General features: G+C 35.6%; 55 protein-coding genes and 1 tRNA gene (1 of these 56 only partly in view). 20 read left to right on the forward strand and 36 right to left on the reverse strand.

Annotation, left to right across the window (positions count from 1 at the left end; genetic code table 11):
* The 4 genes from EPA86_RS15270 to EPA86_RS15285 all read left to right on the forward strand — a co-directional run bounded on the left by EPA86_RS15270 (position 1) and on the right by EPA86_RS15285 (position 4,893).
* Positions 1–1,404: a DUF3943 domain-containing protein gene (locus tag EPA86_RS15270; RefSeq protein WP_140605147.1), complete on the forward strand. Its 1,404-nt coding sequence runs from the start codon at positions 1–3 to the stop codon at positions 1,402–1,404.
* 119 nt (positions 1,405–1,523) lie between these two features.
* A complete protein-coding gene (locus EPA86_RS15275; RefSeq protein ID WP_140605149.1) occupies positions 1,524–2,708 on the forward strand; it encodes a tetratricopeptide repeat protein in 1,185 nt (394 codons plus the stop codon).
* A 46-nt stretch (positions 2,709–2,754) separates the two neighbouring features.
* Positions 2,755–3,708 (forward strand): M28 family peptidase, encoded by a 954-nt coding sequence (locus EPA86_RS15280; protein ID WP_140605151.1) that lies wholly within the window; start codon positions 2,755–2,757, stop codon positions 3,706–3,708.
* A gap of 276 nt (positions 3,709–3,984) precedes the next feature.
* Positions 3,985–4,893: a tyrosine-type recombinase/integrase gene (locus EPA86_RS15285; protein WP_140605153.1), complete on the forward strand. Its 909-nt coding sequence runs from the start codon at positions 3,985–3,987 to the stop codon at positions 4,891–4,893.
* Between the two features lie 52 nt (positions 4,894–4,945).
* Here EPA86_RS15285 and EPA86_RS15290 read toward each other — a convergent pair whose 3' ends face one another.
* From EPA86_RS15290 to yejK, 4 genes are all read right to left on the reverse strand, one after another.
* Positions 4,946–5,794 carry a M23 family metallopeptidase gene (locus EPA86_RS15290; protein ID WP_246058423.1) on the reverse strand — a complete coding sequence of 283 codons (849 nt, stop codon included), beginning with the start codon at positions 5,792–5,794 and terminating at the stop codon, positions 4,946–4,948.
* Positions 5,787–6,674 carry a 6-carboxytetrahydropterin synthase gene (locus tag EPA86_RS15295; protein WP_140605155.1) on the reverse strand — a complete coding sequence of 296 codons (888 nt, stop codon included), beginning with the start codon at positions 6,672–6,674 and terminating at the stop codon, positions 5,787–5,789. The genes EPA86_RS15290 and EPA86_RS15295 overlap by 8 nt, the downstream gene beginning before the upstream one ends.
* Positions 6,675–6,695: 21 nt before the next feature.
* Entirely contained in the window at positions 6,696–7,733 is a 1,038-nt protein-coding gene (pyrC, locus tag EPA86_RS15300) for a dihydroorotase (protein WP_211664949.1), read from the reverse strand.
* Positions 7,734–7,840: 107 nt separating this feature from the next.
* Positions 7,841–8,890 carry a nucleoid-associated protein YejK gene (yejK, locus tag EPA86_RS15305; RefSeq protein ID WP_140605157.1) on the reverse strand — a complete coding sequence of 350 codons (1,050 nt, stop codon included), beginning with the start codon at positions 8,888–8,890 and terminating at the stop codon, positions 7,841–7,843.
* Between the two features lie 88 nt (positions 8,891–8,978).
* Here yejK and EPA86_RS15310 point away from each other — a divergent pair, with 88 nt between their 5' ends.
* From EPA86_RS15310 to EPA86_RS15320, 3 genes are all read left to right on the forward strand, one after another.
* Entirely contained in the window at positions 8,979–9,185 is a 207-nt protein-coding gene (locus tag EPA86_RS15310; protein ID WP_140605159.1) for a YejL family protein, read from the forward strand.
* 45 nt (positions 9,186–9,230) lie between these two features.
* On the forward strand, positions 9,231–10,964 hold the full coding sequence (locus EPA86_RS15315; protein ID WP_140605161.1) for a DUF3413 domain-containing protein: 1,734 nt from the start codon (positions 9,231–9,233) through the stop codon (positions 10,962–10,964).
* A gap of 155 nt (positions 10,965–11,119) precedes the next feature.
* A tRNA-Pro gene (locus EPA86_RS15320) sits at positions 11,120–11,196 on the forward strand.
* Between the two features lie 73 nt (positions 11,197–11,269).
* Here the strand turns inward: EPA86_RS15320 and EPA86_RS15325 are convergent.
* From EPA86_RS15325 to EPA86_RS15360, 8 genes are all read right to left on the reverse strand, one after another.
* Positions 11,270–11,521, reverse strand: coding sequence for a hypothetical protein (locus EPA86_RS15325; RefSeq protein WP_140605163.1), 252 nt, complete (start codon positions 11,519–11,521; stop codon positions 11,270–11,272).
* Positions 11,522–11,551: 30 nt separating this feature from the next.
* Positions 11,552–11,920, reverse strand: a complete 369-nt coding sequence (locus tag EPA86_RS15330) for a hypothetical protein (protein ID WP_140605165.1) — start codon at positions 11,918–11,920, stop codon at positions 11,552–11,554.
* A 30-nt stretch (positions 11,921–11,950) separates the two neighbouring features.
* The gene (locus EPA86_RS15335; RefSeq protein WP_140605167.1) at positions 11,951–12,553 is read right to left on the reverse strand and encodes a CAP domain-containing protein; all 603 of its coding nucleotides are present in this window, start codon (positions 12,551–12,553) and stop codon (positions 11,951–11,953) included.
* A gap of 26 nt (positions 12,554–12,579) precedes the next feature.
* Positions 12,580–13,395 carry a hypothetical protein gene (locus EPA86_RS15340; protein WP_211664950.1) on the reverse strand — a complete coding sequence of 272 codons (816 nt, stop codon included), beginning with the start codon at positions 13,393–13,395 and terminating at the stop codon, positions 12,580–12,582.
* 2 nt (positions 13,396–13,397) lie between these two features.
* On the reverse strand, positions 13,398–13,871 hold the full coding sequence (locus EPA86_RS15345; RefSeq protein WP_140605169.1) for a CreA family protein: 474 nt from the start codon (positions 13,869–13,871) through the stop codon (positions 13,398–13,400).
* 14 nt (positions 13,872–13,885) lie between these two features.
* Entirely contained in the window at positions 13,886–14,770 is an 885-nt protein-coding gene (locus EPA86_RS15350) for an alpha/beta fold hydrolase (RefSeq protein WP_140605171.1), read from the reverse strand.
* 78 nt (positions 14,771–14,848) lie between these two features.
* Positions 14,849–15,607 carry a phytanoyl-CoA dioxygenase family protein gene (locus EPA86_RS15355; protein ID WP_140605173.1) on the reverse strand — a complete coding sequence of 253 codons (759 nt, stop codon included), beginning with the start codon at positions 15,605–15,607 and terminating at the stop codon, positions 14,849–14,851.
* Positions 15,608–15,612: 5 nt separating this feature from the next.
* Complete coding sequence (locus EPA86_RS15360; RefSeq protein ID WP_246058425.1) at positions 15,613–16,377, reverse strand: sporulation protein; 765 nt, start codon at positions 16,375–16,377, stop codon at positions 15,613–15,615.
* A gap of 361 nt (positions 16,378–16,738) precedes the next feature.
* Between EPA86_RS15360 and EPA86_RS15365 the strand changes: the two genes are divergently transcribed.
* Positions 16,739–17,182, forward strand: coding sequence for a type II toxin-antitoxin system HicB family antitoxin (locus tag EPA86_RS15365; RefSeq protein ID WP_140605175.1), 444 nt, complete (start codon positions 16,739–16,741; stop codon positions 17,180–17,182).
* A gap of 60 nt (positions 17,183–17,242) precedes the next feature.
* On the opposite strand, the gene bioD is transcribed toward EPA86_RS15365, so the two are convergent.
* From bioD to bioB, 4 genes are read right to left on the reverse strand one after another with little or no spacing between them, the layout of a single operon-like run.
* Positions 17,243–17,956: a dethiobiotin synthase gene (bioD, locus tag EPA86_RS15370; RefSeq protein WP_140605177.1), complete on the reverse strand. Its 714-nt coding sequence runs from the start codon at positions 17,954–17,956 to the stop codon at positions 17,243–17,245.
* A gap of 1 nt (position 17,957) precedes the next feature.
* Positions 17,958–18,752 (reverse strand): malonyl-ACP O-methyltransferase BioC, encoded by a 795-nt coding sequence (gene bioC, locus EPA86_RS15375; protein WP_140605179.1) that lies wholly within the window; start codon positions 18,750–18,752, stop codon positions 17,958–17,960.
* Positions 18,752–19,921 carry an aminotransferase class I/II-fold pyridoxal phosphate-dependent enzyme gene (locus tag EPA86_RS15380; RefSeq protein ID WP_140605181.1) on the reverse strand — a complete coding sequence of 390 codons (1,170 nt, stop codon included), beginning with the start codon at positions 19,919–19,921 and terminating at the stop codon, positions 18,752–18,754. Before EPA86_RS15380 ends, bioC begins: the two co-directional genes overlap by 1 nt.
* Before the next feature lie 8 nt (positions 19,922–19,929).
* A complete protein-coding gene (gene bioB / locus EPA86_RS15385; RefSeq protein ID WP_140605183.1) occupies positions 19,930–20,997 on the reverse strand; it encodes a biotin synthase BioB in 1,068 nt (355 codons plus the stop codon).
* An 88-nt stretch (positions 20,998–21,085) separates the two neighbouring features.
* Here bioB and bioA point away from each other — a divergent pair, with 88 nt between their 5' ends.
* Complete coding sequence (gene bioA / locus EPA86_RS15390; protein WP_140605185.1) at positions 21,086–22,417, forward strand: adenosylmethionine--8-amino-7-oxononanoate transaminase; 1,332 nt, start codon at positions 21,086–21,088, stop codon at positions 22,415–22,417.
* A 71-nt stretch (positions 22,418–22,488) separates the two neighbouring features.
* Here bioA and EPA86_RS15395 read toward each other — a convergent pair whose 3' ends face one another.
* Positions 22,489–22,872: a hypothetical protein gene (locus EPA86_RS15395; RefSeq protein ID WP_140605187.1), complete on the reverse strand. Its 384-nt coding sequence runs from the start codon at positions 22,870–22,872 to the stop codon at positions 22,489–22,491.
* Between the two features lie 172 nt (positions 22,873–23,044).
* Between EPA86_RS15395 and asnS the strand changes: the two genes are divergently transcribed.
* Complete coding sequence (gene asnS, locus EPA86_RS15400) at positions 23,045–24,445, forward strand: asparagine--tRNA ligase (RefSeq protein WP_140605189.1); 1,401 nt, start codon at positions 23,045–23,047, stop codon at positions 24,443–24,445.
* A gap of 91 nt (positions 24,446–24,536) precedes the next feature.
* On the opposite strand, the gene EPA86_RS15405 is transcribed toward asnS, so the two are convergent.
* Positions 24,537–25,136, reverse strand: coding sequence for a nitroreductase family protein (locus tag EPA86_RS15405; protein WP_246058426.1), 600 nt, complete (start codon positions 25,134–25,136; stop codon positions 24,537–24,539).
* A 427-nt stretch (positions 25,137–25,563) separates the two neighbouring features.
* On the opposite strand from EPA86_RS15405, the gene EPA86_RS15410 reads away from it, so the two are divergent.
* A complete protein-coding gene (locus EPA86_RS15410; protein ID WP_140605191.1) occupies positions 25,564–26,463 on the forward strand; it encodes a DMT family transporter in 900 nt (299 codons plus the stop codon).
* A gap of 93 nt (positions 26,464–26,556) precedes the next feature.
* Here EPA86_RS15410 and EPA86_RS15415 read toward each other — a convergent pair whose 3' ends face one another.
* Positions 26,557–27,261 (reverse strand): HvfX family Cu-binding RiPP maturation protein, encoded by a 705-nt coding sequence (locus tag EPA86_RS15415; RefSeq protein ID WP_140605193.1) that lies wholly within the window; start codon positions 27,259–27,261, stop codon positions 26,557–26,559.
* A gap of 202 nt (positions 27,262–27,463) precedes the next feature.
* Between EPA86_RS15415 and sppA the strand changes: the two genes are divergently transcribed.
* Together sppA and ansA are read left to right on the forward strand one after the other, a co-directional pair.
* A complete protein-coding gene (gene sppA / locus EPA86_RS15420; protein WP_140605195.1) occupies positions 27,464–29,362 on the forward strand; it encodes a signal peptide peptidase SppA in 1,899 nt (632 codons plus the stop codon).
* A 124-nt stretch (positions 29,363–29,486) separates the two neighbouring features.
* Positions 29,487–30,500: an asparaginase gene (gene ansA / locus EPA86_RS15425; protein WP_140605418.1), complete on the forward strand. Its 1,014-nt coding sequence runs from the start codon at positions 29,487–29,489 to the stop codon at positions 30,498–30,500.
* A 70-nt stretch (positions 30,501–30,570) separates the two neighbouring features.
* Here ansA and EPA86_RS15430 read toward each other — a convergent pair whose 3' ends face one another.
* From EPA86_RS15430 to EPA86_RS15480, 11 genes are all read right to left on the reverse strand, one after another.
* Entirely contained in the window at positions 30,571–33,441 is a 2,871-nt protein-coding gene (locus EPA86_RS15430) for a DUF349 domain-containing protein (protein ID WP_140605197.1), read from the reverse strand.
* A 40-nt stretch (positions 33,442–33,481) separates the two neighbouring features.
* Entirely contained in the window at positions 33,482–33,829 is a 348-nt protein-coding gene (locus EPA86_RS15435; protein ID WP_140605199.1) for a YeaC family protein, read from the reverse strand.
* Between the two features lie 2 nt (positions 33,830–33,831).
* On the reverse strand, positions 33,832–34,161 hold the full coding sequence (locus EPA86_RS15440) for a hypothetical protein (RefSeq protein WP_140605201.1): 330 nt from the start codon (positions 34,159–34,161) through the stop codon (positions 33,832–33,834).
* 176 nt (positions 34,162–34,337) lie between these two features.
* A complete protein-coding gene (locus tag EPA86_RS15445) occupies positions 34,338–35,843 on the reverse strand; it encodes an alanine/glycine:cation symporter family protein (RefSeq protein WP_140605203.1) in 1,506 nt (501 codons plus the stop codon).
* A gap of 155 nt (positions 35,844–35,998) precedes the next feature.
* Positions 35,999–37,141, reverse strand: a complete 1,143-nt coding sequence (locus EPA86_RS15450) for a M14 family metallopeptidase (RefSeq protein ID WP_140605205.1) — start codon at positions 37,139–37,141, stop codon at positions 35,999–36,001.
* 137 nt (positions 37,142–37,278) lie between these two features.
* Positions 37,279–37,782: a TlpA family protein disulfide reductase gene (locus tag EPA86_RS15455; RefSeq protein WP_140605207.1), complete on the reverse strand. Its 504-nt coding sequence runs from the start codon at positions 37,780–37,782 to the stop codon at positions 37,279–37,281.
* 137 nt (positions 37,783–37,919) lie between these two features.
* Positions 37,920–39,200 carry a serine--tRNA ligase gene (serS, locus tag EPA86_RS15460; RefSeq protein WP_140605209.1) on the reverse strand — a complete coding sequence of 427 codons (1,281 nt, stop codon included), beginning with the start codon at positions 39,198–39,200 and terminating at the stop codon, positions 37,920–37,922.
* A 31-nt stretch (positions 39,201–39,231) separates the two neighbouring features.
* Entirely contained in the window at positions 39,232–39,633 is a 402-nt protein-coding gene (gene crcB, locus EPA86_RS15465; RefSeq protein WP_140605211.1) for a fluoride efflux transporter CrcB, read from the reverse strand.
* On the reverse strand, positions 39,614–41,056 hold the full coding sequence (locus EPA86_RS15470) for a replication-associated recombination protein A (protein ID WP_140605419.1): 1,443 nt from the start codon (positions 41,054–41,056) through the stop codon (positions 39,614–39,616). Before EPA86_RS15470 ends, crcB begins: the two co-directional genes overlap by 20 nt.
* A 25-nt stretch (positions 41,057–41,081) precedes the next feature.
* Positions 41,082–41,774, reverse strand: a complete 693-nt coding sequence (gene lolA / locus EPA86_RS15475) for an outer membrane lipoprotein periplasmic chaperone LolA (RefSeq protein WP_140605213.1) — start codon at positions 41,772–41,774, stop codon at positions 41,082–41,084.
* Between the two features lie 108 nt (positions 41,775–41,882).
* Entirely contained in the window at positions 41,883–44,411 is a 2,529-nt protein-coding gene (locus tag EPA86_RS15480; protein ID WP_140605420.1) for a DNA translocase FtsK, read from the reverse strand.
* Positions 44,412–44,651: 240 nt separating this feature from the next.
* On the opposite strand from EPA86_RS15480, the gene EPA86_RS15485 reads away from it, so the two are divergent.
* Positions 44,652–45,197, forward strand: a complete 546-nt coding sequence (locus tag EPA86_RS15485) for a YkvA family protein (RefSeq protein WP_140605215.1) — start codon at positions 44,652–44,654, stop codon at positions 45,195–45,197.
* A gap of 60 nt (positions 45,198–45,257) precedes the next feature.
* Here the strand turns inward: EPA86_RS15485 and lrp are convergent, their stop codons facing one another.
* Positions 45,258–45,740 carry a leucine-responsive transcriptional regulator Lrp gene (lrp, locus tag EPA86_RS15490; RefSeq protein ID WP_140605217.1) on the reverse strand — a complete coding sequence of 161 codons (483 nt, stop codon included), beginning with the start codon at positions 45,738–45,740 and terminating at the stop codon, positions 45,258–45,260.
* Positions 45,741–45,895: 155 nt separating this feature from the next.
* Here lrp and ald point away from each other — a divergent pair, with 155 nt between their 5' ends.
* The 5 genes from ald (at position 45,896) to infA (ending at position 50,227) form a co-directional block, all read left to right on the forward strand.
* Positions 45,896–47,014 carry an alanine dehydrogenase gene (gene ald, locus EPA86_RS15495; RefSeq protein ID WP_140605219.1) on the forward strand — a complete coding sequence of 373 codons (1,119 nt, stop codon included), beginning with the start codon at positions 45,896–45,898 and terminating at the stop codon, positions 47,012–47,014.
* 432 nt (positions 47,015–47,446) lie between these two features.
* Positions 47,447–48,394 carry a thioredoxin-disulfide reductase gene (gene trxB / locus EPA86_RS15500; protein ID WP_140605221.1) on the forward strand — a complete coding sequence of 316 codons (948 nt, stop codon included), beginning with the start codon at positions 47,447–47,449 and terminating at the stop codon, positions 48,392–48,394.
* A 19-nt stretch (positions 48,395–48,413) separates the two neighbouring features.
* Entirely contained in the window at positions 48,414–49,127 is a 714-nt protein-coding gene (gene aat / locus EPA86_RS15505) for a leucyl/phenylalanyl-tRNA--protein transferase (RefSeq protein WP_140605223.1), read from the forward strand.
* Positions 49,127–49,876, forward strand: coding sequence for an arginyltransferase (locus tag EPA86_RS15510; RefSeq protein WP_140605225.1), 750 nt, complete (start codon positions 49,127–49,129; stop codon positions 49,874–49,876). The genes aat and EPA86_RS15510 overlap by 1 nt, the downstream gene beginning before the upstream one ends.
* A 132-nt stretch (positions 49,877–50,008) precedes the next feature.
* Positions 50,009–50,227 carry a translation initiation factor IF-1 gene (gene infA / locus EPA86_RS15515; protein ID WP_011043571.1) on the forward strand — a complete coding sequence of 73 codons (219 nt, stop codon included), beginning with the start codon at positions 50,009–50,011 and terminating at the stop codon, positions 50,225–50,227.
* A 92-nt stretch (positions 50,228–50,319) separates the two neighbouring features.
* Here infA and EPA86_RS15520 read toward each other — a convergent pair whose 3' ends face one another.
* From EPA86_RS15520 to EPA86_RS15530, 3 genes are all read right to left on the reverse strand, one after another.
* On the reverse strand, positions 50,320–50,703 hold the full coding sequence (locus EPA86_RS15520; RefSeq protein WP_140605227.1) for a VOC family protein: 384 nt from the start codon (positions 50,701–50,703) through the stop codon (positions 50,320–50,322).
* A gap of 42 nt (positions 50,704–50,745) precedes the next feature.
* The gene (locus EPA86_RS15525; protein ID WP_140605229.1) at positions 50,746–51,318 is read right to left on the reverse strand and encodes a DUF3087 family protein; all 573 of its coding nucleotides are present in this window, start codon (positions 51,316–51,318) and stop codon (positions 50,746–50,748) included.
* Positions 51,319–51,404: 86 nt separating this feature from the next.
* On the reverse strand, positions 51,405–51,668 hold the full coding sequence (locus EPA86_RS15530) for a hypothetical protein (RefSeq protein ID WP_140605231.1): 264 nt from the start codon (positions 51,666–51,668) through the stop codon (positions 51,405–51,407).
* 388 nt (positions 51,669–52,056) lie between these two features.
* Here EPA86_RS15530 and EPA86_RS15535 point away from each other — a divergent pair, with 388 nt between their 5' ends.
* The gene (locus tag EPA86_RS15535; protein ID WP_140605233.1) at positions 52,057–52,797 is read left to right on the forward strand and encodes a substrate-binding periplasmic protein; all 741 of its coding nucleotides are present in this window, start codon (positions 52,057–52,059) and stop codon (positions 52,795–52,797) included.
* A gap of 21 nt (positions 52,798–52,818) precedes the next feature.
* On the opposite strand, the gene recD is transcribed toward EPA86_RS15535, so the two are convergent.
* The gene (recD, locus tag EPA86_RS15540) at positions 52,819–54,771 is read right to left on the reverse strand and encodes an exodeoxyribonuclease V subunit alpha (RefSeq protein ID WP_140605235.1); all 1,953 of its coding nucleotides are present in this window, start codon (positions 54,769–54,771) and stop codon (positions 52,819–52,821) included.
* Positions 54,771–57,671: the 3' portion of an exodeoxyribonuclease V subunit beta gene (gene recB / locus EPA86_RS15545; RefSeq protein WP_140605237.1), read on the reverse strand. Its footprint extends 744 nt past the window's final position; only the last 2,901 of its 3,645 coding nucleotides appear in the window; its start codon lies off the right edge, out of view — the gene reads right to left on this strand; its stop codon occupies positions 54,771–54,773. Before recB ends, recD begins: the two co-directional genes overlap by 1 nt.

A 57,671-nucleotide genomic window follows, 5' to 3' on the forward strand; every position in this document is an offset into this window, starting at 1 on the left:
ATGAATGTGTTAAAACTGAACAAGATTAAAGATAGCTTTCTTAAAAAACATGCTAAATCATGTTTATGTCTTGTGACGCTTTCATCTTCTCTTTTTGCTCAGGCCAATACGACAGACGTTGAACTAAAGCCTGCTATTAGCGTTGAAAATATAGAGGAAATCTATAAAGAATCCGCGACAAACTCTACCTGGGAAAACTTAACGCCAGCAGAAGATTTTTATAACTCCCCATTTCAAATGTCATTATTTAATCCTAGAAATGGTGAAGATGGTGCCAGACTTTGGTCTCAAACCAGCTCAATCTTTGCCTATGGATTTGGTGTCATTGGATTGATCGCTTTATTACCTGAGGACATATCCAATTGGGATAAAGAACAAGGAATTTTTAATAAATGGTCTGATAATGTTAAGGAAGGTCCTGTATGGGATCGCGATACGGGTATGCTTAACTTTGTTGGTCACCCTTATTTTGGTGGCGTTTATTACCAAGTAGCGCGTAAGTCAGGCTATAGACAATGGGATGCATTTTTATACTCAGCATTAATGTCTACTTTTTATTGGGAGTATGGTATTGAGGCCTTTGCGGAAGTACCATCTATTCAAGATTTAGTGATTACTCCTGTGCTTGGTTGGGCATATGGTGAATGGGCTTATAATACTGAGATGGATATCCGAGAAGGTGGTGGTACAGTTTGGGGGTCTAGTGCACTAGGGAGTACAGCGCTTGCTTTGTTAGACCCCGTAGATAGCTTAAGTGTAGGCGTTAATAACTTATTTGGTCGTGAAATTATTCGTGCTGGAACTGGCTTTGTAAGCTTCAATGAAGTCCCAGTAGATAATATTGGTAATACTGAAAACCAAATTAAGTTAAATATATCATTACAATTAGGTGAGGGTGGTAATTACTCTGGAAATCGTAAGAATTATAAGCGAGTAAACGACCCAATAGACACTGGCATTATAGGTATGTCAATTGGTACTGGCCACATTGAATTAGATGACTCATGGAAAATTGAGGGCGGTACTACAACGGAATACACTTTAGGTTTGTATTTTACTAAGCAGTTCTCTAGTAGAGTAAGCTATTCAAAAGCACAGTTAACAGAAATAGAAACGAACAAACCAATTGCGTATGAAAGCTATCGATTAAATGGACAATACTATTTCAACGCGAACAATGATTTTAGACCTTATATAACCGCAGGTTTTGGTGAAATAATGTGGAAAAAAGATAACGACCACAAAAAATTTCAGTTAAATGGCGGTGTCGGCTTACATTATAAAATCAATAGCAATTTTGCTTTACAAGCAGATTGGCGCCATCATTACAGCCCTAATGCTAAAACCTCTGAAAACGCATTTGCGACAAACCTTGTTTATTTATTTGGTAAAGGTGAGCGTTAATACTGACATTTTAACTGTAACCAATTTGTAAGAAAGTATTAATATCTTCGTAGTTTACTTTTCTTAATTTTTTTATGATCTACACTTTAATTATGTTTAGCCATAATTAAGTGAAAAATATGAAAAAATTAGATGTATTCGCATTAATCCTTTTATCTAGCTATACATTCTCTTGCTCTACCATCAATGCTCCTTTACCTACGCACGTTAAACAAAGTAATAATCTCTATTTAGATAATTCATTCACCAGTAAAGAAGTAATTCAGGTAGAAACTGAAGAAGAGATATTCAAACTTGATCAATCCATGATTGATCTTGTCGAGAAGAAATTAAAAAAACACCCAAGAACTCGTGATAGAGCAGATGCTTTGCTTGATCATATATTCAATCATGAGGATATCTCATTAAAATATGATGGCAATGCCAATGTAACTGCAAGGCAGGCTTATCATAGTCAAACAGCGAATTGTATGTCATTAACTGTGATGGCTTATGCACTCGCTACAGCAGCTGATCTCAATGTAAATTTTCAACAAATTGACGTACCTGAGTACTGGGTTAGAAACGGTCAATATAATCAATTAACAGGGCATATAAATTTAATCGTTAGAGAAGAAGATGCACCTGGTTTGCGTGTAGTCTGGGGTGAAGATGTTTTTCAAATAGACTTTGATCCTGATGCTGCTAAAAAGTCATTTAGAAAACGTATTATCGATAAACAAACTGTTTTAGCGATGTTTTATAATAATAAAGGAGCAAACGCGTTAGTTAGTCAACATTACCAAGTAGCTTATCAGTACTTCAAAGCGGCAACAAAATCTGATAGTAACTTTAGTCCGGCTTGGGGAAATTTAGGGATTCTTTATAAATTAAATGGTTTTGAGGAACAGGCTGAGAAAGTATATAGACACGCTATTAGTTTAAAAAATGATAACCTAACATCTTTATCTAATTTAGCTTTATTACTAAAAAAACAGGATCGAGTAGATGAAGCTAATAGAATAGAAGATTACATTGTTAAGATTAGAAATAAAAACCCGTATTATCATGCGGTTTTAGCTGATGAAGCTTTATATAAAGGTAATTATGAACAAGCACTTATGCATTATAACGATGCAATTAAGCTAGATGAAAATGAACATGAATTTTATTTTGGTTTGGCCAAAGTGTACTATAAACTAGATCGTCTAAAAGCCGCTAAGCGCTCAATGAAAATGGCACTAACACTTAATCGAGCAAAAGATATTGATCGCTTATATCTGGCTAAATTAAATTTATTAAGAGAAACTAAAGTAAAACTATAGTCGATTCATAACATGCTAAATCAGCGATATTCTCTATAGGCAGCAAGTGAAAAAGTATTTTTCCATCATATTATTTCTTTCAATTCATCATTCGTTATCTCTAGCGAATGATGAAGTTAATTCCCGTATTCAACTCCAACAAGAAGTACTTTTACAGTACATAGAAGCGTTGTCTAGTGATGATATGCAAGGGAGAAAATTTGCGACTAATAGTAGTTCAAAAACTCAAGACTATTTAATTAACGCGTTAAAATCCTATAATATTCAACCGTTTAAGAATAAGTATTTACACCGTTTTAACCATGACAATTTTTTTAATAACAAGCAGGGCGCTAATGTCATTGGATTTGTTCCTGGCAATCAATATTCAGATAAATATATCGTATTAACAGCTCATTATGATCACTTAGGCGTTAAAGGAAAGCATGTTTATAATGGCGCAGATGACAATGCATCAGGTGTAGCTGCGTTATTAACATTTGGTAAGCTTATTAAAGAAACGCCGTTAAAACATAACATTATTCTATTATTTACCGATGGTGAAGAAATAAACTTGTTAGGAGCAAGAAGTTTCATTAGACAGAATGATGCAATAAAAGAAAGTATTATGCTCAACATCAATGTGGATATGATTGCTGGCGATAATAAAACAAAAAGATTACATTATATTTACGGTAACTTTGATAAGTTTACTAAGACAGACTTAGTACAACAGCTATTTAAAGAAATAAAAACTGACGACATTAAAGTTAAAAAAGGCTTCAAGCACTTTGGCCGTAATAGTATTCAAGATAGAAGAACTAATTGGAAAATGGCAAGTGATCATGGGGTGTTTGCCAATCATGATATTCCATACTTATATTATGGCGTAGGTACGCATAAAAATTATCATTCAGTTTCTGATACTTACGCCAATGTAAATAAAGCATTTGCTGTAGCTTCCTCAACACTTATTTTTAAGCATTTACTATATTTAGATAACAGCATTTCCTTAAATTAAGTCAGTCATTAGTAAACAGGCTATGTTCAATAGTTCAAAACAGTTATACAGATAACAAGTCAATATTAACTAAATGATAAAGTAAAACATATAACCTTTTAAAATATGTATTTTAATAAGTAATAAATATGGTTATAATTGGTTAATATTCAGTTGTTTACATATTTTTACCGTGACGCTACGTAAAATCTGCGAGTAAAGTTAGCCAAACCAACTTTATTTTTCACGTAGCGTTACGCCTAAAAAGTAAATTAAACCAAAATTAGGTATGAATAAATGTCCTATTCTATGTTCGAAGGTAAAACGGCTTCTGATATTTACTTGTTATCATTACAATCAAAACAAAGTCGTATAACCATGGCTTCATTATTAAATGTTGTGGCTGCACATTTTGCTAAAAAGAAAAACCATCAAGATGTTGATTGGTCTATTTTGCATTATGAAAAAATTTTAATGTTTCTCTCATATCTATCTGAACAAGGTAAATCTCCAGCTACTATCAATGTTTATCTATCAGCGCTTAAAGGCGTAGCTAAAGAAGCGTGGCGAAAAAAATTAATTGATGTAGAAACCTATCAGCACATTAAAGAAATAAAACGCATTAAAGGTACTCGAAGTATTAAGGGTCGAGCTTTAGAACTTGAAGAATTAAACATTCTCATTGATTACTGTATGGCACAAGAAGGAGTTATTGCAATGCGTGATGCTGCGGTAATTGCTTTGGTATATGGTGCAGGTTTAAGAAGACATGAAGCAGCTGGCTTATTATTATCTGATTTAAATATCAGTGAAGGCACTATTAAGGTACTGGGTAAAGGTAATAAAGAACGTATCAACGCCCTGCACGATCGAAATTTAGACATTATTCAAACTTGGTTAGATGAACGAGGTTTAGCTCCCGGCCCTTTATTTTTGCGTGCAAGAAAAGGCAATCGTCTGGTTAATGAACCTATTTCAGGCCAAACAATATATGACATTATTATTCGTAGGTATAAAGAAGCAGGCTTGAAACGGTTAACGCCACATGACTTACGAAGAACTTTTGCCACCAAACTACTTGAAAACGGCGAAGATGTTTTTCTCGTGCAAGATCTTATGGGGCACTCATCAGTAGAAACTACAAAGAATTATGATAGGCGTGCCGACAAAGCAAAAACAAAAGCGGCAAAAGCTTTACCATTCTAAGTAAAACTAGCCGCTTGAAACACTTAAACTTAAGAACATTTATTATACGAATTTAGTTGATAGGTTCTATTTTTAAAACAAGAGCGGGATCAATTTTTACATCAAACCAATTAATTCGCCAATCTAAATGAGGTCCAGTTGCCCTGCCACTTTTTCCAACTGAAGCAACTACTTGTCCTTTTTTAACATAATCTCCTGTTTTAACTGATGACGCACTTAAGTGTAAAAAGGTTGAACTGACACCTTGGCCATGATCAATAATCATAGTACCGCCAGAATAAAACATATCAGGTACCCAAAGTAACACCTTTCCAGAAGCGGGAGCCTTTACAGGATCACCAATTTTTCCGGCGTAATCTAAACCATAATGAGGCCTTTTAGGCACACCATTATAAACTCTTCTACTGCCATAAACTCCCGTAATAGTCCCGTCAATAGGTGGAATAAAACCTTCGGCGAAGTGAGTTAATTCACTGGAAATTTTTCTAGCCGCTTTAATCTGTTTGCTATCTTTTGCGGAGCGCTCAATAGCTTTTGGATTAGGCTGCATGATGCTCTTCTTTATACCTTCAATGCGCTGTTCTTTGTAAGTACGTGCCTGTGGTGTAAAAGTTTTGCTTTTTGTTTCCCCATCAGGTGTAGATACAATTAAGGTATATTCAGATATATCGTCACGTGAGAAACCAAAGGCGTATTCACCTTGAGCCGATACTATTAATGGCCTTCCATTTAACGATACAGTGCTATTTTTAGTTGCTTTTCCAACAACTAAACCACCCTGCTTTATTTCTCCTGAAAGTTTGATTTCATCAATTGCTTCAACGCTAACACTCGTTAATAAAACAGAAGTAAAAAAAGCTGTTTGGACAATAGTTTTATAATTCATAAAGATGTTATCCATTAACGATTGCTCCTTTTGCAACACCTTCATATGCAATGACTTTTAATCTAGTTGAAAGCTCAGGTTGAGCTTTGACGATTTGTCTAGCAATGAAGTCTGCTAATAATTCTACGGTTGAATCACAATCGACAACATCAAGTATGTTGGTAGGAACGGCAATATCAAACCTTCCTTGTGGTGCTCTGTAAGCAAAAAATTGATGATCGGGTTTCAAATGTTCATCAATTTCATTTGATAACTGAATATCTTTTCGTGATATTCTATCTGCTTCACTGGCTATATAAATGTCTTTCCAACGCTGACACCATTGATGCTCGAGAGAAATATCTTTTTCACCATCTACAAATATTTGAATTTTTGAACGGTGGCCATGAGCAATTCGCTGACAGTTACCATCATGTAATTTCAAACCGTGAGTATAGTGATAATAATCACCTGGTATATACTCTGGTCTTAATGTCAGAATTAAACCCTCTACGTTTTCAGGTAATTGTTCTAAGATAACTTTTGTTAAATGCTGAGTAACAGCGTCAATCGTTATGCTCTTAGATTCTATACTGGCAAAAGCGCAAGCTGGTGATTGCAAATGATAACTGCCCACACCACTAAAGAAGTCAATTGTTTGATGATTTACTTGATGTGAAGACTCTTTCAAGATGACAGACTTAGACAGTATAGGTAAAAGCAATTTATGATCTACCGCCTCATCTATGATGGCTTTTATTTGCTTCTTAACTACAGCAAAATCTAGCACCATACTCATTTCATTCAATGAGCCATCAAGCAATACATCAACAATCCAACTTTCACCGACAATGCCACGTTTAGGGCAAAGATATGAAAAATCTATTACTGTTAAGTCGTCTACAAATAATTGCATTATTAATAAGTTACCTTGATATTAATCTTGTACTTGCCATTGAATAGTTTCGTTGGCGCGAATCGGCACTACTACATCATCTCCAAAAGATAATGTTTCTGGTACTGTCCAATCAGTTTTAATTAATGTGATTTTGTCAGAGTTAACCGGTAATTGATAAAAAGCAGGTCCATTTAAACTGGCAAATGCTTCTAATTTATCAAGAGCATTTTCTTTCTCAAATACTTCAGCATATAACTCAATTGCGGCATGTGCAGTATATGAACCAGCACAACCACAGGCCGACTCTTTTGCATGCTTGGCATGGGGAGCTGAATCTGTACCTAAGAAGAATTTAGCACTGCCACTTGTTGCAGCTTCAATTAAGGCTTGTTGATGTACATTACGTTTTAAAATAGGTAAACAAAAGAAGTGAGGTCTAATGCCACCAACTAACATGTGATTTCTATTGAATAATAAATGATGAACCGTAATCGTAGCGGCAACATTATCACTAGCTCCCTTGACAAAATCTACCGCATTTTTAGTAGTAATGTGTTCAAGTACGACTTTCAGAGTAGGATAATTTTCAACGAGAGGTTTAAGGATATTATCAATAAACACCTGTTCTCTATCAAAGATATCAATATCGTCTGTTGTTACTTCACCATGAATAAGTAGAGGCATGCCAACTGATTCCATAGCGGCAAATACATCAGATAAGTTATTAACATCTGTAACGCCTGAAGATGAGTTTGTTGTAGCTCCAGCAGGATAAAGCTTAGCTGCAAAGACTAGACCTGAATTCTTTGCGTCAATAATATCCTGTGCTGTGGTGTTATCTGTTAAATATAAAACCATTAATGGTTGAAAATGTGCAGCGGGTTTAGCTGCCATAATTCGTTGATGATACTCAGTTGCTTGCTCAGCATTTGTTACTGGCGGTACAAGATTAGGCATAACAATCGCGCGCCCAAAATACCTACTTATATCGGCAACCGTATTGGTTAAAACATCGCCATCTCTTAAATGTACGTGCCAATCATCAGGTCTTGTGATGGTAATTTCATTTATAGACATTATTTCTATTCCTATTTTTCATTAATTTATCAACCCATTGTTTTTGATGGGGATATACTGGTTACGCGTTACTGATTATCTGTTCTGTAAGCGCATAACGATGTTATTTATTCGTTACTTTCACTATCTTGATTAGCTAAAAGTGACAATAACTGCTCTTTTAAATTTGGTGGTACTTTGAATATAGTTATTGAGTCATTATGCGGATTATAAACAACATCTTCACCAAAATGACTACGTTCAAAACTTAGACTAATACCGTTACCATACCCGGAGTATTTAGTAATTTTATTAACAACAGCTTGCTCATGGGGAAAAGATTCTTCAATGGGATAAGATTGCTCTTGGCAGAATTGATAAAAGTCAGTTTCCGCTCCTGCAGGTTCAATCACTTTACCTAACTCTTGAATAGATACATCTTGTGAGCTTGCTTTTTGATCTTTACAGTAATTTAGCAAGTCTTTACGTGTTTTTTGTTTTTCTGTGGCATCAAGTTGATTTACGGCAACATAATCTTCTACAGCTTGAACAAGGGTTTGAGTTTGCTCTTTTGCGTTTAACCCTTCTTCACAGCCTAAAAAGTCAAGGAAGAAGTCTGAGACTTTACGACCTGCTCGTCCCTTGATAAAAGAGATATAGCGATTACCCTGTGCATTTTGTTGATAATCAAATAAATCAATTCTCGCAGCGAGTTGAAGTTTACTGGTATCAAGGTGTTGATCAGCAGAAATATTTAATTCACCATCAACACTATAATGTTCAGTGATAGGAATAATAGCAGCCAATAGGTACCTGCCACCCATAAATTCATAATGGCAAATAATTAAATAACCAGTTTCAGCTAAATCATATTTTTCAATTTCGTTCTTTAAGACATTACCTGCCTGACAACTAAATTGATAAAAGCTTTGTTGCTCATTTAAATAACTTTCCATTAAATCAACAAATCGAGCTGAATCACCTTCAGCAGTCGTTGAGTTAAAACTACCATAGGCTTTGCTGCCTTTAGCATTGTATATACCATGCAAGCCATCAACGAAATTAGTAATTTTCTGGCTTTGTTCAATTTCTTCAGGCCCTAACCTTAATTGAACTTCTCCTGTTTCTTCTATTTTTGATAGAAAATGTAGCGCGATATTTGAAATTATTAAACTCATAGATAAAAGTCAGTCTTTGTCTTATATAGTATATTGTGCAGGCATTTGATAAACTACGAAAATTATTAATTTACGCGTAAATCAACTCATGCCAATTGTATCGAAATATTCCAATGAACGTATAGAAAAAATCATCCAAGAATTAATGGACGTGCTTGTCAATGAATCAGCAACGCCTGATTTAGCATTAATGTGTTTAGGTAATGCGGTAACAAACGTAGTTTCTCAGGTTCCAGAAGATCAACGTTCTGCTATTGTAGACAATTTTACCCGAGCATTGAAACAATCAATCTAAAAATCACGTAATTAATTCACATTAATCATAGAAGAAAAAATATCAATGGTTTCGTTTGATAATAAAAGTTACAGCAAAAAGTTATTACACCTTATAAGTTGGGGCCATTGGTTCACTTTTTTCAATATTCTTGCCGCAATAGGTTTTTCATCTTTTTACTTATTTAATGAGTCAATGCCTGAGACACTCTTTGGTCAAGCTTATTTGTTTACTACATGGATAAGTCATATTGCGTTTCTAACTTTTATCAGCTTTGTATTATTACTATTTCCACTTACGTTAGTATTTCCCCACACAAAATTTATTAGAACCTCAGGCTCAATTATATTTACTGTGGGTCTATTGCTCTTAGTGTTGGATGCTTTCATTTATAATAGATTAGGCTATCACCTTAACGCTTCATCAAGTAGTCAGATTATTGATTTAATTACAGAGCAAATTAATGAAAACGCGACGACCTTTTATTTGGTTAGTGCGATTTTAGCTGTGGTAATACTGGCTTTTCAGTTAGTTATCAGTAATTTTGCATGGAAGCATTTAATGCAATTACAAAAAACTGTGTTTGCAAGAGTTGTTGTATTATTTCTAGTGGTTTCATTTTTCTTTAGTCATCTAAGCCATATCTGGGCTGATGCTAATTTAGATTATGATATTTTACAGCAAGATACCATGCTGCCATTATCTTACCCTGCAACAGCTAAAACATTACTGACAAAATACGGTTTATTCAATTTAACAGATTACTTAGAAAGAAAAACCAGTCCTTTAGCTTTTACTTCGACAATTCCTGACTACCCTGTGATTGCACCTAAAGAATGTAAAGGTATGATTTCTACAAATGATGTTGAGCAAGTTTCAACATTTTTAGTATTAACAGACAAACAATTAGGTGTTGAGCAGCTAAAGCAATTTCAGCAACGTTCAAGTACTGCTAGCATGCTATTAGAGCAACATATTGATACAGGTTTAAATTCTGACTCTTGGTTTAATTTTTTCTACTCACTTCCAAGTATTTATCAAGAGGAGATCTTGTCACAAAAGCCCTCTCCTGTTTTGTTTCAAGCAGTAAAGCAACTAAATTTAGCGACATCTTTCACCACGGTATCTTCATCAACCAAACTAAATTCTGAAATGGTTGACCAAGAACAACCTTGGTATCATGCTCTTTTTGAGCAACATAATGACTTAGAAAACATCTCAACTATATTATTTGCTAATAATTTAAATGCGATGTCGCCAGGATTGCATGTATTTTATTTTTCTAGCAACGATGCACAATCAGAAGAAAGCCAATATCACTTTGAGCTATTTGTTGACGCATTACTGCTTGCACAAAAGCAGAAAAAACAGAAAGATTATATTTGGGTTAGCTCAATGAGTAACCTTAATGAAGATACACGCTTATCAACCAAACCAGCTTTATTTGCTTACCCAACAAGTCAGCCTACTAAAGCTGATGAGATCACATATTTAACCAGTCATATGGATCTACAGCCAACATTAATGAAAAATTGGCTAAATTGTTTTACACCCGTTCAAGACTATGCTGCTGGCGATGATCTACTGACATTGACAAAAGATAGAGTTATTGCCAATACCACGGCAAAAGGTATGATGGTTTTTAATAAAGATAAGTCGGTTTTTATTGACCAAAACGGTAACTTCCAAAGCTATTCAAGACAACTAGAAGCCCCTATTACTGTAAATGCAGATTTTCCACTTATGATTGATGGTGTTCATTACATTAAACAATTTAGTGATACATCGGGTAAACAGTAAATTAATACTGAACAATGATTAATTTATCAGCAATTGCATGCTATTTTTCTTAACAATTGATAAATAGCATTGCATTCGAATATTTTTCGATTATTATACTGGCACTTAGCAAATCCCTCCCTTTTGTTTGCTAGTTCGTCATAAAGAAAATGTTTCGGGGTATAGCGCAGCTTGGTAGCGCGTGCGTCTGGGGGACGTGAGGTCGCAAGTTCGAATCTTGCTACTCCGACCATATTTAGTAAAAAAGCGCCTCTATGGCGCTTTTTTCGTTAGAATAATTCAGTTTATAATTTCTATCGGTAAAATTATTTAAACCACACTTTACCACCAATAAATTTATAAGCCGCAGTACCTCGTATCAAGGTTTTGCGGGCAAATTGAATTTCGCAACTAGGACAGATACATGGCGTTTTTGTATAGTCTTTTGATATTCGCTCGATAAAGCATTTTACTAAAGTCCCCTTGCCACCTTTTCTATATTTATAAAGCACTTGATTACATTGCTTACAAAAGATATCAACGGTTTTTGTAGGGCCTTTCTTATTGGGTTTTGCCATAATAGTAAAGGTACTATCCCGTTCTATTTATTAAGGATATGAAACCAAGTATGCTATAGCACGACACCGAACATATTTTTTACAATCAAAGTAGCCCGTACTGGTTTTGCATTCATCATATACGATGGCATTACCACCTAAAAATTGTGTTTCTGCTTTAAGTGTTTTATGTAACGATTTTTTTGAAGGCATTGGTTCACTAATGTTTAGCTGACAATAGTCTGTTTCAACAGGCCCTAGTGCTCTTGCATTCATGCTAAATATTTCACTATGGCTGAATTCTTCTACAACACTAGCTCTAATAGCACGATCAACATGCCTTCCTAAATTAGTATCGACAGATAACGTAGAGCATCCGTAAAGTGATAATATGCTCAATGTCACTAATATTTTTTTCATAAGCTTTCCTTTCTATTTTTAGACATCCGTTTATTGTTCAACTGAATTTATCGAATTGTTTTTTTGTAAGATAAAATTTGCTTTATTGGGGATTTCACTTTGATCATTGCGATATACTTGGTTTTTTGCGTAGCCCTTGGTTAGATATACAACCCAATATTCAACATGAGGTGAACTCCACTCTTCAATTAATGCTACACCTAGCTCATCTTGTTCAGCATAAAATTTGTGTTCACCGAGTAAATGAACTCTATGAGCCTCTGAATCTTTGAATGAGCTCCAAACTTCTTCTGCTGAAGAATAACCTCCCGCAACGGCCTCTACCTGATTGCTGTTAAAATCTGTCCCATAATAATCTGGTAATTTATAGTTATGTTCTCTTAATAAAGCATTTGGACTTCCATCTAAGTTATGAGTGACTAAACCAAATTCAAGCATCTTTTTTGCTTTAACTAAGGCTATTTCAGACAATAATTTATTACAACGAATACTAGGCCTAAGTTGCTCATCATCATTAATGATCAACTTTGCTAGTTGCTGTGCTTTTTTTGAAATGCCGCAATCTTGATAGTTGTTGGCTTCAACTTTTATTGATAATGCTAAAGTAAAAAATAAAAGTAGACTTTTGTACATCGTGACTTCCTTTTCAGTGCTGCTAATTAAACTGTTATTGCTGATTTAGTTGTTTCATTGATTATTTGTAGAGATTTATATTCGTTTTTATTTGAATCCTTCAAATGTTGATTTATTTCTTTGTACGCTCTGATCAGCGTTTTAAATAAATGGGATTTCATATGAGGTTTAATACTTGTTGGATTAATACCTTTACTGACACAAAATAATGCTAATGCATAAACGGTTTCGACTTCCGGTAAAGCACTTTGCCTATTCAATGCCCTAATATTACATGAACCACAACCGCCTTTAAATTGGTAAGCAGTATTAGCAAATATTACACCGAAGCCCATAAAGCAAGCGATCAGATCGACTGCTTGTGGTTGTAACTCTTTACCACCAGGTACAGTGATATTAAGTTGGGCAAGCATTATACCTGCGAGGTGCTGAACAATATATGCAATAAAATCTTGAGGTTGACGTATTTGATCTACTTGGTATGGAATTTTTATAGAATAAATGGGTGCTAAATAATGAACTTGACTCTTCTTACCTCTTAACGGGTACGATAAAGATAATTGAGGCATAGGTTCTACATGATGATTACTGATATCAACGAGCTCTATAGGCCAGTTAGACATACCCGCATAATTTAAGGTATTGGTAAAAATAGTATGGGCCATTTCTTGGCCACTTGAACATTTACCGGGGTAATACTCATTACTGGGTAAAATTGCTTTACTCTCTTTGATTAAGTAATCAGCATCAAAATTTTCTAAACACCATAAGAAACTATCGTAAATCCAAGTTCGAGTGCCTTCATCAACAACAGGAGTTTTTTTAAATAATTGACCAAGCATGGTTACTCTCCTGTATTTTGCGCTAAAGCCCATTGCCACGCTTGGGTATCAAACAAGGGAACAGTTGAAAGAGAATGATGATGACTACCTGAGGTTTCTTTAGTTGAATACGATAGATACATTATGGTTTTCTGCTTAGCATCGTAAATTCGACGTACCTTTAAACTTTTGAACAATATACTTAAAGACTCTTTAAAGACAACTTCTCCATTTTTAGATAAATTAATATCCTTCACTTGTTGCTCAGTTATAGGTCCTGTTTGTCGACAAGCAATACTCATATCTGATGGATCTGATAAATCTAGATTAGCTTCGACATAACTAACATGACAAGTTACCCCAGAAATTTTCGGATCGAGCATAGCCTTAATAACGACATCTTTAGTGGTAAATAAACCTAAACTGACTTTCCCTGCATTATCGGAACAACCAAATAAAAATGCAGAGGCAAATAACACTGTTGATAGTTTTTTCATAACAATAAATCTTTTTAAGTGTGTTGATTAAGCCAGTTTACTATATCAGGAAAGTGATCATTAATCGCTTCTGGGTGAGTTAAAATATTAATGTGATCATAATCTAACTTGTTACCATTTTTCTTTGCTAACAAATTAAATTTTGAGTCTTTATTATATTCATCAATAAAACCACGAACATCTCGTGCATTTCCTAACAAACTATCTTTAATGCCGGTAATATGCCATGTTGCAGGCCAATTCACTTGGCTAACTTGACCGCTGTAATCATATTTATCAATAGGATCATGCCATTCACCTTTATTTATCCATTGAGAAGACTGTTGTAAAAAAGATAGTGTTTCACTGTCGGCTCCAAACTTAAGTTTTTCCGCATCAATAAACCCTGTTTTTCGAGCCAAATGAGGTAGGAACTTATTCCATAATAAATCCAATTTTATTAATTTTTCAAATGATCGTATACGTATACTTCGCTTAGTACCAAAACACAGCTTACTGGCAACTAAATCAACGAGATTAGGGTATCGAATAAGTGAACTAGTTAATACCACACCACCCCAAGAGTGGCAGATAATATGTACTTTTTGTTGGGTTATATTGTTTACATAATTAAGTAACTCAGGGACATCTTCCGTGATCATTTCATATTGCCCATGATTAGTGTCTTCATGAATTGGCGGTAAACTCTTTCCTTTTCCCCGAAAATCAGCAATATAAACATCAAAACCTTGTTCAGCTAAATAACAACCAAGTCCCTTACCCTTTTCAGTATAAAAAATTTTCCCGTTCTCAATGGAGCCGTGAAGCATTAATACAGGCACTCCGCCCTTGTGTTTATAAATATGTCTTAGATGAAGTTGATGGTGTCCAGACGGGATAAATAAAGAATCTTGATTCATTAAAATATAATTATAATTAACTAAAAGATTAAAATACCATATCGGATAAGTGATCAGACCACAAGATAATGTACACTGTTAAAGTTTCAACCTAATGGTTTCTTTAAATATTGTTGGATTTTCTAGCTGCTGTAAATCGAGTTTATTAGGTAAATAAATATTCGATATTGGTTTTGCCAAAGCAGGATTGCTTTCAAAAAAAATTGCATCAAAGGCTAAACGATCATTACCATATAAACCTCGGTGAATCATTTTGGCTGAGAAGATGAGTAAATCTCCTGCATTTAGCTTAATTACACTAGAGTTGGCTAAATCATTATGAGGAAGATGCCCATTACGAGACGTTCGTACAGCTAACTCAGTATTAGAGTCCCAGCGCTTATGGCTACCTGAAATTAACTCAATACCAGGCTCATCCACTAAAGGAATTCTAAAATGAACGACTTCACTGCCTGATAATGCAATTTTCTGCTCTTGCTCTGATAAGTGATATTGAAAATCTCTATGCCAATAATTCTTTTGCTCAATTGTTACCGGATCAAAAAATAATTGAGTATTCATAAAAGCTGCTGGCTCACCAAGTATTCTATGTACCATATCAACTAACTTATTAGTCGCTAAAAATTTGAATAGTGCTAACCTTTGCATGCTATTGATGTATTTACCCTCAGTAAGCCCAGAAGAGTTAATCGCTTTAGTTTGATAAAACTCTTCATTATTATCTTTCCATCCACGATGAAATGTATTAACTATGTGAGTTAAATTAGATATCTCTTGTTGATTAAAAAAATCTTTAATCAACAAGAATCCATTAGATGAAAAGGAAGGATGAGGCATAAGAATTAAAGGATTTTTTCTATATACGGCCGTACCTGCTCTATTGAGCTACAATGATTAGGTATTGAGATACTACGATAACCATCACCTAAAAATAGACGATCAATTTCGATAAGCACACCGGTTTCATGGCCATTATCGACAAAAGTTACTTCAATTTCTTTAGCTCCAAATAATGAACGTGATTGTTGTTTAAATTCATACTCTTGGTAACAAGGTAAATGCGAAGAAAAATTCTCACCTCGAACGCCACCGACTTCGAGATCAATTTTAAACAATGAATAACCACTTTGTTCAATCACTTCAAGCACGGCAAGTTGAGTCGGTGAAGGATGAATAGTTAACGGATCATTATCTGAGCCATCAATACCATTTTTAATGTCTAAGCCTGTTTGCAACCAAACTTTAGCAATTTGTTGTCCATGAAAACTTGATGCCGGCACTTCACTATGTAGATCAAGAGAAAAATGACGTGTTATCGTTTCTTGTGGTTGAACCTCCACATTAAGTTCTTGCAACCAATGCTGTAAAACAACATTTTTGTTATAAGTAACTTCTTCATCGCCTACTTCACTTTCAGCCTTTGCTTGTGCCATTATCGCTAATTCAATGCCATTTAAGTGCTGAGAAACATCTCCACCCTTGATAATAACTTCAATATCAAACGTTTGACCTGCAATTAATTCATCTGTTAATAACAAAGTATCAACAGTTGCTTTTCCGATACCAACACTGGCTAATAGTTTTTTTAACAAATTTATGTACTCCATGATAATTGCTTAAACAACAATTTACTCGCCGTTTTAATTATTTGCAAAACTTTGTCACTTTTACTTGTTACAAGGTTTAAAAAACAATAATGCTTTATTTAATTATCAAAAACCCAATTACTGTAACCACTCATCTAATAACTCTTTATTAAGTGTTTTATAAAAATACATTTCAAATAATCAAACAGAGGCTCATCATGAAAGTGAACACTCGCTTTAGCCAGCGAGGAGTTGTCAGGGTTATCATGTTTGTTTACTTAAGAGTTATTGGGGTTGTTAATGTTGGATCCGGGCGGGGTTGTCGGGGTTATAAAAAAACAGTAGTATGGGGTTGTTAGAGTCATGATGAGTTGAAAACTAAATGAAATACCCAGTCTTAATAGAGAGTAGTACTGACAACAATACTTATAACGTGAGTGTGCCTGATTTACCTGGCTGCCAAAGTAAAGTTAACGGGATAGATCAAGGGTTTACTGCTAGTATCGAGATGATTAAAAGTCACCTAAGTATATTGGCTGAATATGGTGAAAAAGTGCCTAGTGCTAGCAGTATCGAAAAGCAACGTTCATTATGGCGGGAGCAAAATAAGCATCTTGCTAATGCTGAACAAAGGTTAATAGACAGTGTTTGGGGTTTAGTTGATGTTGATATAACGCCCTATCTCGGTAAAAGTCATAAAATAAATGTTACTTTACCAGAGCTTTTAATCAGCCAAATAGATGATCGGGTCAGTAAATCAGAGCAACACAAAACCCGTTCGGGTTTTATTGCTGCGGCATGTATTGCTGAATTAGCAAAAGAGTGAAGCAATAGTGTATATGTTAAGCTGCGAAATAACTTTCTTTATAAAGTTATTTCGCTTTAACTAGAGCGTGTTGAACTTTGTAGTATCAATGAGTGCAGAAGCTTGTTTAATTTTTTCTTTATAAGATAACTTACTATCAAAATACGGAATGTGAGCGATCATAGGTAATTGCAGTAATGCCTGTAGGGCTTCAATATTTTCTTCTAGATTATCCATTGTATCATCGACAGCACAGTTAGAAATCCAACCTAAACAGTCTGTCCCTGATTGCTTTATTGATTGCAGCGTTAATAAAGCATGATTTAAACAACCTAACTTCATATTAACGATGAGAATTACAGGAAGCGCTTCAGACGCGACAAAATCTGAAAGAAATTGACCATCACCATTTTTAAATCCTATAGGTAAACGCCAACCCCCTGCACCTTCAACTAATATATAATCAGCAGCCCTTTGCTTAACTTGTTGAAAATGATCAGTTATGCTCTCTAAAGTTATTTGGCAACCTTCACTTTGTGCTGCAATATGTGGGGCTATTGGCTGCTTAAAAGCAATGGGATTGATCTCGTTAATACTTTGTTGGCAATTGGCATGCTCATGCAAAAGTTTGGCATCTTCATTTACCAAGATACCATCGACAAAATCACAACCTGCTGAAATCGGTTTAAAAACAGCAATTTGTTTGCTTTGTTGTTTTAAAGATTCAATAATTGCACACGATACAAAGGTTTTACCTGCGTCTGTATCTGTTGCAGTGACAAATAGTTTTTTCATACTAATTATTTAATTTAACCACTAAGCCAGAAAATAAACGATAAGTCGCAGGGTAAATACCACTTGGCTCTAAAAAGTCTTGATAAAACTCTGTCATTTTGAACCATTTATCTTTACCTGATAAACCACGATTCTTTTTATTTGGTAAATGATTTGCTCCCAAGCCTTTTAATTCTCTGGCTAAGTGAATAACATTTTGATATTCCAATATAATATCCTGGCACTTTTGTTCGAGTAGTTTAGATTGCCCAGTGTTGAATAAAGCATTCATTTCATCGACAGTTTTGAAATCAATAACATGTTGATCATTATCAACTTGTTTCCATGAAGATTTTAACTCATGTAAAGTACCATCAATTAAGGTAGTAAAAATTATCAAACCACCGGGCTTTAACACCCTTAAAATTTCATTAATAGCCACGTTTAACGGATCAAACCATTGAATTACTAAGTTTGAGTAAATTAAGTCTACACTTTCATCAGCCAAAGGAATTTTGTGCGCATCAGCTTCTATCCATAATATATTTTCATTTCGTTTAGATTTTGCAAAACGTAACATATTGGTTGATATATCTAAGCCAATAACTTGCTGATAATTGCTCGCTAATAAATCAGTAAAAAAACCAGTACCGGAACCTAAATCTAACACGGTAAGATCTGACTTTTTTGGTAACCATGGCATTAAATGTTTACCAGAAAATCGCTGTAATCTAGCAGAGACATCGTATGATTGACTTGCTAAACCAAAAGTTTTAGCGATATTTTCTCTTGTTTGCCAAATTTCTTCTTTTTGCATTAGTAATTTAACGCCTTATTTAATGTGCTTGCTAACTTATTGATATCATTATGACTATGGTTTGCGCAAATGGTAACGCGTAACCTTGATGTGCCATTGGCCACGGTTGGTGGTCTAATAGCAGTAACCCATAGTCCTTGCTCCTTTAAAGTTTTACTCACATCAAGGGCCTTTTGTTCATCACCAATAATAATGGCATGAATTGAAGAGTCTGATGGTAAAACATTAATGTGTTGATCAAGTTTCGAAAGGAACAATTCACTTAGTTCTACAATTTTATCACGTCGCCACTGCTCACTTTGAGTGAGTTCAATACTCTTTTTAGTCGCCCAAGCAATCGCTGGAGATATCGCCGTAGAATATATATAGTGCCGAGAAAAATTAGTTAGATAATCTTTTAACTCCTGCTCACAAGCAATAAATGCACCGCTGGTTGCTAGCGCCTTACCAAAAGTGGCCATAGATATGTCAATATTGGTGACGAAATTACTACCCTGACCTTTATCACCTATTACACCGATACTGTGAGCATCATCTAAATATAGCCAAGAATCATAACTCTCTGCTAATTTTTTTAACTTATTTATATCTGCTTTATCACCATCCATACTAAAGACACCTTCAGATGCTATTAACTTATTGGTATCTTCTGGCACTTGCGCTAAAAAGCGAGCTAATTGTGTCATATCATTATGCGCAAAGCGTTTTATAACTCCTTGGCTTTGATAGGCGCCATCAATCATAGAAGCGTGACTTAACTTATCAAGAAAGAATGCCGCTTTGTTTGACGATTTAGCTTGAGTTGAGCCTAGCGCATGAAACAGCGCTAAGTTTGCTGAAAAGCCACTAGAAAAAAGCAAGCAACTGGGCTTATTTAGCCACTGACAAATAGTTTCTTCAAGTGATTGATGAGCATATTGATATCCGGTGACTAAACTAGAAGCGCTTGCACACAAACCAAAACGATCAACGCCTTCTTGCATGGCACTATTTATCAAAGGGTGGTTATTGAGCCCTAAGTAATCATTAGATGAAAAATTTATATAGCTTTTATCTTCAATAATAATGTGATTAAGGTTATCACGACTGTTATTTGTACATACTCGTTGGCGATAACGAGCCTGTTTCTTCTGTTGTGATAACTGTTCACTTATAAAAGTAAAAGCCATATCAGATATTATTGCGCTGCGTTATGGAACAAATCACTATGCTGATTATCAATAACCGCTGTTTTAATCTTTAATTCAACGTCTTTGCTATCATCATCAATAGTTTCGGTATTTATTCCTAATTTTTCAAACAGTGCAATATCTTGATCTGTTTCAGGATTCTCCGTCGTCAGTAACTTGCAACCATAAAAAATAGAGTTTGCACCAGCCAAGAAACATAGGGATTGCATTTGCTCATTCATTGATGACCGACCTGCTGATAACCTAACGTGGCTTTTTGGCATCATAATTCTCGCTACAGCGATACAGCGAATAAAATCAAAACTTTCCAAATCATCAACATCACTAAGTGGGGTGCCTTCAACTTTTACTAGCATATTAATTGGTACACTTTCAGGTTGAGGCGTTAAATTTGCTAACTGTACAAGTAGTGATGCTCTATCGATTGCTTGTTCACCAAGACCAACGATACCACCACTACAGACTTTCATACCCGCAGAGCGCACATTATCAAGGGTATCTAATCGATCTTGATAGGTTCTAGTCGTTATAATTTGGTTATAATGTTCAGGAGAAGTATCTAGGTTATGGTTGTAATAATCTAAACCAGCATCTTGTAATTGATCTGCTTGATCTTTTGATAACATACCTAGTGTCATACAAGTTTCCATACCTAACTCTTTTACGCCTTTTACCATGTTTAATACATAAGGCATGTCACGTTCTTTTGGATTTCGCCATGCAGCGCCCATACAAAAGCGCGTAGAGCCCATTTCTTTTGCTTTTTTGGCAGCCTCTAATACTTTTTCAGTAGCTAACAACCGTTCTTTTTCTAGATCAGTTTTATTACGGGCACTTTGAGAACAATATTTACAATCTTCAGGGCAAGCACCTGTTTTTATTGATAATAACGTACTAACCTGCACTTCGTTAGCATTAAAGTTTTGGCGATGAACCGTTTGGGCTTGAAACATTAGGTCATTAAAAGGTAGAGCAAATAACGCCTCTACTTCTTTAACATTCCAGTTATGACGAACATTAGACTCTTGACCCGATGATAAAACAGCTTGTGACATAATTACTCAATTGCATAGTGTTAACTTAACGGGTAGTCTAGCCAGCACAAGAATGTTGTCAACGATAAAAGCTTACATTAGTTAACAAATGAACAATAAACAGACAGAAAACATAGAAACGTTACTAAATTTTGATAAAGAAAGTATTTGGCACCCCTATACTTCGATGTCGAATCCACTTCCTTCATACCTAGTAAAAGATGCTCAAGGGGTAAATATAAACTTAGCCACTGGTGAATCATTAATCGATGGCATGTCATCATGGTGGTCAGTACTTCACGGTTATAACCACCCTGTTTTAAATAACGCTTTAACTGAACAAGCAGCGAAAGTGTCTCATGTAATGTTTGGTGGTTTAACACATGAACCAGCGATTACTTTGTGTGAAAAGTTAATACAATTAACACCAGCTCATTTAGATAAAGTGTTTTTGTCTGATAGTGGCTCAGTTGCTGTTGAAGTAGCCATTAAAATGGCACTGCAATATCAACATGCACAAAGTGATCAGGCTAAAATAACGTTAACAAAAACTAAATTACTTACCGTACGTAAAGGCTACCATGGCGATACCTTTGCTGCGATGTCTGTCTGTGATCCAGCCACAGGAATGCATCAAATATTCGACAAAGTATTATTTAAGAATATATTTGCTCCTGAGCCAAGTATTGCTTTTAATGAGGAATGGGATGAAAGTGACACCGCTGAATTAACCGCTCTTTTTCAGAAGCACCACCACGAATTAGCCGCTTTTATTATCGAGCCTATCGTACAGGGTACTGGGGGAATGCGGTTTTATCATCCAAATTATTTAAAAAAATGTCGTGAATTATGTTCACAGTTTAAGGTTTTACTTATAGCTGATGAAATTGCTACTGGCTTTGGTAGAACCGGAAGGCTATTCGCTTGCGAATGGGCAAATATTTCACCAGATATTATGTGTTTAGGTAAAACCTTAACTGGTGGATACATTACCTTAGCTGCGACACTCTGCTCAGAGCATATCGCCAATACTATTAGCCAAGGAGAAGCAGGATGCTTCATGCATGGACCAACCTTTATGGCCAATCCACTTGCCTGTAGCGTCGCTATTGCCAGTATTGATCTGTTAATCGAAAATCAGTGGCAAAAACAAGTGGATTCAATTGAACAACACTTAATAGCAACGTTACTACCTTTAAACAAGCATAAACGTGTCAAAGCGACCAGAGTGCTTGGCACTATTGGTGCCGTTGAGTGTCATGAGAACGTCAATGTCGCAAACATCCAAAAACGCTTTGTTGAGCTTGGTGTATGGATTAGACCCTTTGGTAAGCTAGTCTATATCATTCCACCACTGATAATTACAGCTGAAGAAATTAATACTCTAGTAAATGCGATTGCTACGGTATTAAATGAAGATGAGTGTTTTGATAAAGCGTAAATGATGGTTTAATGCTGTAAGGCTTATTATGCAATAAACTTAATCGCTAGTTTCTATAACACCAATTGAGGTTATTGCACTAAATGTATTTGATAAAGCAAATACATTAACCAAATTAAATTTACGCTTAAGAGAAAAACCAAATTATACTCGGCGTTATCGACTTTTCGCCTACTTCGATATTTTCCTATAATCATAGACAAATAACTACCCAGCGCACTAAGCCATAACAAAATATACAAATAACCTGTTAAAGGTGTTAACCAAAACTGTCTAATTTCAAGATCATAATAGCGAACCACACCATAATTAGTTTCTGGTGCTGCATAATATGACATAACAAGTGCAAAGAGAAAAATTAACCAACTGACTACTGCTAATGTGTTTTTAGTATAATACCAGCCATCAACGGTTTTTCTTCGCTCTACCCACTTTTTTTTGACCGTTTGCTTCATCTAAATGACCTGCTTTAAATAGCTATTATTGAAATGTCTTAGTTAAGTGACAATATTGTTATATATAAGGTTAATTAGGCATTGCAATTATACCTTGTCAAGGTAACATATCACTCCATTTTCAGTATTAAACCAAATTTTTCAGAATTTGCGCAATTTAAGAGGTCATTAAATGTCAGTTATAGCAATTACTGATGTATTAGCAGGAAAATACCCTGTTAATGAAACTATTACAGTACACGGTTGGATTAGAACTCGCCGTGATTCAAAAGCCGGTATTTCGTTTTTAGCCATTCACGACGGTTCTTGCTTTGACGCTATCCAAGCGATAGTGCCTAATGACCTACCTAATTATCAAACTGAAATATTAAAATTAACCACTGGTTGTGCTATTAAAGCGACCGGTATTTTGGTTGAATCGCCAGGTAAAGGCCAATCTTTTGAAATTCAAGCTACGGCTGTTGAAGTTTTAGGTTTTGTTGAAGATCCTGATACGTACCCAATGGCTGCAAAGCGTCATAGTATTGAGTTTTTAAGAGAACAAGCACATCTACGTCCACGTACTAATATTGGCGGTGCAGTAACACGTGTTAGAAACTGTTTAGCTCAAGCGATTCATCGCTTCTTACATGAGAAAGGTTATTTCTGGATCAGTACACCATTAATTACTGGTAGTGACTGTGAAGGGGCTGGTGAAATGTTTAGAGTAAGCACTTTAGACATGGAAAATTTACCACGTGGTGAAAATGGTCAAGTTGACTATAGCCAAGACTTTTTCGGTAAAGAAACTTTCTTAACAGTATCAGGGCAATTAAACGTAGAAACCTACTGTAATGCTTTGTCTAAAGTATATACCTTTGGTCCGACTTTTAGAGCAGAAAACTCGAATACTAGTAGACACTTAGCAGAGTTTTGGATGGTTGAACCTGAAATTGCTTTTGCTGATTTAGCTGACGCAGCCGATTTAGCTGAAGAGATGCTTAAATATGTATTAAAAGCCGTTTTAGAAGAGCGTGCTGATGATATGGCATTCTTCCAACAGCGTGTTGATAAAACAGTTATTGACCGTTTAAATAGTGTTATCAACTCAGAATTTGTTCGCTTAGATTATACTGATGCAATCACTATTCTAGAGCAATGTGATAAGAAATTTGAAAACCCTGTATCTTGGGGCGTCGATTTAAATTCTGAGCATGAACGCTATTTAGCTGAAGAGCATTTTAATGGGCCTGTTGTACTACAAAACTACCCTAAAGATATTAAATCATTCTATATGCGTTTAAATGATGATGGTAAAACAGTAGCAGCAATGGATATTCTTGCGCCCGGTATTGGTGAAATCATTGGTGGTAGTCAACGTGAAGAACGTTTAGATGTTCTTGATAATCGTCTTGGTGAAATGAATTTAGATCCTGCTGATTACAGCTGGTATCGAGATTTACGTCGTTACGGTACCGTTCCTCATTCAGGATTCGGTTTAGGTTTTGAGCGTCTTGTTGCTTATGCGACAGGTATGCAAAATGTACGTGATGTGATCCCTTTCCCTAGAACACCAAACAACGCTGCATTTTAATAAACTTGATTAAATAGCGTTAATTAATAAAAAAGCCCTTGATTAGGGCTTTTTTTATACTTTCAATATATGAGAGACAAATTCTACAAAATTAGTTCCAGTAAGTTACGTGCCCTTCAATAGATTTACTTGGTTTTACGCCATGCTCTCGACAAGGCGTTCCTATATATAAAAAGCCAACAATATCATTTTTATCACTGACATTTAGCCCAGCTTTAACTGTTGAATCATAAGCCAAATTGCCTGTTCTCCACATAGCACCATATCCTAAAGATGATGCTGCCATTTGCATAGCATGAGCACAACATCCGGCTGTTATCTGTTGTTCAATCTCAGGTACTTTTTCATGCGATTGTTTATTGGTAGCTATTACTATGATTAAAGGAGCCCTAAATGGCATTTTACTGGTTTTAACTTTCTTCGCTTCAAATTCCGGTGTACAAGTACCCGTGGTTGATATATCACCTGTTGATAAAGCTTCATTGGTTATTGCCTCAACAAAAATATCACTTAGTCGTTGTAAACCATCTTCTGATATAACGGTAAAATGCCAAGGTTTTAATCCACCATGATCAGGTACACGCATACCTGCGGCTAAAATTTTATTTAGATCATCCTCATTAGGCGCGGGCTCAGTTAATACTGGAGTAGATTGGCGTTGCTGCAAAAAGTCTATAAGGTTTATATTCATTATTTTTAAAATAGGGTTACTACAAATAAGATTGATTAAGTTTATAAGTAACTTAACAAACGTGCATCATTTTTATTTGTTATTTTGTTTTAATTAGTAAATAACTTCCCTTGACTTAACCAGTAGTTAACGCCACTATGATTATCAAAGATATACTTTTTAACTACAAAAAACAGTAACGAAATAATTAAGTCATAATGATGATTAAAACCGTGTTTAACCAACCACTCTCAATGCTGCAATTAATAAATAATTGTCTGCTTAATGTTGTGCGTGTTTGGCGACTTAACGCGGTTACTTGAACTTAATTAAAATTAAAATTTCAACAGCCGCAAGAAGAAGATTTTGCGGCTGTTTTGTTTCAAGCCTCCCTAACCTCTTCTTCTTTCGCAAATTTATCAAGCGTGAATAAAACAAGGAGAATAAAATGCCAGTGACGATTGCCTATTTAGCCGTATTACTTATATGGTCAACTACCCCGCTCGGTATAATATGGAGCAGTGAATCAATTTCTCCTAGTCTTGCTGTATTACTAAGAATGATCATCGCCCTAATTTTAGGTGGGATAATCATTAAAGTTAGGCATATAAATATCCCTTGGCATAGAAAAGCATACAAACTATACAGTTATTCTGCTCTGGGCATTTTTGGTGGCATGATGTGTTCATATCTAGCGGCGAGCTACTTATCTTCAGGGATAATGTCATTGGTCTTTGGTTTGTCACCCATTCTGTCTGCTATTTTAGCTCAGAAGATTTTGAGAGAAGCAAAATTATCAATCATAAAACAATTAGCTATGGTAATAGCATTTATTGGTTTAGCCATTGTTTGCTCAGATAATATAAATATCGAGAACAGTCGTTATATTGGCTACATATATATTTTGTTTGCGGTATTTTTTTTCAGTTTGAGCGGTGTATTAGTAAAAAGTGTTAGTTTAGCAATTCATCCGTTAGCGACAACTGTGGGTTCATTAAGCTTTTCATTACCACTATTTTTAATAAGTTGGTTTATTCTAGATGGCTCGCTTAGTATTGATGAATGGCAAAGTAAATCGGTTTGGTCGACATTATATTTGGGAGTATTTGGTTCTTTGATTGGTTTTTATGCTTATTTTTATGTACTACAAAAATTAACCGCGAGTACCGTTACACTTATTACATTAGTTACACCCGTTATAGCAATTACTTTGGGTACCCTGTTTAATGATGAAGTTCTAAATTCAACATTACTATATGGCGCAAGCATTATCTTACTTGGATTAACTTTATATCATTGGGGAGATAACATAGTTAAGCGTATGAAAAAACGAAGACAATTTGCTTAATACTTTACTTACTTCAACGATAAAATTCGAACCTTCATCAAAAAGGCAAACCAAATGGTTTGCCTTTTTAATTTGAGAAAATATAACTTTTCTTTAAGCGTTCTTACTATCTGTCAGAGCACGTAATAAATAATAGTCGACACTTGTAAATCGTCCTGCGCCAATGAAGAATAATGCTAACAACATAATAAAGTAAGTTACAGAAAACTCTATACCATTATTAAGTACAACGATGGAGCCCTTTTCATAAAGCCAATCTGTATTACCATTCTCTTCTAGTAACTCCCTCATTTTGTCTAGTCGTACAGCCGTTGCTTCACTATTTTCAAGGCTTAGTTCAGCTTGGTCACTACCAAGCCAAGTTAATACTTTTGCCGGACTAATATCAGGATTAGTTGGCGTTATAGCAAACCAGCCATTTTCCAAATGTACTGAGGTTGCTGCGACTATCATGGTGAACATTAAAGGAATAGATATTAAGCGGGTTAATAAGCCTATAAGTAGAAACCATCCTCCGACAAACTCAACAAGGATAACTAGGTTTGCTAATAACATGGGAAAAGGCAAACCTAACCCCCAATCAGTATTACCAAACCAAGCGACAATATTGGGATCAGCCATAAACCTGGCTATTCCAGATACTTCTTCATTAAAAATTGCCATTTTACTTACACCTGCCATGATAAATATTGGTGCTAGGTACAAGCGAATTAACAATGCAGGAATACCATCAAATAAAGGCAGCTTTTTCAAAAAACATTGATGGTATTGGGAGAACTTTAACAACACATTTTTCATAAATATCTCGGTAGAAGTGTTTAATAGTTAGTATAGATAAAGATAAGAACCCGTTTTGAATGATTTTATTTCACAACTTGCCTTAAACTTTTAACCTCGGATGTATTAAAAAGTTACAATGTAAGTGATCTAGATTATTAAGGTTTTCGTTGCTTTAAGGTAATATAATACTATTCCTCTAATTAAATTTTAAGATGTTTTTATGAGTAGTAAACCTAACATTGTTAAAAGATTATTCTCTGCGTTATGGCGATTAGTCTCTTTAACAAGGCAAGTGATAGTTAATATCGTATTCTTTGTATTTTTCTTTGCTTTTATCGCGGTACTTTCTAGCGACTCTGAACAAGTTATTGTTCCAGAGAAAACTGCATTAGTACTTAATTTAGTGGGTGATATTGTTGAGCAAAAATTTGAAATTGACCCAATGGAAGCTTTTTTAACAGAAGCATTAGATGAAAAAGAAGAACGTCCTGAAATATTATTATCCGATTTAACTGATGTTATTGCCAAAGCTAAAATTGATGATCGAGTAGAAATAATCGTACTGCAGTTACAAGGCTTACATCGTACTGGGTTATCCAAACTTCAAGATATAGCTGCCGCATTGGATGACTTTAAGTCTTCAGGTAAAAGAATAATCGCTTTAGGTGATCAATACACACAAGATCAATACTATCTTGCCAGTGTTGCTGATGAAATTTGGTTAAACCCAGAAGGCTTTATGCTTTTAGAAGGTTATGGTCGATTTAGAATGTATTTTAAATCAGCGCTGGATAAACTAGCTGTCAACCAGCATATATTTCGTGTAGGTACATTCAAGTCTGCAGTAGAACCATATATAAGAGATGACATGTCATCAGCGGCTAAAGAGGCGAACCAGTTGTGGCTAAACGATTTATGGTCGCAATATAAAACAGATGTTGCCAAGCACAGAAACCTAAAACTAAATAACTTTGATGACTCAATAACAAGTTTATTAACTAAGTTTAATGAGGCTGATGCAAGCTTTGCAGGTTACGCATTAAATAATCAATGGGTTGATCATTTAAAAACTCGTCAAGAGATGCGAAGTGAATTAATTGACTTGGTAGGTAAAAACAAGAAAGGTGATAGTTATAGCCATATTAGCTATAAAGACTATCTCGCCGCTACTACTGCCCTACCTGCAATGACTAGTCAACAATCTGATAAAGTTGCCATTGTTGTTGCAAAAGGCACCATATTAAACGGTACGCAAAAACCTGGACTTATTGGTGGTGACAGTACTGCCAAATTATTACGAAAAGCTAGATATAATAAAAGCGTTAAGGCTGTAGTACTTCGTGTAGACAGCCCAGGTGGAAGTGCTTACGCCTCAGAAATAATTCGTCAAGAAATTGAATTATTAAAACAAGCAGGTAAACCTGTTATAGCATCGATGGGAACCTATGCAGCATCAGGTGGCTACTGGATTTCTGCACCAGCAGATAAAATCTATGCTGCCCCTTCAACAATTACTGGCTCAATTGGTATTTTTGGCATGATGATGACGTTTGAAGACTCGTTAAGTAAACTAGGCATCCATACAGATGGCGTTGGTACTACTGATATTTCTGGCTTTGGTCCTACACAACCATTAACAGAAGAAATGGCAACATTAATTCAGTTAAGCATTAACAGAGGCTACAAGAACTTTATTAACTTAGTGGCGACTAACCGCAACATGACTTTTGAGCAAGTTGATGAAATTGCACAAGGCCGAGTTTGGTCAGGAAGAAAAGCTAAAGAGTTAGGTCTTGTCGATGAACTTGGTAATTTAACCGATGCAACTGTAGCAGCGGCTCAATTAGCCAATCTAGATAATTATGATACCTTACTGATTGAAAAAGAATCATCACACAAGAATTTCTTCTTACAGAAACTTTTTGGTGGAAATACCTTTGTAGCGAAGTTAGTACAATCAGAGGATTCTTCACAGTTAATTGATGTTTCTGTGCCGAGTTTATCTAATCAACCAATGAGTCAATTACTTAACTCATTAAAAGCTGAAGTAACTAAACTTAATCAATTTAATGATCCTAAAGGTATTTACAGTTTATGTATCAGCTGTGACGTAATGTAACAATTACGATACATTAAACAATTAACATCGTAAAACGACACCTATTAGCCAAGCTATAGCGTGTCGTTTTCTTTTGTTATAATTACAATATCTTAAGCAATTAATTATGAACACTCTCTATTCTATGAAGAAGAAAATTTACGTGGCCTATACTGGTGGTACTATAGGTATGAAGCAAAGCGAGCAAGGTTTTGTACCTGTAAAGGGACATTTGACGAAATCTATTGAGAGCTTACCTGAATTTCACCGAAGTGAAATGCCAGACTTTACCATTAATGAATATCATCCTTTAATCGATTCATCTAATATGACCCCTACTGATTGGCAAAGGATCGCCGATGATATTAAGGAGCATTATGATGACTATGATGGTTTTGTTGTATTGCATGGTACCGATACTATGGCTTATACCAGTTCAGCACTTTCATTTATGTTTGAGAACTTGTCTAAACCGGTCATAGTAACAGGCTCACAAATTCCATTAAGTCAGTTGAGATCTGATGGCCAAGTAAATGTACTTAACGCTTTATATATCGCAGCAAACTACCCTATTAATGAAGTAAGTTTATTTTTTAATAATAAATTATTTAGAGGTAATCGTTGTATTAAAGCTTATGCTGATGGTTTTAATGCTTTTGATTCACCTAACATGCAACCGTTATTGGAAGCAGGTATCAATATTACTCTTTTAGCTGGCAGCATAACAAATAATGAGATGAATACGGCTAGTTTAAAACTGTCTAACATTACCCCACAACCTATCGGGGTCGTTCACTTATACCCAGGCATTACCAGTGAAGTTATTGAAAATGTAATAAGACAACCAGTTAAAGCATTGATCCTAAGAAGTTATGGTGTCGGTAATGCACCGCAAGATAAAGCAATACTCGCCTGCTTAAAGAAAGCACAAGAAAATAATATCATTGTGGTAAATTGTAGCCAATGCATTAAAGGTAAAGTTAATATGTCAGGCTACGCTACTGGCAATGCCTTAAGTGAAGCCGGAGTGGTTAGTGGTAATGACATGACTTTAGAAGCGACATTAACTAAGTTACATTATTTATTAAGTTTAGATATTAGTTTTGATGAAGTTAGAAAGCTAATCACGCAAGATTTGCGTGGAGAATTATCCCACTAATTATCTTATCATCATAAAAAAGGGAGCTAATATAAATGCTCCCTTTTGATTTATTATCTTGCCAAAAGAATTAATGACAAAATACAGGTTCTAATCGAGACAAGAGTGGTAACTCATCTACGGTTAGTTGACCTAATTGTAACCATTGCGCAAAATCTTTCGGTAAATTTATTGAGCCACCTGATTGCATCTGTTGTTGCATTAACTGTACTTGAACAGCCATACGCTCGTTTTGGTACTCTTGTGGAGAATCAATTTGCGCTAGCACTTCTATTTCTAGCGTTTTAGTTTCTCGCTGCTTAGCTTCAACTCCTTTAGATTGTACTAAACATTCTGATAGTCGCTTTTGCCAAATAGGTAATAAGTCTGCAAAGCCCTGCTGTTCATCTAGTTGGTTTGGAGAAAACTCTTTATTGATAAACGCTTTCAACAAACCAAAAAGTGATTGCCAGTTTTGTTTATCTGCTTTGATATTAATTTCTTGTTCTGTTTCGTTTAAAAGCGTCAGAAAATCATCCACTTGTTTTAGTACACTTTTCAAAACAGGTTTATTTGATAAAACATCTTCATGTAACGCTAAAGTTTCTACTTTTAAAGACTTTAAAACGCTAAGCGGTTCAGCATTACCTTTATTGAATTGACTTTGTAGCTCATTCAACTTCTGAAATAACTCTTCTTCTAACTGTATTTGAACTTGCTGTTGCTCAGCTTTGACTTCATCACGTTTAGCGAAAATCACATCGTTCACTTTTCTAAACTGCTGCCATAATTTATTTTCATTATGTGCACCGGAAAATCCGATATTACGCCATTGTTTTTGATACTGCTTTACGTTCTCAATCGCTTGAAAAACATTTTCATTTGACGTTTCTTTTTCTGCTTTATCTATTAACTGCTTTTTCTCAGTCATATTTTTAAGATGAAATTCTTTAATGATTGCTTTTAAAGGCTGAATTAATTGTTTAAATTCATCATTTAATGGCCGATAAACTGATCTATCAACTTCACCTGCGTCAGACCAATGTTGTTGAAGTTTATTTACCTGTGCATCTAACTCTTTAAAATCAATTTCTTGATTCTTCTCAGTGTTGGTATTTTGAGCGAGCGCTCTTGCTTGCTGTAAAATGTCCTCACGCTTAGTTAAATGAAGAGCCCTGACTTTTTCTTGCTCGGCATAGAATAATCTACATGGGCCAAATGCTTGTTCACATGCTTCATTAAATTGCTCATTCAATTGATGATCAATTGCTTCATCGGCATGACCAAGTAAATTCCATTGCTTTCTAAACGCCTTCACTTTTGCAGCTTGATCATTCGGGTTATCTAGAGGTGAATCAACAAGACTTTGAATTTGTTCTAAAAGCTCCTGCTTTCTTGGTGTGGCTATATAGTGTTCCCAATCATTTAATTCGGAAATTTTTTCACTTACCTGACTATAATCACGCTGAAGTTGTGCTTGCTGCTTTTCAGACAGTAAAACGTATTGTTTATTAACGCCTTTAAATAAACCAAAACAAACTTTATATTTTCCTTGTGATAGCAAACGTTTAACATCCAGTAGTTTTTTCCTAACCTGTGAAAATATCTGTTTTTGCTCATTTTGTAATGGCAATAAGGTACTCTTCCAAGAATTGTTAATTTCTTGATAAGCTTCCAAAATTGATTCAGGTAGAATACCTGAAGACATATTCTCAACTTGTCGCCACTCAGCAAGCCATTTTGAAAACAAATTCTGCTTTTCATTTAACTCAATAATGTCACTTGGTAAAGCCAGTTGAGACATCTTAGAGATCAAGTGCGTTGCTTTAGTAACCGACTCAGCAATTTCTGGTAGTTTGGTTAGTTTTTCATGAATTAAATTAAGTTCATTTAATAAAGCGCTTTGCTCTTGTTTATTTAATACCGAGCTGTGAATATCTTTTTGAATTTGATCTAGAGAATCTCTAAAGACTTGCTGATTAAATTCCTGACTTTCAAAAACCGCTTTAGTAATCGCTTTATTTAATGATACCAATTGTTCATTAAACATTTTACTGGCTTGATGTTTTTGATCTGAAAGTTGTTTAGCGATTTGCTCTTGCTGGTAATTCTCTGCTTTGGCAGTAAAAATCTTTGCCAACTGCTTATTAATACCTTCAAATTTCTCGTTTAATAATTCTTGGTCGGCCGTTAATAAATAATTGAAATCTACTTGAGCGCTCTGCCATTGCGCTTCGAGTTCCGCTTTTTTCGCTAAATAAGTTTCGTAAGAGACGATATCTTTAAGGGCTAATAATTTTGACAGGATTAGATTAACTTGTTTCTTAATTTTAATCGGTTTTTCTTTAGCCTGTTGTTGCGCAAAAAGCTTGTCATTAATTACTTGGCTAATAATATCAATTGACGATTTCTTTAGTAGCTTCTCAAGGATCGTTGCATCATCACATTCATCAACTAGCGTTTTTTGAATTTTCTCATTTTGATGATGAGTAAATACATTTACAACAAATTGCTGATAGCTTTTACCTTGTTGCTGTTTTTTCTCTTTTATAAGATCAAATAAAGTAAAAACAACATCACTTGATTGCTCTAACGCTAACCAAGACTCTAATTCAGAAATAGTTAATACTTCATTAGATTGAATGAAAGTCAGCTTTTCATCACTACTTAACTTTATCTCATGCTCATTATGTAAAACTAATAGCAGCTGTTTTTTGGCGAACTCTTTAATTTTTTTAAGTGAGTTGTGGTTATAAGCGTTTAGGTAGTCATCAAATGAATTTAGTTTGATTAAAGCGGCTTTTCTAACAAGCTCACTTTCATCATTTGTATATAAGTCACAAAGCACTTGCTTTTGAGCTGGTTCGTTACATGAAAGTTCATTTTGAATAGCACTAATTCTGGTTGCGCTTTGTTTACTTTGCCAGTTATTTTTACTTTTAAATAATGAAGAGAAAATCATAAATTATGTTCACTGTTGTACTAATGAATGTTATTAAAAATCAAATTTCAGTAAATCGAGCAATGTTGATATCTTTAGCTAGATAAACTTCATCTTCAGGTTTAGCGGGTTTTTCACATGGTGTTATCTCACCATCTTTGTTCTCATTGGAAAATTCAGCCTTGAGTTGGCGCTTATTTTTCTCAACGATTTGACCATCTGAACCAATTGTTAGCATTTGATCATTATCAAGATGTCTTGCTTGGTATGCCATAGTTAACTGTAATGCTGTTTGACGTTGTGCTTGCTCTACTGTTGTACCTTCAGGCCATTTACCTGTTTCAGCAGCACATTTTAATCGTAAATACATGTCTTCAGACATGTGGTCTATAGTTTGTAATAAATCCATATTTAATTACTTTTACGTTTAGTGAATAACAACATAACTCGTATGACAATATACATGATAAAGCCAATTGCAGCGCAACCTATGGCAATGTTATGTCTAAATGAACCGGGTTCAACATTATCAAAGTACATCATGAAAAAGCCACCACAAAATAAGATCATGGCAATAAATGAGTAGTTCATTAAGCGTTGTGCTTTATTTATCCGGTCGATTTTCTTTAACGTCGACATTTTATCGGCGTCTAAACCTTGTAAATCAAGCTGGCAATGAGAGCAAACTTTTGCTTTATCTGATATTTTCTTTTTACAACCCGGGCAACTGATGACAGCCATACTTCTACCTTTTTATAAGCCCATTTTTAGCAAAGATTATACCTGACAAGTATTACCATTTCACTAATGAAGCAACAGCAATTGATAAATGCTTAATAGAGGTCAATTTTAAAACTGTAGGTAAAAAAAAAGCTACCTCATTGAGGTAGCTTTCTTACTAGCAAACAGTTAGTGAATTAAGTCTCTGATTTTTCACTACTAGACTTTTCTAGTCTTTCTTCCCAAAATGTCGCATTTTCTATGCCTAACGCTTTTGGATCAAATGTGAAGTGCTCAACACCTTCATCTTGCTGCCTTTCATAGTCTTTAAGTGCTTTGAGTGCAGGTTTAGACATAAAGAATATTATGATGATACCAATAATATTTAACCATGCCATTAAGCCAACACCTATATCGCCCATTCCCCAAGCAATATTTGCGGCTTTAACTGTGCCATAAAAGGTTGCTGAGATGATAATGACTTTTAAAATAAAAATAGCCGCAGGTAATTTTAAAGTTCGTTTAATGTAATAAACATTATTCTCTGCGATGAAGTAATACGCTAGTAGCGTTGTAAAAGCAAAGAAGAATAATGCCAGCGCTACAAATGGTTTACCTACACCAGTGAAAACACTATCAACAGCAAGTTGAGTATAAGCAGGACCGTTAGTAATAACATCAGCCGCCAAGTTTTGTACGATGAAGGCATCACCCACACCATGAACGTTATATGTACCAGTAATTAGGATCATGAATGCAGTTGCTGAACAAACGAATAAAGTATCAATATACACAGAAAATGCTTGAACAAGACCTTGCTGTGCTGGGTGTTCTACTTCAGCAGCCGCTGCAGCATGAGGGCCAGTACCTTGCCCTGCTTCGTTAGAATAAACGCCGCGTTTAACACCCCAACCAATTGCAGCGCCAACACCTGCCATAGGAGTAAATGCATCACCAATGATAAGCATAACAACTCTTGGAAGTTGATCGATGTTTAAGCCAATTATGATAAGAGAGATAAGAATATAAGCCAACGCCATAAATGGCACGACTACTTGAGTGAAATGAGCAATACGTTTAATACCGCCAAATATAATAAATCCAAGTAATAAAACTATAGCGGTTGCAGTGTATAGTTTGGCATAGCTTATCATGCCAAAAGCAGTAGACATAACTGCTTCACCACCAAAGACTTGTTCTATCGCTGTGCCAATGGTATTTGATTGAACCATAGGTAACATGATACCGGTTGCAATAATTGTCGCTATAGCAAAAACCCATGCATACCATTTTTGCCCCATTGCTTTCTCAATGTAATACGCAGGACCACCATGATATTTTCCATCATGCTCTTCTTTGTATATTTGAGCATTGGTTGATTCAATGTACGCGGTTGCAGCGCCAAAAAAGGCCACTATCCACATCCAAAAAACAGCGCCTGGGCCACCAAACCCTATAGCAGCGGCCACACCAGCAATATTACCCGCCCCAACTCGGCCAGATAATGAAACCGCAAGCGCTTGGAAAGAAGAGATCCCCTGCTCTGAAGATTTACCCGACATTAATAGTCGCCACATTTCTGAAAAATGTCTAACTTGAACAAAGCGAGTGACTACAGTAAAAAATAACCCTGCACCTAAACATAAATATATCAGAGCTGAACTCCAGATATATCCATTTATCGTATTTACAATTTCTTGCACAAATAACTCCCACTATCTTATTTTTTATTATTATTATTTACATTTAAGGTTCATGAGCCTTAAGTGTAAACAAAAAAGCAATAGGTCTAACAAATTTAAAACCTATTGCTTTTATCTTTTTATATCGCTTATTTCACTAAATAGCAATGCAGCGATTAACGTAATTCATCAACCATGTGATATATTCCCGTTAAGAAATCACGGCCTAACAAGCTACTGCGAGTATCAGACCAACCCACACTATAATCTGGCAGTAAATCATTATCTTTAAATGGCATTTCTACAGTGTAAGCTAAACATTTAAATTGATTGCCAACCCAGTTTGTACCGACAGTAGGGTTAGCTTTGCCCGGCTCGTCTTTATCATAACCACGCTCATCTTGAAATTCTGGAGTAATTGCTAATAAGATTTCTTTGAATTTATCTTCAAGCGCTTTATGGCGTTCATCATAGGCAACAACACCTTCACAACCTGCTAAAAAGTTTACTGGAAGCGCTTCATCGCCATGGATATCTAAAAACATATCCACGCCAGTAACTAACATTTTTTCGCGAACTAAATAAACTTCTGGGCTTCGTTCCATTGTCGGAGTTAACCATTCGCGATTTAAATTAGCGCCAACAGCATTTGTTCTTAGGTGACCACGAACACTACCATCTGGGTTCATATTCGGTACAACATAAAACACAGCTTTATTAAGTAATGCTCTAGCTACGCCATCATCTTCATCAAGTAACCTATCAATAAAACCTTCAATAAACCACTCAGCCATGGTTTCACCAGGATGTTGACGAGCGGTTAACCAAATAACGCGCTTACCCTCACCTTCTTCACCGATTTTCAAGAGACTCATATCTCTACCATCTAAAGTTTGTCCTAAAACTTCTAGACGACAATCCAGCTGTAATTGCGCGCTATGAAGTAAATCTTGATGTCTTTCATAACTATAAGGCGAGAAATAAGCAAAATATACTGAATCATATTCTGGCGTTAAGGTAATAGTTAATTTTTCCCCGTCATAGGAAGTAGGTACTCTAAACCAGTGGTCACGATCGTATGAAGCAACCGCTTGATAATCTTCCCACCCCTCAACATAAGCTGCTTTACCTGCGTTATTCAAATGAATTACATGTTCAACAGACTCATTGTCTGCACTTACATCTGCTTGTAATTTAAAGTGAAACCATTGGAAAAATTCAGATTGGTTGTCATGTTTAATTTCAAGTTGAATATTATCTGGAGAAGTCGCATCGATGACACGAATATTACCACTATCAAAGTTATCAGAAATTTGCATATTTATTAGTTCACAATGTTAATAATGAAAGTAACAGTGTACACAAACAAGGGGTAGATCACTACTATTGGCAGGCATATTGATTAACAGAAACCAATATCTAATTGATAATATAACTCAACAGAGTAAATATATAATTACAGAAGCAGTGTACGTAAATACAAGCCTAGCTCAGTACTGTAACCAAGAGAGCGAGCAATAATTTTATTGTCCATATCAATAACATAGTAGCTTGGGTAAGCCGTAATAGCATATTGCTGCTTTAATTGTTCATTACCAAAAATCACCGGGAATGTTAATTGATGTTGGCTAATAAAATCATACACTGCCTGTTGTGAAGTAAAGTCTAACGCAACCGCGATAACATTCACATGACGGTTATTTTCAAAAATGGACTGTAGATTACTGATACTTGCATGACAAATTTGGCACCAAGGCGCAAAGAAATAAACAACAGTTGTTTTATCTTGGGCTTCAATAGATATTAATTCTCCCGTGGTTGAAGTGAACTGTTTGCTTTCAACCGGTGATAACTGTTTCACTTGAGTATTCTTATCGAGCATACTCATTTCTCTCAGTGAAGAGAGTAAAATAAAAGCCGCGACAAAAAATAGGCCTTGTAAAATTAAACTACGTAACAAATTGGTCTCCTTTAAAAACTACATTCATAAAGACCCTATTTAGCCCAGATAAATTGCACAAATATTGAAGTATAAATTTCACATAAAAAAAAAGCTGATAACAAGTGTTACCAGCTTCATTTTTAAATCAAGTTAGCTTAACCAATTTGAGTTGCACCACCCATATATGATTGAAGAGCTGTTGGTATTTTAATGCTTCCATCAGCTTGCTGATAGTTTTCTAAAATAGCAACTAGTGTTCTTCCTACTGCTAAGCCTGAACCATTTAAGGTATGGAGTAATTCTGGCTTATTGGTTTCACTATTTCTATAACGAGCTTGCATGCGTCTCGCTTGGAAATCACCCATATTTGAACAAGATGAAATTTCTCGATAAGTATTTTGAGCAGGTAACCAAACCTCTAAATCAAAGGTTTTGGTGGCACTAAAACCAACATCACCACTACATAAAGCCATTGTCCTATATGGCAATTCAAGTTTTTCTAATATAGCTTCAGCATGACCTGTTAATTCATCTAAAGCGTTAAACGAATCTTCTGGCTTAACAATTTGGACCATTTCAACTTTATCAAATTGATGTTGGCGTATTAAGCCACGGATATCACGACCGCCAGAACCAGCTTCAGATCTAAAACATGGAGTGTGTGCAGTCATCTTGATTGGTAAATCAGCTTCATCAACAATTTCATCGCGCACTAAGTTGGTTAGTGGCACTTCTGAAGTTGGGATTAATGAAAATTGCTTACTTGATAGTTCTGTATGAAAAAGGTCTTCACCAAATTTAGGTAATTGACCTGTGCCAAATAAAGAATCAGCATTGACTAAATAAGGCACATACATTTCTTGATAACCATGCTGTTCTGTATGCATGTCTAACATGAACTGTGCTAATGCTCTGTGCAGTTTAGCAATTTTTCCACGCATTACCGCAAAACGAGTACCTGCGAGTTTAGCACCACTTTCAAAATCTAAGCCTTTATCTACTGCTAAACCTAAATCGACATGATCTTTTACTTCAAAATCGAATTCTCTTGGTGTACCCCAACGCTTTACTTCTACGTTATCATCTTCATCGGCACCAACAGGTACAGACTCATGTAATAAATTAGGAATAGTACTAACAATAGCATTAATTTTACTAAGAACTTCATCTTGTTCGGCTTTAGCTGCGTCTAAATCAGCGCCAAGTTGACTGACCTGAGCTAAAAGTGGTGCAATATCTTCACCACGTGCTTTTGCTTGGCCGATTGACTTTGAGCGTGTGTTACGCTCATTTTGTAATTCTTGTGTTTTGACTTGAATCGCTTTACGTTGCTCTTCTAATAAAGTTAGCGATTGTGTATCAAGTTGGTAATCACGTTTGGCTAACTGGCTAGCCACATTGTCTAAATCTGTTCTAAGAAGTTTTGCATCAAGCATAATAATTCACGTAAATTTTTAATATATAAAGTTATTTAGCTAAGGTTGTTACAAGATATAAGCCAAATCCTGCAGCGGCAATACACAAACTCACATTTAAAAGTATGTTTAATGCGGCCTTAACTGCTTCACCTTGTTGTAAAAGGAGCAAGGTATCTAATGAAAAGGTTGAAAAAGTAGTAAAAGCACCTAAAAAACCAATTCCAATCAATGTTCTGTGCACGCTAATATCTAGAATTTCATGTTCTATTAATTGATAAAGCACACCCATTATAAACGAGCCCGTGATATTAACCAGCAATGTAGCAAAAGGGAACCCCTTTCCTAGCCAATTTAACACTAATTGTGAAATATAAAATCTTAAGCTAGCACCACAGGCACCACCAAGAGCGACAAAGGCATATAAAGTGAAATTACTTATAGCGCTGCTCATGACTTTCCTTATTTAATTGCTTTAAATAATTCAACTTTTCTTTAAGCTGTTTTTCTAGCCCCCTATCTGTAGGCTGATAAAATTGTGTATATTCATCATGGCTTTGAGCTAAAGCTTCCGGAAAATAATCTTCACCAGCAGCAAATGCATTTAGCTCATCATGTGCATAACGATATTCTTGTCCATGACCTAAAGATTTTGTTAATTCACTGGTCGCATTTTTAAGATGATCGGGTACATCTAATTCACTGGTTTGTTTCGCAATGGCTAATGCTTGTTTAAATGCAGTATAAACAGCATTACTTTTAGGCGCTAAAGCCAGGTAAACAGCAGCTTGTGCTATAGCTCGCTCTCCTTCGCTAGGACCAACACGTTGAAAGGTGTCCCATGCATTTATTGCTAGTTGCATTGCCCTAGGATCGGCGTTGCCTATATCTTCACTGGCAATAGCTAGTAAGCGACGAGCTACGTATAATGGGTCACCTCCAGCATTTAATATGCGAGCATACCAATATAGAGCAGCATCAGGGCTGGAGCCTCTAACTGATTTATGAAAAGCACTGATCAAATCATAAAAAGCGTCACCACCTTTATCATATACAGCAATTTTACTTCCTGAAATCTGACTAATTAATTTTAGAGTAATTTCTATATTATTGACTTGAGTGCTCTGCTGCTCATTCTCTTCAAAAGTTGAAGTTAAACTATCTACGCAGTTTTCTACCAGGTTTAATAGACGTCTAGCATCACCATCTGCTCTTTTTATCAAGCTCAGCTTAACCTCTTCAGTAATATGCAAGCATATGCTTTGATCATTTTGATAATAATCAACAGCATTTAATAACACGAGCAATAGTTCATCATTGTTAAGCTTTTTAAGTGTATAAACACGTGCCCTAGATAATATTGCACGATTTAATTCAAACGCTGGGTTTTCTGTGGTTGCCCCAATAAAGATAATAGTGCCATCTTCAATGTGTGGTAAAAAGGCATCTTGCTGGGCTTTATTAAAACGATGTACCTCATCGACAAATAATACGGTTTTATTTTTCTTATCAGTGGTTTTTCCGTGTATTCTCTGTTTAGCATTTTCTATAGCTAGACGAATATCTTTTATACCTGAGGTGACTGCTGATATTCTTTCGATAGCAGCATCCGAATGTTGTGCAATAATTTCCGCTAAGGTCGTTTTGCCTGTACCTGGCGGTCCCCAAAATATTAAGGAGTGGCAGTGTCCCTGTTCAATTGCATGTCGTAAAGGAGTACCTTCACCAAGGATATGCTGTTGGCCAATATATTGTTTAAGGTTTTCAGGGCGTAATTTAGCTGCAAGGGGTTGATAACTACTTTTAAGGTGTTGCTGATTAACGGCTGACTCTTTTACCGAGGCAAACTCATCGCCAAAGTCTAAAGACTCCGTCATCGGTAGTTTATCAGTATTACCGGTATTATCGCTTGTCTTCAAGTCTCACACCTTCTGGCACAGTAAAAGAAAACAGTGAATTTGCAGGCTCTGTTGCTTTATTAAAATCTGATAACGTTATTTCACTCGTTTGGCCTGTGGCATCTGCAAATGAAAACTGCGTTAGTTCATTACCATTAAAGATGATAGTTAAATGCTTAATCTGACTATTCTCTTGCTTAGCTTTAACCATAAAACCGTCTTTAATCATATTGCCTTGGTTATCTGCTAATAAAGTAACATCATAATGTTGCCATAAGGCTTCATCGTTATTTGTTAATAATAAAATTGGAGTGTTTTTAATAGCAGAATTTAAACTGTATGCGGTAACTTGCTCAATAAATGGGTCATAAAACCAAAGGCTTTCCCCATCGCTGATAATTAACGTTTCATCAGGCTCAGTTGTTTGCCAATGTACAAGGCTGGGCTTTTTAATTGAAATATTACCTGCTCCAGTTTGAATCAACTCACCATCAACACTTTTAATACTTTGCTCAAAGTTAGCTGAAAAATAATCAACAGAAGCCAGCTTTGTCATTAGTGCTTGCTTAGTTTGTTCACTTTGATTGCTATGTATGGTCGAATTTATGGTAATTTGCTCTGCAAGTAATGGAGAGTTAACCGTAAATGTTAACGCGATCGATAAGGCACTTGTGTTAAACCATTGGGATATTTTCATATGAATACTTTATTTACTTTTATACTTTAATTAATAAGATGATTGATTCAAACTGAACAGAGGCTGAATAATGGTTACTCATCTATTGTTCAGTTTTTAGTTGTTCTGTTAAAAATCTTTCACAGGAGGTGGTGCAAGGACTTCACGTGCACCATTGTGACCGGGTTGTGAAACTACTCCTTGCATCTCCATTTGCTCGACAATTCGTGCCGCTCGGTTATAACCAATTCTAAATTTCCGTTGCACACTGGAAATTGATACTCGGCGAGTTTCGGTAACAAAGGATATTGCCTCATCATAAAGAGTATCTAACTCTTCTTCTTCACCACCTTCTGCTTGTTCACCCGGTAATAAGATATCTTGCTCATTTTCACCCGATAATATTTCTTCTACATAATTAGGTTCACCGCGTGACTTCCAATCTTTAACGACAGCATGTACTTCATGATCATCAATAAAGGCACCATGTACGCGTGTAGGCACGCCAGTTCCTGGTGGTAGATATAACATATCTCCCATACCTAATAATTGTTCAGCGCCCTGCTGATCTAGAATAGTTCTTGAGTTCAAACCAGATGAAACCTGAAAAGCCATTCTGGTGGGAATATTCGCTTTAATCAAACCAGTAATAACATCTACTGAAGGCCTTTGTGTTGCAAGCACTAAATGAATACCAGCAGCACGAGCTTTTTGAGCAATACGAGCAATTAACTCTTCTACTTTCTTACCGACGATCATCATCATGTCAGCAAATTCATCAACAATAACGACGATACTTGGTAGTTTCTCTAGCATAGGTGCTGTTTGATCTAGACCATCACTAGGTTGCCATAACGGGTCAATAATTGGTTCACCTTTAGCGTTAGCTTCTAATATTTTCTTGTTATAGCCTTTAAGGTTTCTTACACCAACGGCTGACATGACTTTATAACGACGTTCCATTTCGCCAACACACCAGCGTAATGCATTAGCAGCATCCTTCATATCGGTTACTACTTCAGATAACAAGTGAGGTATGCCCTCATAAACACTTAATTCAAGCATTTTAGGGTCTATCATTATCATTCGAACATCTTCTGGAGTCGATTTATACAATAAGCTGACGATCATTGTATTTACTCCTACTGACTTACCTGAACCCGTTGTACCAGCAACTAACAAGTGAGGCATCTTTCCTAGATCAACAACAACAGGCTCACCTGCAATATCTTTACCTAACACCATAGTTAACGCAGAGTTTGACTCTTCAAAGGCAGGACAAGCAATCACTTCACTTAATCGTACTATTTCTCGATGTTTGTTTGGTAACTCAAGGCCAATAACCGACTTACCAGGGATTACCTCAACAACACGCACACTAATAGCAGAGAGTGCTCTCGCCAAATCTTTTGATAAACTGGTAATTTTACTGACTTTGACACCTGGAGCTAAATCTAACTCAAAGCGGGTTATAACAGGACCTGGGTACACAGAGACAACCTGTGCCTTAACACCAAAATCTAATAATTTTGCTTCAACTAATCGGCTGACTTGCTCTAATTCTTCTTGGTTAACAGGATTTTGTGCTTTATCAGGTCTATCGAGTAAATCGATTGAAGGCATCCCAACGAAAGTTTCTTCATCAGCGACTAAATTCACTTGACCATTATCGTCAACAATACTGCCACTCATTTCAGTAGATGTAGTGTCACTTTTTGCAAGTTGTTCATCGTCTGCGATATTTGGTTTATCTATATTAGCAAAGGCTGCGGTGATTTCCCCTTCACTGACATGCTCCTGCACATTTATATCAAGTGGTTCAGATAATAGTTCATCAATATCAACAAAAGGTTCATGTTCAGCATCATTAGCTAAATGCTTTTGGATACTTGGTTGAACAGAAGAATTATACGAAGTGTTTTGCTCTTCTATAGGGGGTTGTTGATGAATCAAAGCGTTAGCGCTCTTTTCTTCATGAACTTGTTCTTCAATCTCTGCATTAGAATCTTTAATATCATCTTCAGTGGTACCAAAATGTGCTTTTAACCACTTAGGGAAATTATATAAACCTACAAAAGCAGCAATAGTATATTGGCCAACAGCGTCGATGAATTTTATCCAAGAAAAGCCAGTCAGTAAGACAAAGCCTGCACACGTGAAAAGTAAAAAGATTAATGTACTACCAACAAAAGAAAAATAAGGTAATAATGTATTACTTAAAACATCACCAAAGATACCACCGGCTGAGAAATAAAAAATGTCATCAAAGTTCATACTTGCAATTGAAGTAATCCCCAAATAAAACATGAAAAAACCAATTAATTTCAAGCCAAGTGTTAAATAATCTAGTTCCATTAATTGATGGAATTTTTGAAACAATAACCAACCAACAATGGCAACGACAAAAGGTAAGGTATAAGCAATAAAACCAAACAAATTGAGTAATAAATCAGAAAAATATGCGCCAACCGCGCCGCCCAAATTCCTTACCGGTGTTTGGTAGCCCGTTTGCGCCCATCCAGGATCAGCAGGATCAAAGCTAAATAAAGCTAGCATCAAAAACATAGCAAAAACACTAAAGAATAATAGCCCTGCTTCGAGCAGGCGTTGTACTCCTGTTAACTGTTTGTTGCTTTCTTCGCTTGAGGATTCATCCATATTATTTACAAATTCTGACGACAATTAAACGTACCATGGGGATTAGTCATTATGATGTAAGCTAAAATAACAAATTATCGACTAAGATAAAATGCTTTCCCTTGTAAACTTAACAAAACTAATCCGTTTAAAATAAAGTTACTAAAATTATCGCTTACTTGAAGAAGAAGCTGGCATTGTGTTGATTATCTGGTAGATTTATTTGTGTATATCATATTTATGTCAATACAGGAGTAAATAATGGCATTTGAAGTTACCTTTGAATTAAAAGAAACAGATCTCGAGCATTTTAGAGATGTTATGAGAAAAGCACAGTCTGAAGCATCAAAATTGTCTGAGGCTGATATTCTAGCTCATGCAAAAAGTCTAAGTGTAGATGTAAAAGATAATGTGCCAGAATTTGTAAGACAACGCTTGGCAAAATTAGAAATTCTAGTCGCCATGATAGAAGACAGTGAATGGCAAATTCCTGAGCCTGAACGTTCAGATGTTATTAGTGCCCTAGCCTATTTTAGCGACCCTGAAGACTTAGTTGCCGATCATATCCCAGTATTAGGTTTTTTAGATGATGCAATAATGATTGAGCTTGTTGCTGAAGAGTTAAAGCCAGACATCGACGCATACGAAGAGTTTTGCCAATATCGTGACCGCGAAAAAGATAGAGCTGGTGACAGTACTATTACTAAAGAAGATTGGCTGGACTCTAAGCGTCGTGAACTACACAGTAGAATAAGACACAGAAGAAGCAGTCGCCGCAGTGGCAGCTCGTTCAGATCAATTTTTTAAATATAAATTGTATTAAATACATTTATATAGTTAAAAAGAGAGCACTTATTGCTCTCTTTTTTATCGCTTAATCGGTAGTAAGTTCGTAGACTTTATTTCATCCATAACAACGTAAGTCCTACTTTCACTAACCGCAGGTAGTCTCAGTAAGGTATCACCTAAAAGTTCTCGGTACGCTAACATATCCTTCACTCGTGTTTTCAACAAAAAATCAAAATCACCAGAAACTAAATGACATTCTTGTATAACATCAAGCTCGTGTACAGCTTTAGCAAAGTCATCAAAAACATCAGGACTTGTTTTTGTTAAGGTAATTTCAACTAATACTAATAAAGCAGCATCTAACTTAAGAGGATTTAACATGGCTTTATAGCCAGTTATGTACTGTTCTTTTTCTAGTCTTTTAACCCGCTCTAGGCAAGGAGTCGGACTCAGACCAACCCTTTTAGATAACTCGACATTTGATAATCGACCATTTTTTTGTAGTTCATCTAATATGTTCTTATCTATGCGATCTAGGCTTTTATTAGAGTAATTACTCATTTATATATCACCATTATATTTGAGTTTTTCAGCATTATATATCGCCTACACCAAAATAACGACAGGTTATTCTACAAATTTATCATTATACTAGTCGCAAATATTACAACGGCGTTGAGTAAACCTGACGCAATAATAAATAGAGTGAGAAAAATATGATTGTTGGTGTACCTAAAGAAATTAAAAACCACGAATACCGTATTGGATTAACACCTGCTGGTGTTAAAGAATTAATTGTTAATGGCCATGAAGTTATTGTAGAAAATAACGGTGGCGCTTCAATTGGTTTTGATAATGAACAGTACGTGACAGCTGGTGCCAAAATAATTGATAGTGCAGCTGAAATATTTGCTACAGCAGATATGATCATTAAAGTGAAAGAGCCGCAACCTGTTGAGTGTAAGATGTTACGTCCAGGTCAAATTCTTTTCACATACTTACATCTTGCTCCTGATCCTCAGCAAACTGAACTATTAGTTGCTTCAGGCGCTACTTGTATCGCCTATGAAACAGTAACCGCTGCCTCTGGTGGTTTACCATTATTAGCACCAATGTCAGAAGTTGCTGGCCGTATGTCTATTCAAGCGGGTGCTCACGCATTAGAAAAAGCTCAAGGTGGTTTAGGTGCTTTACTTGGTGGTGTACCTGGCGTTGCTCCTGCTAAAGTATTAATCGTTGGTGGTGGTGTTGTAGGCACTCAAGCAGCAAGAATGGCTGTAGGCATGGGTGCTGATGTAACGATATTAGATCGTTCATTGCCACGTTTACGCCAATTAGATACAGAATTTGATGGTCGATTAAAAACAGTTTATTCAACTGCTGATGCTATGGATACCCTTATTGGTGAAGCAGATTTAGTTATTGGTGCTGTACTTATCCCTGGTGCTGCTGCTCCAAAGCTTGTCACTAAAGAACATATCAAAATGATGAAGCAAGGTGCCGTTGTTGTTGATGTTGCTATTGACCAAGGTGGTTGTTTTGAGACTTCAAAAGCAACAACTCACCAAGAGCCAACTTATGTTGTAGATGGCGTTGTTCATTACTGTGTAGCGAATATGCCTGGTGGCGTAGCAAGAACATCTACAATGGCGTTAACTAATGCAACAATGCCTTTCGCTGTTACTATTGCTAATAAAGGGGCTAAACAAGCATTACTTGATGATGAACACTTATTAGCAGGTTTAAATGTTGCTGGCGGAAAAATTACTTACAAGCCAGTAGCAGATGTTTTAGGCTATGAATATGTTGAGCCTACAGTAGCTTTAAACGCTTAATCTTTAAAAGCTAACTATAGACAAAAATGCAAGCATAATGCTTGCATTTTTTTTGCCCTTTATTTGTCCTTTACTAGGCACTGTTTATCTTTGTTTAATAATTTTGCTAAAAAATAAAATCGCCTTAATCAAGGCAAAAAATATACTATTTAGTCATCTAACGATGTCATTTTTAATGAAGAGTCAGGCAATTTTAGAATCAGCCCATGAGTAATGACAATTTTTAGCACTAGCGGCATCCGCATTTTGTTCATTTGGAACAACCAAATTAATGTCAACAGCCTCTAAGAACCTAAAACTTTCTTATATCATATAAGATATCTTTACACTTATTCATCAATGTTTTTTATTAAACATCTATACAGACTTGATATAACGACATATCATCCCAAACTTATTAACTAATACAAATTTTACCGAATTGGAGTAATCATGAGTGAAGCTAGACATTGCCCACTATTAATTTTGGGTTCTGGCCCTGCTGGTTATACTGCGGCTGTATATGCTGCTAGAGCAAATTTAAAACCAGTTATGATCACTGGTATGCAACAAGGTGGCCAATTAACCACAACTACTGACGTTGAAAACTGGCCTGGTGATGCAGATGATCTTACCGGTCCAGCATTAATGGAGCGTATGCAAAAGCACGCAGAAAAATTTGAAACTGAAATTGTTTTTGATCATATTGAGTCTGTAGACTTTTCTTCAAAACCGTACAAATTAACAGGTAGTAACGAATATACCTGTGATGCATTAATCATTTGTACAGGTGCATCGGCACAATACTTAGGTTTACCTTCTGAAGAAGCCTTTATGGGTCGTGGTGTTTCAGCCTGTGCAACTTGTGATGGTTTCTTTTACAAAAACCAAAAAGTTGCGGTAGTTGGTGGCGGTAACACTGCTGTAGAAGAAGCGCTTTATTTATCAAATATTGCCAGCGAGGTTCACTTAGTTCATCGTCGTGATACCTTTAGGTCTGAAAAAATATTAACGGATCGATTATTCGATAAAGTCGAAAATGGTAACATCACCCTTCATACCGATCGAACTCTTGATGAAGTATTAGGTGACAATATGGGTGTAACCGGTTTACGTTTAAAAGATACAAAATCAGAAGCCACCGAAGAAATTGATGTAGCAGGTGTATTCATTGCTATTGGCCATAAGCCTAACACTGATATTTTTAAAGACCAACTTGCGATGAAAGATGGTTATTTAACTATAAACAGCGGTACTGAAGGTAATGCAACACAAACAAGTGTTGAAGGTATATTTGCTGCGGGCGATGTAGCTGATCATATTTACCGTCAAGCCATTACTTCTGCTGGTGCCGGCTGTATGGCCGCTCTTGATGCAGAAAGATACTTAGACGCGCTATAAGTTGATCTCAGAGGGACAAATGAGCCAAATATTATATCAACTCGATAATGATAGTTTGGCTTTTCCCTCTGATGAATTTGCCCTTTCTGATCCTAATGGCTTACTAGCCGTTGGTGGCGATTTATCCTCAAAAAGATTATTAAATGCCTACTCTCAAGGGATATTTCCTTGGTTTAATGAAGGCGACCCAATTATGTGGTGGTCTCCTACCCCTCGGGCAATCATTAAAACTTCAGATATAAAAATAAATAAAACCCTCAGTAAAGCAATAAGGCGAGCTCCTTACACCATAACGATTAATAAATGCTTCGAGCAAGTGAATCAATTGTGTGCTAACGCGCCATTTCGTCAAGAAGAGACTTGGATTGTACCTTTAATGCAACAGGCTTATTTGTCACTTCATCAACTCGGTTATGCACATTCAGTTGAAGTATGGCTTGATAAAGAACTTGTAGGTGGATTGTATGGCGTAGCCATTAATGGCTTTTTTTCCGGTGAATCCATGTTCTATAGTAAAAGTAATGCTTCAAAGTTTGCTTTAGTCGCACTAGTACAACTTTTAAAAAGTAATGGTATCAAATTTATTGATTGCCAAATCATAAATAAGTTCCTTGCAAATATGGGCGCAATAGAAGTTGATCGAAATATATTTAAAGGACAACTACATGAATCAATACAGCAAACTGTCAATGATGATATTTGGACAGCTAGAGAATTAATCATAGAGCTATAATGACACAGTCAGACTTTAAATTAGGCATAACTAAAACTTTTCCCTGTAATTACCTTGAGGATAAGGAAGAACGTTTATTAATTGCCGTTGATGAAAGACTACATAATAGTGCAAGTTACTCATGGTTAATGACACAAGGCTTCAGACGAAGTGGTGATCAAGCTTATCGACCACACTGCCCCAATTGTAATGCTTGTCAATCTCTAAGGGTAATTGCCAAACAATTTAGCCCTTCAAAAAGCCAACGCCGAAATTTAAGACGAAATGAACAGTTAATAATTACCTTATCTTATCAATTGAAAGCGTCATACTATCCACTCTTTGAAGAATATATCAATACATGTCATCAAGATGGTTCTATGTATCCTGCTAGTTTTCCTCAATTTGAAAGTTTTTTAGCAAGTTCCCTCACTAAACAATTATTCATAGAAACTTGGCGACAGGATGTAAATGGTAGTAAAACTCTTGTTTGTGTTGCCGTTACTGATGTTTTAACCGATGCTCTTTCAGCGGTCTACACTTTTTATGATCCCAAATATAAAAGCAGTGGCATTGGTGTTTTTTCAATTCTCATGCAAATAAAACAATGCATCGAGATGCAAAAAGAGTATTTGTATCTTGGTTATCAAATTGATGACTGTAAAAAGATGAATTATAAAAACCGTTATTTTCCTTATGAAAAATTTATTGACGGTCTTTGGTGCAGAACAGACAAAGCAAACAATAAAATAAGTAAAAATGATAAATAAATAGGCTCAAAGCTTTACATTAGCCTAGCAATTAGGCATCATTCGCGCAGCTTTTTTTATCGGCCGTAAAAACACACCATATTTGCTGGTTTTTTATGGTTTACTTGCACAACATTAGAGGTTTAGCGCCCCATGGCGAAAGAAGAAAATATTGAAATGCAAGGTACGGTATTAGATACCCTACCAAACACTATGTTCCGAGTTGAACTAGAAAACGGCCATGTGGTCACCGCACATATCTCAGGTAAAATGCGTAAAAACTATATCCGTATTTTAACAGGCGATAAAGTTACGGTTGAATTAACACCATATGATTTATCAAAAGGCCGCATTATTTTCCGCGCTAGATAATCAATACCTGAATACTAATAAAAAACCAGCATTAAGCTGGTTTTTTTGTATTGAATGTCAATAAAGAGATCATAAAAAATGCAGTGCTATTGTTATGTTGGCATGCTCATATGAAAAGCATTTAGTTTATTTCCATCTAAATCTCTAAAATAACCAGCATAAAATCCTGACAATTCACCTCTAGGGCCTGGAGCACCTTCACAAGTAGCCCCTAAGCTGATAGCTTTTTGATAAAACGCATCAACTTCTTCTGTAGAGTTAAAAATCATCGCCACCATAGTACCATTACCGACTGTTGCTGGTTTACCATCAAAAGGTTTTGTTATTGAAATACCCGGCTGCTCAGGACTCGGAGCCCATGCGACAAACTGCTCTGTTTCGATAAACCTACCAACACCGATGGAATCAAACAATTCATCATAAAACTTGACCGCACGTAGCAAATCATTTGTTCCTAATGTTACATACCCTATCATTTTACTCTCCTTATAAATTTACCTGTAAATTAATATTTCAGGCTATATTTTGCTTAATAACTCTTTTTCAAATAATGACACATCAGCATTGATATTGTGCTCTTGAATCAGGTCATTAATTCTCACTATATCATTTTCAACCTTGGTTAAAGTGATCGTATTGTCATCTAATAAATACACTTGTTTTAAACTTTGATAGTAAAAGTTTAATATTATCAGTGCGTTTACATTTCCCTCTGATGCCTTAGCTTCGACTTTTTTTAATTGCCTGTAAATACTATTTTGTAACTGTTTAAGTTGCCAAACATAATAAATTTCATTAAAGAAAGCTTTGCTTTTAAGGTTATGTAAAATACTGGCACAAGCTAATAACCCGAGGATTACCCCAAGTAAATTATACTTAAAATTACTTGGTACTTGTTGGCTTTCATCAGTATTGTCTTGTTGAATATAAGAAGCTTCTTGGCTAGACGTGACATCAGATACAGTTGAAAAGGTTTTGATGAGTATTTGACCAAAGGATAGTGATAATACTAAAAGAGACACTATGAATCCGACAATAACAAAATTTAAATTTTTACGGTAACGCTGTTTATCAATCTGTTGCAGCTGCATTACACAACCCTTTTATTTGTTTATATTACACAAATTATATCAAGTCATCAGGTGATGATGAACGACAAACTTGAGTAATAAGCACATTAATTCCTCCTTCTTTTAATATCGGGGTGAGTATCAATTAATCCGTCTTGGTTTACGGTAACGGTAACATTATCTAAAGACATGACAACAAGGGTAATATCATCTTCTCGTCTGATAAATTCAATGTCATAGCCAAAATTAAATAGCGAGCCGGCAGATAATTTTTGTGCATAGTTCAACTCACTCCACCAAGGATAGCTTTCAAGTGCTTTCCTTCTTCGAGCAATATTAAAAACTGAATTTGTGAATGCCTTAAAGCTCATGTCTTATCCGCTAATTTTATTAAGAAAACAGTAAAAGGCTTATGTTTTCTTAATATTCAATTCAGTAACCGCGAACTACATCAGAATACCTACTGATCTGAAAATGTTTAAGATTAAGAAATATAAAATGCATTAAATATACCTAATAGGCAATAACTCCAAAAAACAGAAGGTTATGGCTATACTGTTTTCTAAATGGTGTAAAATTAGCAAAATGTGTAAAAAATATAGACAACTAAGAATAGGCAATAAATGTTGAGAAATAAGCAAAGTCTCGTGACAAAAGTAATTAATATTTAGACATTACTAGCTGTTCAATCTAATTTATTGTTATATTGTATTTAACCCCTACACAAAGGAACTGTTAAAAAATAATAAGACAGTATTAATGAAGTTATTATCATTTCTTATATTTCCTTTGACCTTGGCTTTATTGCCTACTCTCGTGCAAGCGAATGACGCTATAAATGTTGCAACATATATCGAACCACCTTTTGCAGATAAGGTTAATGGTAAATTTGTTGGTCGTAATATTCGTTTAAGTAAATTAATTGCTAAAAAGTTGAATAAAAAAGTTAATTTTATCACTTGTCCCATGGCAAGATGCATATTGATGATGCAGTCTGGTCAAGCAGATATGATAGTTTCGGTTTTAAAAACGGATGAAAGAGAAGAAATATTAACTTATATAGAGCCAGGCATTAATTTTCAAAAGCAACCTATTTCATTTTTTACCCTTCATACTAATAAAGTTGAGATTAATTCCTTTGAAGATTTAAAGTCTTTAATCATTGGACAAGTTCGCGGAGCTCGATATTTTGAAAAATTTGATAACAATAACGAGTTAACGAAAGTCAAAATAACAACACGTAGTCAAATGATTAAAATGTTATTAAAAGGACGCATTGATGTTTTCATTGCTAGAGAGGAGTCTATCAGGCCATTAATTGATAAATATAATTACCAAAAATTACGTATTGCTCAATATCAATATTTAACGCCAGTTACTGGCTATATAGCCATTTCAAAAAACTCATATTTACAACAAGATATACAAAAATTTTCATCTATCATCAAACAAATAAAAGACTCAGGCGAATTAGATAAAGTTTATTACAAAAAACTTTAACCCAGTAATAAAAACACTAGGTTAATTTAACCTTAATCCTGAGAAGCGATTAACTTTCTTACGCACACCTGCTTGCCAAGTCTTAAGATCGCTTGAAATGGTCAACTGTTTTTTCGCCCGAGTTATAGCCGTATACAGCAACTCTCTTGATAAAAGTTTATTCGCATCACCTAAAGGGTTATGCGTTGGTAATACCATAGCAACATGCTCAAACTCACTTCCCTGTGTTTTATGAATAGTCATAGCATAAACACTGTCATAATGTGGCAACCTAGTTGGAATAAACTTTCTAAACTGTAAACCTTGACCAGTACTGAACTGAGTATCTTCAAAATAGACAAGTAATTTGCCATTTTCTGATCGCCAAACTAGACCGATATCACCATTATAGAGACCTAATTGATAATTATTTTCGGTGATCATAATTGGCTGGCCATGATAAAGCGGTAGATTATCCGTTGGCAAAAAGCGTTTATCAAAATCATTGGGTAAATATTGTTTATCTAAAGAGGACTTTACATAATAAGTAATCAAATTATTTAATGCTTCAACGCCAATTTCACCTGATTTAGTCGCACAAAGTACTCTAAATTTTGATAACAATTCAAAACCTTGTTCAATATTCGTAGTTTGAGCAAGAGGAAGATAATACTTATTAACTAAAGGTATAAGCCAATCAATTAACGATGCATCAACATAGTTAAGTTCTCTATGATTTTCCTGGGTTAATAATTTCCAGCTATCCCCTTCATTACCATTAATAACCGCATTTGCAAGTAGGCCAATTCCACCAGTTCCATCAAAGCGTCTACTTTTCTTTAAAAAGCTCAAATAGTCTAACGGTTGGCAATGTTGCGATGATGTATCAGAAGATAAATCGCATGCTAGATAGGCCGTAGCTCTAGTTAAATAATCAATATTTTCTCTGCTATATGTTAATGAAGCTTTAGGAGCTATATCGGCGAGAACACTCCCTGTTGACACGGAAGGCAGCTGATCAGCATCTCCTAGTAATACCACACTACACTCAGGCTTAAGCGCCTTTAATAGTCTTAACATTAAAGGTAAATCAACCATTGAAACTTCATCAACCAATACTAAATCGTAAGGTAATAAGTTGTGCTCATTGTGCTTAAAATGTGGTTGGTTATGAATAACACCTAGCAATCTGTGGATAGTTTGAGCGCTTGTCGGTATTTGCTGTAAAATGTCACTATCGATATCACTTTGAAAACCTGTGATCGCATTAGCGATAGATTCACTTAGGCGTTGAGCAGCTTTCCCTGTTGGTGCTACCAGAGCAATATTAAAAGGCTTTTCAGTTAATGTTGATGAATCATTGTTTTCTTCAAGCATAATTTTTGCGGCAAGTAGCTTAGTTACCGTATATGTTTTCCCCGTACCAGGACCACCAGCAATTACAGCAAACTGCTTATTTAATGCATTTGCAACGGCGACAAATTGCCAATCAACCTCTTTATCTAACAGTCCTTTAAAGTGTTCTGGGAATAAATGACTTAAAATTGTGTTTGTCAAAGCAATATCTATCTCAGATTTGAGCGCTAATTTATCACGAATGATGATAGAGAGATCTTGTTCAAACTTAAAATAACGTCTCAAATAGAGGTTACCTTTCCAATAGACAACCGGCTTTAAACTTTGCGAATCAAGCTTCAACTGAGAAACGAACTGGGTTAACGAAGTTAAATCAGGGAAGTTATAGCCAGATGTCACCTCATTGCCATCATCATCAGATTGGTAGCCTAGCTTTGTTGTAGCAATTTCATATAGAGGAAGACAAGTATGCCCTGCTCTTAAGCTTATGTTTAATGCTAAAAACAAGTGAAAACACAAATCAACATCTTGTTCTATAGATAAAGTATCTATCAGTTCTTTGGCAAAAAAATAATCAATGGGTAGAAGCTCAGCAATATGGGCTTTCGCCTCTAAAAAAGTAGAGTAAATTAACTTCATTAAAGTAATACCTCGCCAATTGCGCTATCTGCTTTGTTAAGCATTGGAGTATTTCCTTTAAAGAAATCATCTAAACGGCTTATTTCTGATTCAGTTATCTTTCTAAAATACACTCCTTTACCTGCAGATGCTTTATCATTTGTCATCCCCCTTAAGTAAAGGTAATAAATACCACCAAAATCTCTGTTAAACTCATAGTCTGCAATTTTGTCTTTAAGGTATCGGTGTAATGCTAGTGAATAGATTAAATACTGCAAATCATAGTGATTAGATTCGATATTCTCCAATAGGGCATTATGGTGATAATCATTAAAATCATTACCTAAATGACTGGATTTATAATCACAAACAAAATATTGACCATTATGCTGAAAAATTAAATCGATAAAACCATGCATCATTCCCGTTAGTTTTTTGTATTCAGGTAATCTTACTGGAGGTACATAACGTTCAAAGACTTCTCCTTTAATATTCATTGCCGCTTTTCTATGCTCAGTAAGGACATGACTTAATATATTCACATCCCCCCCCTGCATTGGAAAATAAAACTCACTTTCACGTAAAGTATTACCTAAAGATAATGACGCCAGCTTTAACGTATCATTACTAGTATCTGTTATTGACATTGCCTGCTTTGAAAACGGACAGTGAATAATTTCTTCTAACCATTCAATAAAATCAGCTTGATGATAGCCTTGGGGTAGTTCACCGTATTTTACCAGTGGCCAATGAATAACTTCTGTCCACTTGGGCGTAGAAAAATCACATTTCTCAAAAATATCATGCAATAAATTACCGCTGTGAGCCCCTTTGGCTAACATAAAGCGTAACAAGTGCTCTGACTCAACCTTAGTTAACCTTCGATTCGCCAAGGTATCATTATCTCTATCGGGTAATGAAATGCCGACATGGCGCATATTACGACTAAGTGCAGAAAATGAACTTAACCACCAATCGCGTTCAATATCACCGTTAAACTCTTGCGCAGCTAATTGAATTTCTTGCGAATTTGTATTTAATAGTAGTGACTCTTGATAGCTAGCTTTTTCATTTTGATAATCATCAAAATATACATCTCTAATCGCTATGTTATCGGGTTCTGTTGCTTTCACTGCTTGCAAACTTGTTTGAATATCTTGCTCTTCTTGCCATTTTAAAGTTTGTCCAAGTGGTGATAAGTGATACTTATCAAAACAACAGGATAAAATATAACAGCGATGCTCTGCCCTTGTGATGGCAACATATAGTAATCGAATAGCTTCAGCATAAGCTTCTTCACTCATAGCCATTTTAGCTTGTTGGCTACCGTCAAGGCTTACCACTAATTGACCTTGAGCATTGTGATACTCAATATAATTAACCGTTTTAGTGCCAAATTTTAAAGGATCTTTATGGCGTGTTGCGAACGGAATAAACACAACGGGATACTCTAGCCCTTTCGAACCATGCTGGGTAATAATCCTGATTAAATCACCATCACTTTCTAATCTTAATTCAGCTTCAATATCTGGATTGTCCATGGTGATTTGTAACTCAAACCAATGTAGAAGTTCATGAGGCTGATTATGGCGTTGACTTGCCGCTTGTAGTAATTCAAATAAATGAATTAAATTAGTAAGACTTCTATCTTTTTCATCACTGGCTATATCAAAATATTGATGCATTAACTTAATGGCCATCGCGATAAAACCATATTTTGCCCATTGGGCTCTTAAAGCGATAAAATCATATTTTATATTTTGGTATTGTTCATCGTTATGCTGTAGTTCATAAAGTTTACTAGCGTTAATACCTAATAAACCACAACAAAGTCCAGCGACAAAACTGTATTCATTTTCACAATCTGCAATTGCAGTGAGTAAACTCAACAACTGTTTCGCTTGTTTACTGTGAAATAAATTAGCTCGCTCTGAAAGAAAAACACTGTCTAGATTCGCCAGAGATAATGCCAGCTTAATATCTCGAGCTTCACTACCATCTCTTACTAAAATAGCAATATCTTTAGGATTAACCGTGTGTTGTGCAAGTAAGCTTTGGACTTCTTCAGCGCACCAATGTGCCATGTTTAATCGTGCATCTTGTTTTACTTTATCACTTGGATCATCTTGATGAGTAAAATGAATAAACTGTAAGGCTTTACTTTTCTCACAGGCTAAATCTTTATTTGTAGAAGGTTTTTGCGACTGTTTGCCAGCAAGAACTGGCACGTAATCTATTCCAAAGCCAAAGACACTCTGTGCATTTTCGGTTTTATTACTAGCACTAGTAAACACTTGATTATAAGCAGACACCATTTCAGGTGTAGAGCGCCAATTTGTATCCATTAACCAATGATAATCACACCCCGCTCTTGCACTTAAATAGGCAAAGATATCACCACCACGAAAGCCATATATCGCTTGTTTAGGATCACCTATGAGGAAGATGCCACTTGTATCATGTTGACTACTTTTACCATAATAAATAGCTTGCAAAATAGAAAACTGGTTAGGATCGGTATCTTGAAATTCATCTATCAGCGCAACGGGGTATTGCTGTAATAGTGTTTGAGCTAGTTCAGCAGCTGAAGAAGTTTTTGCCGTTAAACAATGCGCTAAAGTATTAATTAAGTCGTCAAAACCTAAAACATTTAGCTGCTGCTTTCTCTTTGCGCATTGAAGACGTATTTGGTAAATACCCTCCCTAACAACGTTATATGCTTTTGCTTTAGTGATAGTACTCGTTAAATTCTTCAACTTATTTTTAACGTTATTAACAACTTCAAAAGCATTCTTAATGGCTTCTTTTTCTTTAGAGCGCCCAAAACGTCTGCCATCAATAAAGGCATCAGGGAACTGAGCTAAACCTATAAATTCATCCTTACCAATATTTTTTTCACTAACTTCATCTAACCATAAAAC

This window comes from Litorilituus lipolyticus (assembly GCF_006439335.1).
GTDB classification, from domain to species: domain Bacteria; phylum Pseudomonadota; class Gammaproteobacteria; order Enterobacterales; family Alteromonadaceae; genus Colwellia; species Colwellia lipolytica.

Coding starts and splice junctions, on each gene's coding strand:
- EPA86_RS15270 (WP_140605147.1), top strand. CDS start 1: ATGAATGTGTTAAAACTGAACAAGATTAAAGATAGCTTTCTTAAAAAA.
- EPA86_RS15275 (WP_140605149.1), top strand. CDS start 1,524: ATGAAAAAATTAGATGTATTCGCATTAATCCTTTTATCTAGCTATACA.
- EPA86_RS15285 (WP_140605153.1), top strand. CDS start 3,985: ATGTCCTATTCTATGTTCGAAGGTAAAACGGCTTCTGATATTTACTTG.
- EPA86_RS15290 (WP_246058423.1), bottom strand. CDS start 5,794: ATGGATAACATCTTTATGAATTATAAAACTATTGTCCAAACAGCTTTT.
- EPA86_RS15295 (WP_140605155.1), bottom strand. CDS start 6,674: ATGCAATTATTTGTAGACGACTTAACAGTAATAGATTTTTCATATCTT.
- pyrC (WP_211664949.1), bottom strand. CDS start 7,733: ATGTCTATAAATGAAATTACCATCACAAGACCTGATGATTGGCACGTA.
- yejK (WP_140605157.1), bottom strand. CDS start 8,890: ATGAGTTTAATAATTTCAAATATCGCGCTACATTTTCTATCAAAAATA.
- EPA86_RS15310 (WP_140605159.1), top strand. CDS start 8,979: ATGCCAATTGTATCGAAATATTCCAATGAACGTATAGAAAAAATCATC.
- EPA86_RS15315 (WP_140605161.1), top strand. CDS start 9,231: ATGGTTTCGTTTGATAATAAAAGTTACAGCAAAAAGTTATTACACCTT.
- EPA86_RS15325 (WP_140605163.1), bottom strand. CDS start 11,521: ATGGCAAAACCCAATAAGAAAGGCCCTACAAAAACCGTTGATATCTTT.
- EPA86_RS15330 (WP_140605165.1), bottom strand. CDS start 11,920: ATGAAAAAAATATTAGTGACATTGAGCATATTATCACTTTACGGATGC.
- EPA86_RS15335 (WP_140605167.1), bottom strand. CDS start 12,553: ATGTACAAAAGTCTACTTTTATTTTTTACTTTAGCATTATCAATAAAA.
- EPA86_RS15340 (WP_211664950.1), bottom strand. CDS start 13,395: ATGCTTGGTCAATTATTTAAAAAAACTCCTGTTGTTGATGAAGGCACT.
- EPA86_RS15345 (WP_140605169.1), bottom strand. CDS start 13,871: ATGAAAAAACTATCAACAGTGTTATTTGCCTCTGCATTTTTATTTGGT.
- EPA86_RS15350 (WP_140605171.1), bottom strand. CDS start 14,770: ATGAATCAAGATTCTTTATTTATCCCGTCTGGACACCATCAACTTCAT.
- EPA86_RS15355 (WP_140605173.1), bottom strand. CDS start 15,607: ATGCCTCATCCTTCCTTTTCATCTAATGGATTCTTGTTGATTAAAGAT.
- EPA86_RS15360 (WP_246058425.1), bottom strand. CDS start 16,377: ATGGAGTACATAAATTTGTTAAAAAAACTATTAGCCAGTGTTGGTATC.
- EPA86_RS15365 (WP_140605175.1), top strand. CDS start 16,739: ATGAAATACCCAGTCTTAATAGAGAGTAGTACTGACAACAATACTTAT.
- bioD (WP_140605177.1), bottom strand. CDS start 17,956: ATGAAAAAACTATTTGTCACTGCAACAGATACAGACGCAGGTAAAACC.
- bioC (WP_140605179.1), bottom strand. CDS start 18,752: ATGCAAAAAGAAGAAATTTGGCAAACAAGAGAAAATATCGCTAAAACT.
- EPA86_RS15380 (WP_140605181.1), bottom strand. CDS start 19,921: ATGGCTTTTACTTTTATAAGTGAACAGTTATCACAACAGAAGAAACAG.
- bioB (WP_140605183.1), bottom strand. CDS start 20,997: ATGTCACAAGCTGTTTTATCATCGGGTCAAGAGTCTAATGTTCGTCAT.
- bioA (WP_140605185.1), top strand. CDS start 21,086: ATGAACAATAAACAGACAGAAAACATAGAAACGTTACTAAATTTTGAT.
- EPA86_RS15395 (WP_140605187.1), bottom strand. CDS start 22,872: ATGAAGCAAACGGTCAAAAAAAAGTGGGTAGAGCGAAGAAAAACCGTT.
- asnS (WP_140605189.1), top strand. CDS start 23,045: ATGTCAGTTATAGCAATTACTGATGTATTAGCAGGAAAATACCCTGTT.
- EPA86_RS15405 (WP_246058426.1), bottom strand. CDS start 25,136: ATGAATATAAACCTTATAGACTTTTTGCAGCAACGCCAATCTACTCCA.
- EPA86_RS15410 (WP_140605191.1), top strand. CDS start 25,564: ATGCCAGTGACGATTGCCTATTTAGCCGTATTACTTATATGGTCAACT.
- EPA86_RS15415 (WP_140605193.1), bottom strand. CDS start 27,261: ATGAAAAATGTGTTGTTAAAGTTCTCCCAATACCATCAATGTTTTTTG.
- sppA (WP_140605195.1), top strand. CDS start 27,464: ATGAGTAGTAAACCTAACATTGTTAAAAGATTATTCTCTGCGTTATGG.
- ansA (WP_140605418.1), top strand. CDS start 29,487: ATGAAGAAGAAAATTTACGTGGCCTATACTGGTGGTACTATAGGTATG.
- EPA86_RS15430 (WP_140605197.1), bottom strand. CDS start 33,441: ATGATTTTCTCTTCATTATTTAAAAGTAAAAATAACTGGCAAAGTAAA.
- EPA86_RS15435 (WP_140605199.1), bottom strand. CDS start 33,829: ATGGATTTATTACAAACTATAGACCACATGTCTGAAGACATGTATTTA.
- EPA86_RS15440 (WP_140605201.1), bottom strand. CDS start 34,161: ATGGCTGTCATCAGTTGCCCGGGTTGTAAAAAGAAAATATCAGATAAA.
- EPA86_RS15450 (WP_140605205.1), bottom strand. CDS start 37,141: ATGCAAATTTCTGATAACTTTGATAGTGGTAATATTCGTGTCATCGAT.
- serS (WP_140605209.1), bottom strand. CDS start 39,200: ATGCTTGATGCAAAACTTCTTAGAACAGATTTAGACAATGTGGCTAGC.
- crcB (WP_140605211.1), bottom strand. CDS start 39,633: ATGAGCAGCGCTATAAGTAATTTCACTTTATATGCCTTTGTCGCTCTT.
- EPA86_RS15470 (WP_140605419.1), bottom strand. CDS start 41,056: ATGACGGAGTCTTTAGACTTTGGCGATGAGTTTGCCTCGGTAAAAGAG.
- lolA (WP_140605213.1), bottom strand. CDS start 41,774: ATGAAAATATCCCAATGGTTTAACACAAGTGCCTTATCGATCGCGTTA.
- EPA86_RS15480 (WP_140605420.1), bottom strand. CDS start 44,411: ATGGATGAATCCTCAAGCGAAGAAAGCAACAAACAGTTAACAGGAGTA.
- EPA86_RS15485 (WP_140605215.1), top strand. CDS start 44,652: ATGGCATTTGAAGTTACCTTTGAATTAAAAGAAACAGATCTCGAGCAT.
- lrp (WP_140605217.1), bottom strand. CDS start 45,740: ATGAGTAATTACTCTAATAAAAGCCTAGATCGCATAGATAAGAACATA.
- ald (WP_140605219.1), top strand. CDS start 45,896: ATGATTGTTGGTGTACCTAAAGAAATTAAAAACCACGAATACCGTATT.
- trxB (WP_140605221.1), top strand. CDS start 47,447: ATGAGTGAAGCTAGACATTGCCCACTATTAATTTTGGGTTCTGGCCCT.
- aat (WP_140605223.1), top strand. CDS start 48,414: ATGAGCCAAATATTATATCAACTCGATAATGATAGTTTGGCTTTTCCC.
- EPA86_RS15510 (WP_140605225.1), top strand. CDS start 49,127: ATGACACAGTCAGACTTTAAATTAGGCATAACTAAAACTTTTCCCTGT.
- infA (WP_011043571.1), top strand. CDS start 50,009: ATGGCGAAAGAAGAAAATATTGAAATGCAAGGTACGGTATTAGATACC.
- EPA86_RS15520 (WP_140605227.1), bottom strand. CDS start 50,703: ATGATAGGGTATGTAACATTAGGAACAAATGATTTGCTACGTGCGGTC.
- EPA86_RS15525 (WP_140605229.1), bottom strand. CDS start 51,318: ATGCAGCTGCAACAGATTGATAAACAGCGTTACCGTAAAAATTTAAAT.
- EPA86_RS15530 (WP_140605231.1), bottom strand. CDS start 51,668: ATGAGCTTTAAGGCATTCACAAATTCAGTTTTTAATATTGCTCGAAGA.
- EPA86_RS15535 (WP_140605233.1), top strand. CDS start 52,057: ATGAAGTTATTATCATTTCTTATATTTCCTTTGACCTTGGCTTTATTG.
- recD (WP_140605235.1), bottom strand. CDS start 54,771: ATGAAGTTAATTTACTCTACTTTTTTAGAGGCGAAAGCCCATATTGCT.